46 protein-coding genes (1 of these 46 only partly in view) are annotated in these 57,671 nt (G+C 68.3%); 21 read left to right on the top strand and 25 right to left on the bottom strand.

The window, feature by feature from the left end:
* Positions 1 to 279: 279 nt before the first annotated feature.
* From KLK06_RS14590 to KLK06_RS14575, 4 genes are all read left to right on the top strand, one after another.
* The gene (locus KLK06_RS14590) at positions 280 to 1,056 is read left to right on the top strand and encodes a hypothetical protein (protein WP_214635951.1); all 777 of its coding nucleotides are present in this window, start codon (positions 280 to 282) and stop codon (positions 1,054 to 1,056) included.
* A gap of 60 nt (positions 1,057 to 1,116) precedes the next feature.
* Positions 1,117 to 2,280: a thiolase family protein gene (locus tag KLK06_RS14585; RefSeq protein WP_214636186.1), complete on the top strand. Its 1,164-nt coding sequence runs from the start codon at positions 1,117 to 1,119 to the stop codon at positions 2,278 to 2,280.
* Positions 2,277 to 4,370: a 3-hydroxyacyl-CoA dehydrogenase NAD-binding domain-containing protein gene (locus tag KLK06_RS14580; protein WP_214635950.1), complete on the top strand. Its 2,094-nt coding sequence runs from the start codon at positions 2,277 to 2,279 to the stop codon at positions 4,368 to 4,370. The genes KLK06_RS14585 and KLK06_RS14580 overlap by 4 nt, the downstream gene beginning before the upstream one ends.
* 91 nt (positions 4,371 to 4,461) lie before the next feature.
* On the top strand, positions 4,462 to 4,842 hold the full coding sequence (locus KLK06_RS14575; RefSeq protein ID WP_214635949.1) for an SSI family serine proteinase inhibitor: 381 nt from the start codon (positions 4,462 to 4,464) through the stop codon (positions 4,840 to 4,842).
* 29 nt (positions 4,843 to 4,871) lie between these two features.
* On the opposite strand, the gene KLK06_RS14570 is transcribed toward KLK06_RS14575, so the two are convergent.
* Together KLK06_RS14570 and dxs are read right to left on the bottom strand one after the other, a co-directional pair.
* Positions 4,872 to 6,338, bottom strand: coding sequence for an amino acid permease (locus KLK06_RS14570; protein WP_308168249.1), 1,467 nt, complete (start codon positions 6,336 to 6,338; stop codon positions 4,872 to 4,874).
* Positions 6,339 to 6,396: 58 nt separating this feature from the next.
* Complete coding sequence (gene dxs, locus KLK06_RS14565; protein WP_214636184.1) at positions 6,397 to 8,277, bottom strand: 1-deoxy-D-xylulose-5-phosphate synthase; 1,881 nt, start codon at positions 8,275 to 8,277, stop codon at positions 6,397 to 6,399.
* A 147-nt stretch (positions 8,278 to 8,424) separates the two neighbouring features.
* Here dxs and KLK06_RS14560 point away from each other — a divergent pair, with 147 nt between their 5' ends.
* Both KLK06_RS14560 and KLK06_RS14555 read left to right on the top strand, forming a co-directional pair.
* Positions 8,425 to 9,261, top strand: coding sequence for a neutral zinc metallopeptidase (locus KLK06_RS14560; protein ID WP_250905376.1), 837 nt, complete (start codon positions 8,425 to 8,427; stop codon positions 9,259 to 9,261).
* A gap of 110 nt (positions 9,262 to 9,371) precedes the next feature.
* Positions 9,372 to 10,142, top strand: coding sequence for a neutral zinc metallopeptidase (locus KLK06_RS14555; protein WP_214635947.1), 771 nt, complete (start codon positions 9,372 to 9,374; stop codon positions 10,140 to 10,142).
* On the opposite strand, the gene KLK06_RS14550 is transcribed toward KLK06_RS14555, so the two are convergent.
* The 6 genes from KLK06_RS14550 to KLK06_RS14525 form a co-directional block, all read right to left on the bottom strand.
* The gene (locus KLK06_RS14550; RefSeq protein WP_214635946.1) at positions 10,139 to 11,344 is read right to left on the bottom strand and encodes an ROK family transcriptional regulator; all 1,206 of its coding nucleotides are present in this window, start codon (positions 11,342 to 11,344) and stop codon (positions 10,139 to 10,141) included. The genes KLK06_RS14555 and KLK06_RS14550 overlap by 4 nt on opposite strands.
* A gap of 35 nt (positions 11,345 to 11,379) precedes the next feature.
* A complete protein-coding gene (locus KLK06_RS14545) occupies positions 11,380 to 12,642 on the bottom strand; it encodes a sugar ABC transporter permease (protein WP_214635945.1) in 1,263 nt (420 codons plus the stop codon).
* Entirely contained in the window at positions 12,639 to 13,391 is a 753-nt protein-coding gene (locus KLK06_RS14540; protein ID WP_214635944.1) for an ATP-binding cassette domain-containing protein, read from the bottom strand. The genes KLK06_RS14545 and KLK06_RS14540 overlap by 4 nt, the downstream gene beginning before the upstream one ends.
* Positions 13,392 to 13,452: 61 nt before the next feature.
* Positions 13,453 to 14,571, bottom strand: a complete 1,119-nt coding sequence (locus KLK06_RS14535; protein WP_214635943.1) for a sugar ABC transporter substrate-binding protein — start codon at positions 14,569 to 14,571, stop codon at positions 13,453 to 13,455.
* 289 nt (positions 14,572 to 14,860) lie between these two features.
* Positions 14,861 to 15,019 carry a helix-turn-helix transcriptional regulator gene (locus tag KLK06_RS14530; RefSeq protein ID WP_250905476.1) on the bottom strand — a complete coding sequence of 53 codons (159 nt, stop codon included), beginning with the start codon at positions 15,017 to 15,019 and terminating at the stop codon, positions 14,861 to 14,863.
* 20 nt (positions 15,020 to 15,039) lie between these two features.
* Entirely contained in the window at positions 15,040 to 15,729 is a 690-nt protein-coding gene (locus tag KLK06_RS14525) for a sulfite exporter TauE/SafE family protein (protein ID WP_250905375.1), read from the bottom strand.
* Positions 15,730 to 15,955: 226 nt separating this feature from the next.
* Between KLK06_RS14525 and KLK06_RS14520 the strand changes: the two genes are divergently transcribed.
* Together KLK06_RS14520 and KLK06_RS14515 are read left to right on the top strand one after the other, a co-directional pair.
* Entirely contained in the window at positions 15,956 to 16,201 is a 246-nt protein-coding gene (locus tag KLK06_RS14520) for a hypothetical protein (protein ID WP_214635941.1), read from the top strand.
* Entirely contained in the window at positions 16,167 to 16,496 is a 330-nt protein-coding gene (locus tag KLK06_RS14515) for a type II toxin-antitoxin system PemK/MazF family toxin (protein WP_214635940.1), read from the top strand. Before KLK06_RS14520 ends, KLK06_RS14515 begins: the two co-directional genes overlap by 35 nt.
* 115 nt (positions 16,497 to 16,611) lie before the next feature.
* On the opposite strand, the gene KLK06_RS14510 is transcribed toward KLK06_RS14515, so the two are convergent.
* Positions 16,612 to 17,247 carry a TetR/AcrR family transcriptional regulator C-terminal domain-containing protein gene (locus KLK06_RS14510; protein ID WP_214635939.1) on the bottom strand — a complete coding sequence of 212 codons (636 nt, stop codon included), beginning with the start codon at positions 17,245 to 17,247 and terminating at the stop codon, positions 16,612 to 16,614.
* Between the two features lie 70 nt (positions 17,248 to 17,317).
* Between KLK06_RS14510 and KLK06_RS14505 the strand changes: the two genes are divergently transcribed.
* Together KLK06_RS14505 and KLK06_RS14500 are read left to right on the top strand one after the other, a co-directional pair.
* Positions 17,318 to 18,277, top strand: coding sequence for an ATP-binding cassette domain-containing protein (locus KLK06_RS14505; protein ID WP_308168248.1), 960 nt, complete (start codon positions 17,318 to 17,320; stop codon positions 18,275 to 18,277).
* Between the two features lie 46 nt (positions 18,278 to 18,323).
* Complete coding sequence (locus tag KLK06_RS14500) at positions 18,324 to 19,160, top strand: ABC transporter permease (RefSeq protein ID WP_214635937.1); 837 nt, start codon at positions 18,324 to 18,326, stop codon at positions 19,158 to 19,160.
* A 187-nt stretch (positions 19,161 to 19,347) separates the two neighbouring features.
* Here the strand turns inward: KLK06_RS14500 and acnA are convergent, their stop codons facing one another.
* Positions 19,348 to 22,092, bottom strand: coding sequence for an aconitate hydratase AcnA (gene acnA, locus KLK06_RS14495; protein ID WP_308168247.1), 2,745 nt, complete (start codon positions 22,090 to 22,092; stop codon positions 19,348 to 19,350).
* Positions 22,093 to 22,237: 145 nt separating this feature from the next.
* Positions 22,238 to 22,963, bottom strand: coding sequence for a metal-dependent hydrolase (locus tag KLK06_RS14490; RefSeq protein ID WP_284735001.1), 726 nt, complete (start codon positions 22,961 to 22,963; stop codon positions 22,238 to 22,240).
* 333 nt (positions 22,964 to 23,296) lie between these two features.
* Between KLK06_RS14490 and KLK06_RS14485 the strand changes: the two genes are divergently transcribed.
* From KLK06_RS14485 to KLK06_RS14470, 4 genes are all read left to right on the top strand, one after another.
* Complete coding sequence (locus KLK06_RS14485) at positions 23,297 to 24,022, top strand: PadR family transcriptional regulator (RefSeq protein ID WP_214635935.1); 726 nt, start codon at positions 23,297 to 23,299, stop codon at positions 24,020 to 24,022.
* Between the two features lie 4 nt (positions 24,023 to 24,026).
* The gene (locus KLK06_RS14480; protein ID WP_250905373.1) at positions 24,027 to 24,563 is read left to right on the top strand and encodes a DUF1707 domain-containing protein; all 537 of its coding nucleotides are present in this window, start codon (positions 24,027 to 24,029) and stop codon (positions 24,561 to 24,563) included.
* 81 nt (positions 24,564 to 24,644) lie between these two features.
* Positions 24,645 to 25,529 (top strand): alpha/beta fold hydrolase, encoded by an 885-nt coding sequence (locus KLK06_RS14475; RefSeq protein WP_214635934.1) that lies wholly within the window; start codon positions 24,645 to 24,647, stop codon positions 25,527 to 25,529.
* Positions 25,526 to 26,812 carry an MFS transporter gene (locus tag KLK06_RS14470; RefSeq protein ID WP_214635933.1) on the top strand — a complete coding sequence of 429 codons (1,287 nt, stop codon included), beginning with the start codon at positions 25,526 to 25,528 and terminating at the stop codon, positions 26,810 to 26,812. The genes KLK06_RS14475 and KLK06_RS14470 overlap by 4 nt, the downstream gene beginning before the upstream one ends.
* A gap of 25 nt (positions 26,813 to 26,837) precedes the next feature.
* Here the strand turns inward: KLK06_RS14470 and KLK06_RS14465 are convergent, their stop codons facing one another.
* Positions 26,838 to 27,467 carry a response regulator transcription factor gene (locus tag KLK06_RS14465; protein WP_308168275.1) on the bottom strand — a complete coding sequence of 210 codons (630 nt, stop codon included), beginning with the start codon at positions 27,465 to 27,467 and terminating at the stop codon, positions 26,838 to 26,840.
* Positions 27,468 to 27,472: 5 nt separating this feature from the next.
* The gene (locus KLK06_RS14460; protein ID WP_214635931.1) at positions 27,473 to 28,522 is read right to left on the bottom strand and encodes a sensor histidine kinase; all 1,050 of its coding nucleotides are present in this window, start codon (positions 28,520 to 28,522) and stop codon (positions 27,473 to 27,475) included.
* A gap of 101 nt (positions 28,523 to 28,623) precedes the next feature.
* Between KLK06_RS14460 and KLK06_RS14455 the strand changes: the two genes are divergently transcribed.
* Both KLK06_RS14455 and KLK06_RS14450 read left to right on the top strand, forming a co-directional pair.
* Positions 28,624 to 29,988 carry an alpha/beta fold hydrolase gene (locus tag KLK06_RS14455; protein ID WP_214635930.1) on the top strand — a complete coding sequence of 455 codons (1,365 nt, stop codon included), beginning with the start codon at positions 28,624 to 28,626 and terminating at the stop codon, positions 29,986 to 29,988.
* A gap of 100 nt (positions 29,989 to 30,088) precedes the next feature.
* Positions 30,089 to 31,219 carry a hypothetical protein gene (locus tag KLK06_RS14450; protein ID WP_214635929.1) on the top strand — a complete coding sequence of 377 codons (1,131 nt, stop codon included), beginning with the start codon at positions 30,089 to 30,091 and terminating at the stop codon, positions 31,217 to 31,219.
* A gap of 403 nt (positions 31,220 to 31,622) precedes the next feature.
* Here KLK06_RS14450 and KLK06_RS14445 read toward each other — a convergent pair whose 3' ends face one another.
* A complete protein-coding gene (locus KLK06_RS14445; protein WP_214635928.1) occupies positions 31,623 to 32,057 on the bottom strand; it encodes an ATP-binding protein in 435 nt (144 codons plus the stop codon).
* A gap of 222 nt (positions 32,058 to 32,279) precedes the next feature.
* On the opposite strand from KLK06_RS14445, the gene KLK06_RS14440 reads away from it, so the two are divergent.
* Positions 32,280 to 33,617 carry a helix-turn-helix transcriptional regulator gene (locus KLK06_RS14440; RefSeq protein ID WP_214635927.1) on the top strand — a complete coding sequence of 446 codons (1,338 nt, stop codon included), beginning with the start codon at positions 32,280 to 32,282 and terminating at the stop codon, positions 33,615 to 33,617.
* A 1,482-nt stretch (positions 33,618 to 35,099) separates the two neighbouring features.
* Here KLK06_RS14440 and KLK06_RS14435 read toward each other — a convergent pair.
* Complete coding sequence (locus KLK06_RS14435) at positions 35,100 to 40,451, bottom strand: LamG-like jellyroll fold domain-containing protein (RefSeq protein WP_214635926.1); 5,352 nt, start codon at positions 40,449 to 40,451, stop codon at positions 35,100 to 35,102.
* Positions 40,452 to 40,989: 538 nt separating this feature from the next.
* Between KLK06_RS14435 and KLK06_RS14430 the strand changes: the two genes are divergently transcribed.
* Complete coding sequence (locus tag KLK06_RS14430) at positions 40,990 to 41,463, top strand: SRPBCC family protein (RefSeq protein WP_214635925.1); 474 nt, start codon at positions 40,990 to 40,992, stop codon at positions 41,461 to 41,463.
* A gap of 231 nt (positions 41,464 to 41,694) precedes the next feature.
* On the opposite strand, the gene KLK06_RS14425 is transcribed toward KLK06_RS14430, so the two are convergent.
* Positions 41,695 to 42,159, bottom strand: coding sequence for an iron chaperone (locus tag KLK06_RS14425; protein WP_214635924.1), 465 nt, complete (start codon positions 42,157 to 42,159; stop codon positions 41,695 to 41,697).
* Between the two features lie 152 nt (positions 42,160 to 42,311).
* Here KLK06_RS14425 and KLK06_RS14420 point away from each other — a divergent pair, with 152 nt between their 5' ends.
* Both KLK06_RS14420 and KLK06_RS14415 read left to right on the top strand, forming a co-directional pair.
* Positions 42,312 to 42,917 (top strand): TetR/AcrR family transcriptional regulator, encoded by a 606-nt coding sequence (locus tag KLK06_RS14420; protein WP_214635923.1) that lies wholly within the window; start codon positions 42,312 to 42,314, stop codon positions 42,915 to 42,917.
* A gap of 147 nt (positions 42,918 to 43,064) precedes the next feature.
* Complete coding sequence (locus tag KLK06_RS14415) at positions 43,065 to 43,514, top strand: zinc-binding dehydrogenase (RefSeq protein WP_214635922.1); 450 nt, start codon at positions 43,065 to 43,067, stop codon at positions 43,512 to 43,514.
* A 148-nt stretch (positions 43,515 to 43,662) separates the two neighbouring features.
* On the opposite strand, the gene KLK06_RS14410 is transcribed toward KLK06_RS14415, so the two are convergent.
* Positions 43,663 to 44,070 carry a MerR family transcriptional regulator gene (locus KLK06_RS14410; protein ID WP_214635921.1) on the bottom strand — a complete coding sequence of 136 codons (408 nt, stop codon included), beginning with the start codon at positions 44,068 to 44,070 and terminating at the stop codon, positions 43,663 to 43,665.
* Positions 44,071 to 44,129: 59 nt separating this feature from the next.
* Here KLK06_RS14410 and KLK06_RS14405 point away from each other — a divergent pair, with 59 nt between their 5' ends.
* A complete protein-coding gene (locus tag KLK06_RS14405) occupies positions 44,130 to 44,837 on the top strand; it encodes an SDR family oxidoreductase (protein WP_214635920.1) in 708 nt (235 codons plus the stop codon).
* Positions 44,838 to 44,875: 38 nt separating this feature from the next.
* Here KLK06_RS14405 and KLK06_RS14400 read toward each other — a convergent pair whose 3' ends face one another.
* The 8 genes from KLK06_RS14400 to KLK06_RS14365 all read right to left on the bottom strand — a co-directional run.
* Positions 44,876 to 45,742, bottom strand: a complete 867-nt coding sequence (locus tag KLK06_RS14400) for a trypsin-like serine protease (RefSeq protein ID WP_214635919.1) — start codon at positions 45,740 to 45,742, stop codon at positions 44,876 to 44,878.
* Positions 45,743 to 45,868: 126 nt separating this feature from the next.
* Positions 45,869 to 46,681 (bottom strand): SAM-dependent methyltransferase, encoded by an 813-nt coding sequence (locus KLK06_RS14395; protein WP_214635918.1) that lies wholly within the window; start codon positions 46,679 to 46,681, stop codon positions 45,869 to 45,871.
* A 19-nt stretch (positions 46,682 to 46,700) separates the two neighbouring features.
* Positions 46,701 to 47,144, bottom strand: coding sequence for a thioesterase family protein (locus KLK06_RS14390; RefSeq protein ID WP_214635917.1), 444 nt, complete (start codon positions 47,142 to 47,144; stop codon positions 46,701 to 46,703).
* Positions 47,141 to 53,053, bottom strand: a complete 5,913-nt coding sequence (locus KLK06_RS14385) for a type I polyketide synthase (protein WP_308168246.1) — start codon at positions 53,051 to 53,053, stop codon at positions 47,141 to 47,143. The genes KLK06_RS14390 and KLK06_RS14385 overlap by 4 nt, the downstream gene beginning before the upstream one ends.
* A gap of 20 nt (positions 53,054 to 53,073) precedes the next feature.
* Positions 53,074 to 54,318: an NAD(P)/FAD-dependent oxidoreductase gene (locus tag KLK06_RS14380; protein WP_214635916.1), complete on the bottom strand. Its 1,245-nt coding sequence runs from the start codon at positions 54,316 to 54,318 to the stop codon at positions 53,074 to 53,076.
* 135 nt (positions 54,319 to 54,453) lie between these two features.
* Complete coding sequence (gene mug, locus KLK06_RS14375; RefSeq protein ID WP_308168245.1) at positions 54,454 to 54,960, bottom strand: G/U mismatch-specific DNA glycosylase; 507 nt, start codon at positions 54,958 to 54,960, stop codon at positions 54,454 to 54,456.
* A gap of 10 nt (positions 54,961 to 54,970) precedes the next feature.
* The gene (locus KLK06_RS14370; protein ID WP_214635914.1) at positions 54,971 to 56,359 is read right to left on the bottom strand and encodes a sugar porter family MFS transporter; all 1,389 of its coding nucleotides are present in this window, start codon (positions 56,357 to 56,359) and stop codon (positions 54,971 to 54,973) included.
* A 69-nt stretch (positions 56,360 to 56,428) separates the two neighbouring features.
* A protein-coding gene (locus tag KLK06_RS14365; RefSeq protein ID WP_214635913.1) for a polynucleotide kinase-phosphatase crosses the window boundary here: on the bottom strand, positions 56,429 to 57,671 show its final stretch. The gene runs 1,247 nt beyond the window's last position; the window shows 1,243 of its 2,490 coding nt (coding positions 1,248-2,490); the start codon falls outside the window, past its right edge; it ends in the stop codon at positions 56,429 to 56,431.

Below are 57,671 nucleotides of genomic sequence, written 5' to 3'. Positions count from 1 at the left end.
ATTTCACAAGATGCTCACAAATAAGCTGGTGTCACAACTCCGATCTTCTGTTTCATAGAACCCCCCGAGGGGTATGACCGCTAGTTGCCTGTACATGGCCACGCACCTGGTCCGCCCCCATACGCACCGTAACGACACACGGCCAACCCAAAGCCAACAAATGCCGCACATGACGGCGCTGATCTCGGTCAGGACGGGGATTACGGTCTCATCTAGGGCTCCATCCAAAAGACCGGAATTCAGGGCGCAGTTACGCGCCGTGACGACATCATGACCAGCATGACCGAGGTTGCACCCCCTCCCGGCGCCCTGGCGATGACCGGATTGCGCGCTCGGGCCCGCGCCGCGCGCCGGACCGCGATCGTCCCGCTCTCCTGCTCGCTCGCGCTGATCGCCTTCTCCCAATCGCTCGCCGAACGGGCCCCGGCGGGCAAGGAGACCCTGCCGCTGGCCGTACTGGCGCTCACGCTCTTCCTCACCGCGCTGCCCGCGCTGGCGGTCACCCAGGCCGTCTGGGGCGCGCGGATGCGGGCCGTGCGCGGACGCGAGCAGGAGCTGTACGCGAGCCCGCCCGGCACGCCGCTGCGGACGCTCAGCAGGCTCAGCGTCGGCGCCGGATGGGCGGTGACGCTGCTGCTCGGCTGTACGGTGCCGCGCCCGTTCCGCGAGTCGGGCCTGTACGGCCTCGCCCACGCCCTGGGCCAGGTCACCGAGGGGCTGGCGCTGGTGGGTTCGGCGGCGGGCGTGTGCTTCGCGGTCTGGTGGGCAAGTGAGGCATGGGGGCAGTCGGCGCGTGCCGGCCGGCCGGGGGGATCACCTGGCGATCCGTGGGATCCCGACCGGCTCGCGCGTCGGCGAAAAGGCACGACGCTCCGCGCGAGCGCGACACTCGACGCAGGGGCGGTGCTCCGTGCGAGTCCCGGGCTCCAGGTTGGCGCGGTTGTGGCGGTCGGGGCCCTGGTCGGGGCGCGTGCTCATCTGTGGGAGCCGGCGACCGTGACGCTCTACGCGCTGCTGGCGGCCGTGCTCGTCTGCGGCGTGGTTACTGGCGAGTAGCATAGGCGCGGTAACTGCCGAGCAACGAGGAGCGAATCCGTGCCTTCCTCTCGTGACGTCGTGTTCGTCGACGGCGTACGCACACCTTTCGGCCGGTCCGGGCCCAAGGGCATGTACGCGGAGACCCGCGCAGACGACCTGGTCGTACGCGTCATCCGCGAGCTGATCCGGCGCAACCCGGGACTGCCGCCGGAGCGCGTGGACGAGGTCGCGATCGCCGCGACCACCCAGATCGGCGACCAGGGCCTGACCATCGGCCGCTCGGCGGCGGTGCTGGCCGGGCTGCCCAAGACCGTGCCGGGCTACGCGATCGACCGCATGTGCGCGGGCGCGATGACCGCGGTGACCACGGTCGCGGGCGGCATCGCGTTCGGCGCGTACGACGTGGCGATCGCGGGCGGCGTCGAGCACATGGGCCGCCACCCGATGGGCGAGGGCGTCGACCCCAACCCGAGGTTCCTGTCGGAGCGCCTGGTCGACCCGAGCGCCCTGGTCATGGGCATGACGGCCGAGAACCTGCACGACCGCTTCCCGACGATCACCAAGGACCGCGCCGACGCCTACGCGGTGCTGTCGCAGGAGAAGGTGGCCAAGGCGTACGCCGACGGCAGGATCCAGCCGGATCTGGTGCCCACGGCCATCAGGACGGCCGAGAAGGGCTGGGGGCTGGCGGTCGAGGACGAGGCGCCGCGCCCCGGCACCACCCTGGACGGGCTGAGCGCGCTCAAGACGCCGTTCCGCTCCCACGGCAACGTCACGGCGGGCAACTCCTCGGGCATCAACGACGGAGCCACAGGCTGCGTCGTGGCCGCCGCCGAGACGGCCGCCGAGCTCGGCCTGGCGCCGAAGATGCGGCTGGTCTCCTATGCCTTCGCCGGGGTGGACCCCGAGGTGATGGGCGTGGGCCCGATCCCGTCCACGGAGCGGGCGCTCCGCCTGGCAAATCTAGATATTTCCGATATCGGGCTCTTCGAGATCAACGAGGCCTTCGCCGTCCAGGTGCTGGCCTTCCTGGAGCACTTCGGCATCGCCGACGACGACCCACGGGTCAACCCCTACGGCGGCGCGATCGCCTTCGGCCACCCGCTGGCCTCCTCGGGCGTGCGGCTGATGACGCAGCTCGCGCGGCAGTTCGGCGAGCGCCCCGACGTGCGCTACGGCATCACCACCATGTGCGTCGGCATGGGCATGGGCGGCACCGTGATCTGGGAGAACCTGGCATGAGCAACCTCGACACCTGGCGCTCGCTGCTGACCGAGCGCAACGCCGCCGAAGTCGTCACCAAGGCCCTGGTCCGCGACGTCGAGCTGCCCGGCGGGGCCGGCACGATGGCGCTCATCACGCTCGACAACGGCTTCGACCACACCAAGCCCAACACGTTCGGCCCGCATGGGCTGTTCGCGCTGAACGGCGCGCTGTCCGAGATCGCCGCCCGCACCGACCTGGCCGCCGTGGGTGTGACGGGCAAGCCGTTCGTCTTCGCGGTGGGCGCCGACCTCAAGGGCGCGGCGAGCATGGCCGCGCGCGAGGAGGCGCAGGCCATCGGCGCGCTGGGGCATCACGTGTTCCGCCGCCTGGGCGAGCTGCCGATCCCGTCGTTCGCGTTCGTCAACGGCGCGGCGATGGGCGGCGGGCTGGAGGTGGCGCTCCACTGCACCTACCGGACGATCTCCTCGGGCGTCCCGGCGATCGCGCTGCCCGAGTGCTTCCTCGGGCTGGTGCCGGGCTGGGGCGGCACACAGTTGCTGCCGCGCCTGATCGGCCCGGCCCGCGCGATCAAGCTGATCGTCGAGAACCCGCTGTCGCAGAACCGCATGCTCAAGGGAGCCCAGGCGTTCGAGCTGGGCGTCGCCGACGCGATGTTCGAGCCGGCCGACTTCCTGGAGGAGTCGCTGCGCTGGGCCGCCCGGGTGCTCACCGGCGACACCGTCGTGGCGCGCGACTCGCACGAGAACGACGACTGGGACAAGGCGGTCGCCGACGCGCGGTTCCTGGTCGACATGAAGCTGCGCGGCGCCTCCCCCGCGCCCTACCGGGCGCTCGACCTGATCTCCCTGGCCCGTACGGCCTCGCGTGACGAGGGCTTCGCCGCCGAGGACGAGGCGCTGGCCGACCTGCTGATGGGCGACGAGCTGCGGGCCGGGCTCTACTCCTTCGATCTGGTGCAGCGGCGGGCCAAGCGCCCGGCGGGCGCCCCCGACGCCGCGCTGGCCCGCAAGGTGACCAAGGTCGGCGTGGTGGGCGCGGGGCTGATGGCCTCGCAGATGGCGCTGCTGTTCGCCCGCCGCCTGGAGGTGCCGGTCGTGCTGACCGACCTCGACGAGGCCCGGCTCGGCAAGGGCGTGGGCCACGTGCACGCGGAGGTCGACAAGCTGCTCGCCAAGGGTCGCGTCTCGGCCGACCAGGCCAACCGGCTCAAGGGGCTGGTGACCGGCTCGCTGACCAAGGACGCGTTCGCCGACGCCGACTTCGTCATCGAGGCGGTCTTCGAGGAGCTGTCGGTCAAGCGGCAGGTGTTCGCGGAGGTCGAGGCGGTGGTCTCGGCCGGCTGCGTGCTCGCGACCAACACCTCCTCGCTCTCGCTGGCCGAGATGGGCGCCGCGCTGGCGCATCCGGAGCGGCTGGTCGGGTTCCACTTCTTCAACCCGGTCGCGGTGATGCCGCTGCTGGAGATCGTCAAGGCGCCGTCGACCGACGACGCGACGCTGGCCACCGCCTTCGCCGTGGGCCGCTCGCTGAAGAAGTCGTCGGTGCTGGTGAAGGACGCTCCGGCGTTCGTGGTGAACCGGCTGCTCACCCGCTTCATGGGCGAGGTGATCGCCGCGGTCGACGAGGGCACGCCGCTGGAGACGGCCGAGCACTCGCTCGACGACCTCGGGCTGCCGATGACGCCGTTCGCGCTGCTGCAGCTCGTGGGCCCGGCCGTCGGCCTGCACGTGGCCGAGACGCTGCACGCGGCCTTCCCCGAACGCTTCGGCGTTTCGGCGAACATGGCCAAGCTGGTCGCCTCCGGCAAGCCGGGCGTGTACCTGCCCGACTTCTCGCTCGACCCCGAGGCGGTGGCGCTGTTCGCGGGTGGCGCCACGCCGTCCACCGCGGCCGAGGTACGGCTGCGCGTGCTGCGGGCGCTGGCCGAGGAGATCCAGATCATGCTGGACGAGGGCGTGGTCGCGGCGGCGCAGGACATCGACCTGTGCATGATCCTCGGCGCCGGCTGGCCGTTCCACCTGGGCGGGATCACCCCGTACCTGGACAGGTCGGGCCTGGCCCGGCCGCGCTTCCTTCCGCCCGGGGTGGCCTCACTGCCTGCTTGACCGAAGCTTGGGAGGCCCGCGCGGCGGGCCTCCCAAGCTTCGGCACTCCATCACGTAGCGTGTTCGCTGCGCTACGCGATGGAGAAGATCGATGATGAGAACAGCCGGCCCGATCGTGTTGTGCGCAGCCGTCCTCGCTACGGCAGCGCCCGCACTCGCCGAACCGGCCCACTGGTCGGCACTGAAAATCCTGATCGTGGTGAACAAGCGGGTAGCGCAGGCCGCCATCCTCACCTGTGACCCCGACGACGGCACCCACCCCACCCCGGCCGCGGCCTGCGCATTGCTGCGGAAGGTCAGCGGCGACCCGGCCAAGCTGAACGTGGTGCCCGACCCCCTGTGCACCACCGAATACCAGCCGCACACCGTCCTGGTGAGAGGCAGATGGCGCGGCGTGGCGGTCAAGTTCTCCCACCTCTACACCAACGCCTGTCAGATGAAGGCAGCGGGCGGAGCGGTCTTCACCCTCTGATTCCGGGTGGGGTGGGCGTCCCCGCGCGTCTACCCCTTCGGGCTGGGCACCTCGACCCGGCTGTGGCGGTAGCCGTACACGAAGTAGAGCGCCGCGCCGATGATCATCCAGATCACGAACCGCAGCCACGTCTCGACCGGCAGGTTGAGCATCAGGTAGATACAGGCCAGCACCGACAGGATCGGCAGCACCGGCACCAGCGGCGTACGGAAGGCCCGGGGCAGGTCGGGCCGCGTGCGGCGCAGGATGATCACACCGGCCGAGACCACCACGAACGCGAAGAGCGTGCCGATGTTCACCAGTTCGGCCAGCGCCCCGAGCGAGATGAACCCTGACAGCGCCGCGGCCACCAGCCCGATGATGATCGTCAGCCGGGCCGGCGTGCCGAACTTGGGGTGGACCTTCGCCAGCCCGCGCGGCAGCAGCCCGTCACGGCACATGGCGAACAGCACCCGGCTCTGGCCCAGCATGAGGATCATCACCACGGTGGTCAGGCCGGCGATCGCGCCGATGCTGATCAGCGCGGCCGCCCAGGGCTGCCCGACCGCGGTGAAGGCGTCGGCGAGCGGCGCCTTCTCGCTCAACTGGTCGTAGCGCTGCATGCCGACCACGACCACCGACACCGCGACGTACAGCGCGGTGCAGATGACCAGGGAGCCGATGATGCCGCGCGGCAGGTCGCGCTGCGGCTCGATGGTCTCCTCGGCGGCGGTGGCGACGATGTCGAAGCCGATGAAGGCGAAGAACACGATCGCGGCGGCCGAGAAGATGCCGATCACACCGAAGGCGACGGGCGTGATGCCGAACAGCACCTGGATCAGCGGCGCCTTCAGCCCCTCGACCCCCGGCGTGGGCACCGGCGCGGGGATGAACGGCGAGTAGTTCGCCGCCTTGACGAAGAACAGCCCGGCCACGATGACCAGCAGGATCACCGCCACCTTGATGGTCACGATGACCAGGTTGACGCGCGACGACAGCTTGATCCCGGCGGTCAGGACGCCGGTGAGGATCAGCACGATGATCATCGCCGGCAGGTTGACCACCGGTGCGTCCCCGGCCATCCACGCGGGCAGTTCGAGGCCGATGGAGGACATCAACGACGCGAAGTAGCCCGACCAGCCGACCGCCACCACGGCCGCCGCGAGCGCCATCTCCAGCATCAGGTCCCAGCCGATGACCCAGGCCGGGAACTCGCCCAGCGTGGCCAGCGAGAAGGTGTAGGCGGACCCGGCCACGGGGATCGTCGAGGCCAGCTCCGCGTAGCACAGCGCCGCCAGGCCGCAGACGATGCCCGCCACGACGAAGGAGAACGCCACGGCGGGGCCGGCCGTCTCCTTGGCCACGCGTCCGGTCAGCACGAAGATGCCGGTGCCGACGATGACGCCGATGCCGAAGACCGTGAGGTCGATGGCGGTCAGTCGCTTTCGCAGCCGGTGCTCGGGGGCTTCGGTGTCGCGGACCGACTGCTCGACGCTCTTGGTGCGAAAGATGTCCACAGTCAGCGTGTTCCCCCACCCCACGTGGTCATTCCTGTCGCGGGGGTGAGGAGGACACTCAGTGTGGCGCGGACTGGCTCTCGACCGGGCTGCTCCGCTTGGCGATCGCCTCGGTGATCTCGCGCGCCAGGTCCTGGCCGGTCAGCCCGATCTCGCCGAGGATCGCGGCCCGCTTGGCATGGCCGAGGAAGCGCTGCGGGATGCCGTAGCCGCGTACGGGCACGTCGACGTCGGCGTCACGCAGCAGGCGGGACACCGCGTCGCCGACGCCGCCCACGCGGCCGTTGTCCTCGACGACCGCGACCAGCTTGTGGGCGCTCGCGGCGAGCACGAGCGCCTCGTCGAGCGGCTTGACCCAGCGCGGGTCGACCACGGTCGCCGAGATGCCCTGCGCGTCGAGCAGGACGGCGGCGTCCATGCAGACCCGCGCCATCGGGCCGACGCCCACCAGCAGCACGTCGGGCTCGCCCGCGCGCAGCACGTCCATCTCGCCCAGCTTGCCGACGGCCTCGATCGGCTCGGCGACCGGGCCCTTGGGGAAGCGCAGCACGGTCGGCCCGTCGGAGATCTCCACGGCCTCGCCGAGCAGCTCGGTCAGGCGCTCGCCGTCGCGCGGCACGGCGATCTTCAGGCCGGGTACGACCTGCAGGATCGACAGGTCCCACATGCCGTTGTGGCTGGCACCGTCGTCGCCGGTGACACCCGCCCGGTCGAGCACCACGGTGACGGGCAGCCGGTGCAGCGCCACGTCCATGAGCAGTTGGTCGAAGGCCCGGTTGAGGAACGTCGCGTAGACGGCCACGACCGGGTGCATGCCGCCGAGCGCCAGCCCGGCCGCGCTGGTCAGGGCGTGCTGCTCGGCGATGCCGACGTCGTAGATGCGGTCGGGGTAGGCCTCGGCGAAGGCGGCCAGGCCGGTCGGGTGGAGCATCGCGGCGGTGATGGCGACCAGGTCCTCGCGGTCCTTGCCGAGCCTGACCAGCTCCTCGCTGAACACGTTGGTCCAGATGCGGCCCTTGGGCTTCTCGGCGCCGGTGGCCCGGTCGAAGGCGCCGGGCGAGTGGAACTGGTCCTCGTCGTGGTTCTCGGCCGGTGAGTAGCCGCGGCCCTTCTGGGTGAGCGCGTGCACGATGACCGGGCCGCGGAAGTCGCGGGCCTTGCGCAGCGCCGCCTCCATGGCCTGCTCGTCGTGGCCGTCGATCGGGCCGACGTATTTCAGGCCGAGGTCCTCGAACATGACCTGCGGGGCCAGGACGTCCTTGACGCCCTTCTTGATGCCGTGCAGCGCGTCGTAGAGCACGGGAACGTTCCCGAGCTTCTCTTTGACGTACTCGAGCATGTCCTCATAACGGCGGTTGACCCGCAGCGACGACAGGTGCGAGGCCAGCCCGCCGATCGTCGGCGAGTAGGAGCGGCCGTTGTCGTTGACCACGATGACGAGCGGCAGGTCCTTGCCCGCCGCGATGTTGTTGAGCGCCTCCCAGGCCATGCCGCCGGTCAGCGCGCCGTCGCCGATCACCGCGATGACCGTGCGGTCGTGCTCGCCGCGCAGTTTGAACGCCTTGGCCAGGCCGTCGGCGTAGGACAGCGCGGTGGAGGCGTGGGAGTTCTCGACGAGGTCGTGCTCGGACTCGGCCTGGCTCGGGTAGCCGGACAGGCCGCCCTCCTGCTTCAGCGCGCCGAAGCCGGCGGCCCGGCCGGTGAGCAGTTTGTGAACGTACGTCTGATGCCCGGTGTCCCAGACGAGCGGGTCGCGCGGCGAGTCGAAGACGCGGTGCAGCGCGATGGTGAGCTCCACCACACCGAGGTTGGGGCCGAGATGGCCGCCGAACCGGGCGCACGAGTCGACGAGCAGGTCACGGATCTCCCCCGCCAGCCGAGGCAGCTCCTCCACATCCAGGCGTTTGACGTCGTGAGGTCCCTTTACCGAGCCCAGCAACCCGCTCACGGATGCGATCCCCTCTGCTCCTGTGCGCTAACGCGACCGAGTCTAGTTCGTGCGGGCCTCACTGACTCCATCGAGTCAAATCCACCCACATTTGTCCGATCTTGACCTAGTCTTTCCCTCACTATGAACACTCTCCCCATGAAGAAACTGTCGTCCCTCGTGGTCGCCGGCGCGGTCATCGCGCTGGCCGGCGCGGGTACGGCGACAGCCGCCACAAAGCCCGTCAGCGCGGGTCAGCAGGTCGTCAAGCAGGCCGCCCAGCAGGCGGCACCGCCCCGTGGCAAGGCCGCCGCGACGGCGAACCCGCTGTACAAGACGGGACGGCTCGCCAGCTCCAACTGTTCGCCCGGCACCCTGCCCAAGGGCAGCACGACGGCCTACAAGCGCTTCCTCACCACCGTGACGAACTGCCTGAACCGCTCCTGGGCCTCCCAGTTCCGCAAGGCCGGGCTCTCCTTCAGCAAGCCGCGGCTGCGCATCATCACCAGGAAGGTCCGCACACCTTGCGGCCCGTGGAGCACCGGCGCCGACGGCGTCTACTGCTCGACCGACCGCACGATGTACATGTTGATCACCAAGGCCCAGCTGCGCCAGCCGTTCGCGCTCGGCATCACCCGGCTGATGGCGCACGAGTACGGCCACCACGTCCAGAACATGTCGGGCATCTGGAACTACTACTGGGCCGCCAGGAACGCCACCGGCAGGTCCGGCCAGCTCGCGCTGTCGCGCCGCTCGGAGCTGCAGGCGGAGTGCTTCTCCTCGGTCTTCATGCGCACGGTCACGAACACGCTGCCCGTCGACTCGCGCGAGTGGGACTACACCGTTGACTGGTTCCGCAAGAACGGCGCCAAGGGCTGGCCGCAGAACGACCACGGCAAGGGCCCGACGCAGGCGTACTGGATGAACCGCGGCTACGGCTCGGCCTCGCCCGGCTCCTGCAACACGTGGGCCGCGCCCACGCGTACCGTCACCTGAATTTCCGCCCTGATGCGGCCGTGCCTTACCGGTGCGGCCGCATTGCGCTTTCCGGACAAAGCACAAGACTCCCGAACATGGCCCCATCTAGTGGTCTAGTATCCGCGATCGTGCGTATACCCCTTATCGCCGCATCTGTCGGCATGGTCGTGGGTTTGGCCCTCTCTGGGACGGCCAACGCCGAGACCAAGGCTCCGCAGGCCGCGCCGCCCGCCGTACTGGCCAAGAACAAGATCTACGGGTCCGGCACCCCGTCGGCGCAGTCGTGCGCGATCCCCGGGATCCGCGAGGGCAGCGCCGCCTCGCTCAAGACCTTCCACCGGGCCATGGCCAGGTGCGCCAACACCTTCTGGGCCACCAGGTTCAAGGCCGCCGGACTGCGTTACAGCGCGCCGAAGATCGCCATCACGACCGGCAGCCAGTCGGTCTGCGGCAAGATCACCAGCAACGGCGCCCAGTACTGCCCCGCGCAGCGCACGATCGCCATCCGGATCATGAAGCGGGACCTGCAGGACCCGTTCCGGATGAACCTCGCGCACTCCATCGCCCACGAGATAGGCCACCACGTGCAGCAGCTCACCGGCATGCTGGACGAGCAGAACAGGCTCTACTGGCGAGCCGGAGGGAGCGCGCGCACGATACTCAGCCACCGCCTGGAGATGCAGGCCGAGTGCTTCGCCGGCGTCTTCTACAGCGCCACGCTCGACTCCATCGACCCGGGCATCACCTGGGACCAGTGGACCGACGCCGTGAGCAGGGCCGGGGAGAGCAAGGTCCACGGCAAGCCGCGTAATCTCGCCTACTGGCAGGAGCGCGGCTACAGCGGCGGATCGGCCAGCTCCTGCAACACCTGGACCGCGCCGAAGAGCCGGGTCTCCTAACCGTTCGCCCTGGCCAGCACTTCCAGAGGGTCCGCGAGCACGTGGGCGAAGGCCAGCTCGGCCGCGCCCACGAGCGTCGCGTCGTCGGCCAGCGACGACGTGCGCAGCCGCAGCTTCTCGCGCTGCGGCGCCATGGCGTGCAGCGTCAACCTGGTACGCACCTGAGCGGCCGACCCGAGGTAGATCTCCCGCAGCATTCCGCCGAAGATGACCATCTCCGGGTTGAAGATGTTGACCAGGTTGGCGACGCCCAGGCCGAGCCAGTCGCCGACCCTCTTGAGCGCCTCCTGCGCCACGATGTCGCCCCGGTCGGCGGCGTCGACCACCGCCCGCACCGCGTCCCTGCCGTGCTGCTCGCCGGCCAGCCGGCCCGCGGTCTCCAGCAGGGTCCGCTCCCCCACCTCGGCCTCCAGGCAGCCGTGCGAGCCGCAGCCGCAGGCCCGCCCGCCGGGGTTGACGACCATGTGGCCGACCTCGCCGCCGTAACCGTCGTGACCACCCAGCAGGTGGCCGCCCGCGATGATGCCGCCGCCGATGCCGACGTCTCCGTGCAGGTAGATCAGGTCTCTGACGGCGGCTCCGACGCCGCGGCTGTGCTCGGCCAGCGCGGCCAGGTTGGCGTCGTTGCCCACGCTGACGGGCAGGCCCAGGCCCAGCCTGCGGCCCAGCTCCTCGCCGAACGGCACGTCCTGGGTGCCGAGGTTCGGGCCGAACCTGATCACGCCGTCGCCCTTGCGCACCCCGCCGGAGACCGCCGCCGCCGCACCGACGCAGACCGTGTCGTCCCTGGTCTTGCGCCGCATCTGCCGGGCGAAGCCGGCCAGGATCCCGGTCAGCTCGTCCAGCTCGAACGGGCCGCGCAGGCGTACGGCCTCCCTGCGGTCGAGGATCACCCCGCCCAGCCCGACGCGCGCGACGGCCAGCCGGTCGGGGCCGACGTCGAAGGCGAACACGTAGACCCGCGCCGACTCGGGACGCACCACGAGCGAGGGACGGCCCGCGCGGCCCGTCTCTCGCGGCAGCTCCTCGCGTACCAGCCCGGCCGCGGTGAGGTCGGAGGTGAGCGCCATGATCGTGCTGCGGTTGAGGCCCATCTTCGACGTCAGCTCGGCGCGGGAGATCGGGCCGCCCAGATGAACGTGGCGCAGGAGGGCACCCAGGTTGTGACGCCTGATGTCCTCCTGCGAAGGGCCGGCACGCATCGTCTGAGCTTCCTTAAAGGGGTGGGAGTCGCTGATCACCTTAGACCAGCGGCAGCCGCCCGCTTGCGCGCCAGTGCGTCGACACCCGCGGCCAGGAGCAGGACGAACCCGGTAACCAGGTATTTTACGCTCGCACCGTACCCCATCAGCCCCATGCCGTTCTCGATCACCGCGACCACGGCGCCGCCGAGTATCGCGTCGAGAACCCGCCCCTTCCCGCCGAACAGGCTGGTGCCGCCGATGACGGCGGCGCCGACCGCGTACAGCAGCACGGAGCTGCCGCCGGTGTTCGGGTCGACCGAGCTGGCCCGGGACGCGGCGATGATGCCGCCGACGGCGGCCATCGAGGAGCAGATCACGAACGCGCTGATCCTGATCCTGTCGACGCCGATACCGGCCCGGCGCGAGGCCTCCGCGTTCCCGCCGACCGCGTAGATGTGCCTGCCGAACGCGGTGCGGCGGAGCACGAACGTCCACGCGACCAGCAGCACGAGGATCACGGGCACCACGATCGGCACGCCCATGAGGGAGCTGATGGCCGGGTTACGGGACCGCTCCAGGTTGAGCACATAGACGAGGACGCCGCCGATGACCGCCAGCGCGCCCACGCGGGCGCCGATCAGCGAGAGCGGGTCGGCCACCAGCCCGCGCTTCGCCCGTCTCCTGGCCCTGATGAGCTGGACGGCGGCGTAGAGGGCCACGCAGGCGGCGAAGAGCGCCCAGCCGAGCCAGACCGGCAGGTTCTTGTTGGCGATGGCGACGATGACGGAATCCCGGATCGAGATGTTCGTCCCCTCGTCGACCAGCACCAGGACCAGACCCTGGAAGGCGAGGAAGGCCGCCAGCGTCACCACGAACGACGGTATGCCCACCTTGGCCACCAGCGTGCCGAGCACGGTGCCGATGACCACGCCGGTGAGGATCGCGGCCACCACACAGACGTACCAGGGCAGGCCCATGTTGGTGAGCGTCACCGCGAGCACCGCCGCGCACACGCCGCTGGCGAAACCGGCCGACAGGTCGATCTCGCCGAGCAGCAGCACGAAGACCAGGCCCATCGCGATCACCGTGACGGCGGCGCCCTGGGTGAACAGGTTCGCGATGTTGATCGCCGTCATGAAGGCGGGACGTGCGATGGCGAAGACGGTGCAGAGCACGAGCAGTCCGAGCACGGCCGGGAGCGCGCCCATGTCGCCGCCGCGTACCCGCTCGATGTAGGCGAAGACGCTGTTCCCGATCGACGGCGACTGCTTCGCCGTGACGATCGCCTCGCCGGGGAGTTCCTTGACCTTGTTCATTGCGCGATCCCCAGGTCTCCGCTGCGGCCGGATGTGATCAGTTCGACGACCTGCGCGTGCGTCACGTCGGCGGTCCTGACCTGTGCGGCCATCCTGCCGAGATAGAGCGCCGCGATCTGGTCGGAGACGGCGAAGACGTCGTTCAGGTTGTGCGAGATGAGCACGACGGCCAGGCCGGTGTCGGCGAGCCGGCGCACCAGCTCCAGCACCTGCGCGGTCTGGGCGACGCCCAGGGCGGCCGTCGGCTCGTCGAGGATGACGACCTTGCTGTTCCAGAGCACGGCCTTGGCGATCGCCACCGTCTGGCGCTGGCCGCCCGACAGGCTGGACACCTGCTGCCTGATGGATTTCACCGTACGCACGGACAGGCCGTCGAGGGTCTGCGCGGCCAGTTCCTCCATCGACGCCTCGTCGAGGACGAGGCCGCTGCGGCGTTCCCTGCCGAGGAACATGTTCTGGACGATGTCGAGGTTGTCGCAGAGCGCGAGGTCCTGGTAGACGATCTCGATGCCGAGCTCGCCGGCGTCACGCGGGCCGTGCACCTGGACGGGGCGGCCGTCGAAGACGATGTCGCCCCCATCGATCGGGTAGATGCCGCCGATGCACTTGACCAGCGTCGACTTGCCCGCGCCGTTGTCGCCGACCAGGGCCGTCACCTCGCCGGCCTGAGCGGCGAACGTGACGTCGTGCAGGACCTGTACCGGGCCGAAGCTCTTGTCGATCCCGCGCACTTCGAGCAGGGGGGTCATGAGGCTCCCTTGGGGAGGGGTACGGCCGTCTTTCGTGACGGCCGCACCCGATTCCACTTTCTTACTGAATTCCGGCTTCGGTGCACTTGGCGGTGAAGTCGCCGGTGCACAGCTCCTGCTTGGTCACGTACCCGTCCGCCACGACGTCCTTGACGTTGTCGAGGTAGATCGCCTGCGGGTCGAGCAGCTCGGACGGAACGTCCTGGCCGCTCTGCGGGTCCTTGACGCTGCCGCTCGCCGTGGGCTTCTCACCCTTGGCCAGCGCGACCGCGAGCTTGGCCGCCGCGTCGGCCTCCTTCTTGACGGCCTTGTAGACGGTCATGCACTGGTCGCCGACCAGGATGTTCTGCAGGCCCTGGACAGTGGCGTCCTGGCCGGTCACCGGGACCTTGCCGTTGAGGTTGTTCTTCTTCAGGACCGTGATGGCCGCGTTGCCGAGGCCGTCGTTGGCGGCCAGCACACCGGCGATCTTCGGCGCGCTGGTCAGCATCTGCTCGAAGATGGTGCCGGCCTGGGTGTTGTCCCAGTCGGGCACGGACTGGTCAGGGCCCTTGACGAAGTCGCCCGAGTCGTACTTGGGCTTGAGCACGCCGTCGTATCCGGCCTTGAACAGGGTGGCGTTGTTGTCGGTCGGCGAGCCGTTGAGCTCGGCGATGATCGGCTTGCTGGCCTTCTTGTCGGTCAGGCACTTCACCAGGCCCTCGCCCTGCAGGGTGCCGACCTTGGTGTTGTCGAAGCTCACGTAGTAGGCGGCGCCGCCGCCCAGCGTCAGCCGGTCGTAGTCGATGGTGGCCACGCCCTGGGACTTGGCCTTGTCGATGACGGTCTTGCCGGTGCCGCTGTCCAGGTTGACGATCATCAGCACGGTGGCGCCGTTGGTGATCATCTGGTCGGCGATGGTCTGGAAGGCCGTCTTGTCGTTCTGGGCGTTCTGGATGTCGTAGGCCACACCAGCGGCCTTGAACGCCTCTTCCAGGTACTTGCGGTCCGCCGTCTCCCAGCGGGCCGAAGACTTGCTGTCGGGCAGGATGACGCCGATCTTGCCGGCCTTCTGCGAGCTCGACGCGGAACTCGACGCGGAAGACGTGGACGAGGTCGGACCGCTGTTGCCCCCGCAGGCGGTGAGACCGAGGGCTAGAACGGCGGCCGCGGCGGTCAGGCTGAGGATCCCCTTGCGCATAGTGCAGGGTCCTTTCTTCCGGAGGGCCCGGATGAATGTTGTTTGCGGCAACGTATTCCGGGATGGCCTGCTTTGGAAGACCTTGCGAGGGGGGAGTTTGTTGTTCCGGATAACAATCCAGAAACGTGACCGACACCGGAGGTTCACTTACCGTGAGGCTGAGAGCGATAGACGGCCCCTGGAACGCGATGGGTGGCCGACCTGAGACCGTCGTCGGCCTCGGGCCTCGACCAGGGTGCCGGTGACAGACATGTCCGCCGGCTGCCAGCCTATTCTCGCAGGTCAGAGCTCATGAAGTCCACGGCGCGTGGTCCAGCGCCTGCCTCAGGCCGGCCCGATTGCCGACGCTGAGCTTGCGGTACACGCTGGTCAGGTGTACCTCCACGGTCTTGGGGGTGACGAAGAGGCGCTGAGCGATGTCCCGGTTGGAGTGGCCGGCCGCGGACAGGCGCGGACAGGCGGGGCGGCTCAGGCGGTCAGGCTCTGGGCGATGAGGGCGACGGCCGAGACCGCCGCCACCACCAGGACCGCCACCCGCACCTTGCCGCCGTCGAGATAGCGCCGCAGCGGCCCCGACACCAGGAACCCGAGCACCATCGGCACGATCAGCACAGCCCCCGTGGTCGCCGCCCGCCTGGAGAACTCCCCCACGAAAGCCAGGAGCGCGATCGACTGGGCGGCGCTGAGGAAGAAGAACATCGCCAGCGTCGCCCTGATCTGCGGCCCCTTGGCGTTCTGGTAGACCAGCGCGATCGGCGGCCCACCGACGCCGGTCGCGGTCCCGGTGATGCCCGAGATGAACCCGGCCACCGCGACCGTCACGGCGTTGCGCGGCACACTGACCGCCCACGCCGTGAGCCCCACCGCGAGAAGCACCATGACTCCCACGAAGACGCCTCGCGTGTAGACAGATATGTAGACCACGATGGCTGCACCGATAACTCCGCCAGGCACCCGCCCCAGCACCCCGAAAGCCACCCCACGCCAGTCCACCTTCCGCCACTCCACGGCCAGGGTGAACAGCGGCAACGTCACGTTGACCACCTGGATGGCACCGGGCATCAGGGAGTGGTCAAGCATGGTGAGTACGGGCGCGGCCACCAACCCCAGCCCGAACCCCACACTCCCCTGGACAATCGCCCCAACGAAGACCGCCATACCGCCAACAATCAGGACTAATGCCGTCTGATCCATGGGAAAGATTCAATCATCATTACTCTCTGTTGCCGTTCAGGAGATATGCGTGACGACAAGGGTGTAGGTTTCTTCCCGACGCAGACGTAGCCTCCGGAGTATGACCGTGAAACAAAAAGCCACGACGATACGCGTCAGCGTCAAGACCCGAGACAGGATCGCCGCACTAGCACGAAAGGCAGGTGAACCCATGACCGCGATCATCGACCAGGCCATTCGGGAGTTGGAGAAAAAACACCGCTGGCAACATGTCGCGGAGCAGATGGAGCGCACAAGGAAGGAGGACCCGCGAGCCTGGGCCGACTATCTCGCGGAGTCCGAACTGGTTCAGGGCCCACCGTCACGCTACCCCCGCATCGCACCCGAGTGGGAGGGGCTCATAACGTTTCCCGAGGAGAGAGATGAGGGTGATCCAAGGCGAGATCTGGCTCGCTGATCTCGGCGAGCCGTCCGGCCGCGAGCAGGGCTACCGTCGGCCCGTGCTCGTCGTCAGCAACGACGGCTTCAACGCCGCGACCGCAGTCAAGATCATTGTCCCCCTGACCACGACCGAACGCGGATGGGACAACCACATCCCGATCGGCCAAGAGGGCACGGGGCTCGACAAACCCAGCTGGGCCATGGTGGAGCACATGCGGAGCGTGTCCCCCCAGAGGTTCTCCAAGAGAGTCGGGATCGCCCCCGACGAGGTCGTCCGCGAAGTGACCGACTGGATCGCGGACATCCTTTAAGGAGTGGCGCCATCCGGCGAAGCGCAAGTTCGCCGGGTGGCACCCTCATCGTGCCAGACCTGCCGATCGACAGTCCGCCAACCTGCGCAATCGATCCCACGATCCGCAGTCCGCCTCAATTGGCGGCGCGCTCGTTCGACAGCCTCAGCCGCATGCCGTCCAGCAGGAGTGCCAGCCCCGCCTCGAACGATTCCTCGCCCTGCGGGTCGCCGGCCTCCGTCAGGGCCGCCATCAGCCGCGGGTACCGTGCCTGAAACTCCGCCATATCGGGCATCGACTCGTCCACGCCCCTCCGCGTCCGGTCGGCCTGCTCCTCCAGGACGAACCCGGCCACGTACCCGCTCACCGCGAACAGCCCCCGCGCCGCGTCCACCGCCGTGAACCCCGCCAGCTCCAGCGCCTCCACCGCCCGCTCCACCAGGGCGAACATCTCAGGCGACGGCCTGGTCCCCGCCGCCAGCCTGGCCCCGTCGCGGCGGGAGTTGAGCATCGCGCGGTCCCTGCGCGCGTTGTCGGCCACCCACTCCCGCCACAACGCCGGCTCCGTCAGCACGGGCCGCCCCTCGTGCTCCGACGCCATGGCCGCGGCCATGGCGTCGAGCAGTTGCTGCTTGTTCTTGTAGTGCCAGTACAGCGCCGGGGCCTGCACGCCGAGCTCCGCCGCCAGCCGCCGCAGTGTGAGGCCGTCGAGCCCCACCTCGTCGAGCAGCCGGAGTGCCGTCTCGACGATCATGCCTTTTTCGAGTGCCACGGTTGACAGCTTAACAACGTTCAGTACATCCTTAACGCTGTTAGATTTAACGCTGTTAAGGAGGCTTCTCGTGATCCATGCGGAAGGGCTACGGAAGCGGTACGGGGCCAAGGACGCGCTCGCGGGCATCGACTTGTCCGTCCCGGAGGGCACGGTCTGCGGGCTGCTCGGGCCCAACGGAGCAGGCAAGACCACCGCCGTACGCATCCTCACCACCCTCCTCCGCCCCGACTCCGGCCACGCCGAGGTGGCCGGGCTGGACGTGGTACGCGACGCGGAGCGGCTGCGCTTCATGGTCGGGCTCGCCGGACAGCACGCGGCGGTCGACGAGCTGCTCACCGGGCGGCGCAACCTGGAGATGTTCGGCCGCCTGTACCACCTGCCCAAGGCGACGGCCCGGCGCAGGGCTGACGAGCTGCTGGAGCGGTTCGACCTGGCCGACGCCGCGAACCGGCCGGTCAAGACGTACTCGGGCGGCATGCGGCGGCGCCTCGACGTGGCCGCCAGCCTGATCGTCTCGCCGCCGGTCCTGTTCATGGACGAGCCCACGACCGGTCTCGACCCGCGCAGCCGCCTCGGGCTGTGGGAGCTGCTGCGCGACCTGGTCGGCGAGGGGACCACGCTGCTGCTCACCACCCAGTACCTGGACGAGGCCGATCGGCTCGCCGACCAGATCGTGGTGCTCGACCACGGGCGGGTCGCCGCCGCCGGCTCGCCCGCCGAGCTGAAGCAGCGGATCGGCGGCGACCGGGTGCAGGTCGTCTTCCGCGAATCCGCCGACGTCCCCAAGGGCCTCGACCTGGTACGACGTGCGATCGACAGCCACGGCTCAGCAACTGGTCAAGTACCGGCGGACGGTCGGCGGGTGGCGGGCGTGGATGGGCGGCAGGTGACGGTGGCGGTCGAGCATGGGGCGCAGTCGCTCATCCACATCGCCGGCGCGCTGGACGCGGCCATGATCCCGGTCGAGGACCTGTCTCTCCGCCGGCCCACCCTCGACGAGGTGTTCCTCCACCTGACCGCGACCTGACCCGCCCGCCGACCTGTCCCGACCGAATCTTCCGAGGTGACTCCCCATGGCCGTTCTCCACGTGCCCGCTCCACCGAAGACGCTCGGTGAGCGCCTCCGCTGGACGATCTCCGACTCCCTGACCATCGCTCGCCGCACCTACTCCCGGTTAAGGGCGCAACCACTGGAAATCATCGCTTTCCTGGTGTTCCCCGTGATCATGACCGTCCTGTTCGGCTACGTCTTCGGCAGCGCGATCACCCTCCCCGGCGGGGGCGACTATCGCAGCTATCTGATGCCCGGCATCTTCATGCAGGTCATGGCGATGACCGCGACCGCGGCGGCCACGGCGGTCGGCGAGGACATGGAACGCGGCATCATCGACAGGTTCCGCGCCCAGCCGATCGCCCGCAGCGCCGTGCTCATCGGGCGCAGCGTCGCCGACCTGTCCATGCACCTGCTGTCGCTGGCCTCGATGGTGGCGGCGGCCTTGCTGCTGGCGGGCTGGCGGGCACACGGGACGTTCGGGCAGACGGCGGCGGCGTTCGGCCTGCTGGCCCTGTTTGGCTTCGCCATGATCTGGGTCGGTACGTACATCGGGCTGTTCGTCAAGAGCGGCACCCAGGCGGACGCGGCGACGTTCGGGTGGCTGTTCCCGATGACGTTCCTGGCCAACACGTTCGTGCCGACGGAGGGGCTTCCCGCGTGGCTCAAGCCGATCGCCGACTGGAACCCGATGAGCGCCACGGTCGCCGCCACGCGCCAACTGTTCGGCAACCCGACGTCGCACTCCTCCGCCTGGCCGCTCCAGCACCCGATCACGGCCAGCGTCCTCTGGTCGGTGGCGATTCTGGTGATCTTCGTGCCCCTCGCCGTCCACCGCTACCGCTCCGCCTCCCGCTGACAGCGAAGAGCCGCCCCGCACGTGTGGTGCTGGGCGGCTCTTCAGGGTCGGGTGGTTCACCCCCGATATGGGCGCGTGAGGTCGCGCCCGCCCGGCCGCGGGAAGGGCGGCACGGGATCCCGGCGGCCTCCGCCCGGCTGGTGGCCGAGGCGGAGGCGCGGGAGGACTCAGAACCCTCGTGAGGGGCTCACGACTTGGCGAGGAGCGAGCGCAGGACGTACTGCATGATGCCCCCGTGCCGGTAGTAGTCGGCCTCGCCAGGCGTGTCGATGCGGACCACCGCGTCGAACTCCACCTCGCCCGCCTTGACGTGCACGGTCCCGGGGATGCCGCCCTTGTTGAGCTCCTCCACCCCGGTGATCTCGAACGTCTCCTCGCCGGTCAGCCCCAGCGAGTCGGCCGAGGCCCCCTCCGGGTACTGCAGCGGCAGCACGCCCATGCCGATCAGGTTGGAGCGGTGGATGCGCTCGTACGACTCCGCGATCACGGCGCGGACGCCGAGAAGCGCGGTGCCCTTGGCCGCCCAGTCGCGCGACGAACCGGAGCCGTACTCCTTGCCCGCCAGCACCACCAGCGGCGTCCCGGCCGAGGCGTAGTTGACCGAGGCGTCGTAGATGAACGACACCGGCCCGTCGGCCTGGGTGAAGTCGCGGGTGTAGCCGCCCTCGGTGCCGGGTGCGATCTGGTTGCGCAGCCGGATGTTGGCGAACGTACCCCTGATCATCACCTCGTGGTTGCCGCGCCGCGAGCCGTAGGAGTTGAAGTCCTTGACCGCGACCTCGTGAGCCTGCAGGTATTGGGCGGCGGGGGTGCCGGCCTTGATGGAGCCGGCCGGCGAGATGTGGTCGGTGGTGACCGAGTCGCCCACCTTCACCAGCACCCGGGCACCGGAAATGTCGGTAACGGGCGCGGGTGACGGCGGCATGCCCTCGAAGTAGGGGGCCTTGCGGACGTACGTGGAGGAAGGGTCCCACTCGAAGGTGTTGCCCGTGGGGATCGGCAGCGACGTCCAGTGGTCGTCGCCCTTGAACACGTCGGCGTAGTCGCGCTCGAACATGTCGCGCCCGATCGAGGAGTGGACCACGGACGCGATCTCCTCGGGCGACGGCCAGATGTCGCGCAGGTAGACCGGCGAACCGTCGGCGCCGAGGCCGAGCGGCTCGGTGTCGAGGTCGAGATCCATGGTTCCGGCCAGCGCGTACGCCACGACGAGCGGCGGCGAGGCCAGGTAGTTCATCTTGACGTCGGGGTTGATCCGGCCCTCGAAGTTGCGGTTGCCGGACAGCACGGCCGTGACGGCGAGGTCGTTGGCCTGGATCGCGTCGGAGATCTCCGGCTGGAGCGGCCCGGAGTTGCCGATGCAGGTGGTGCAGCCGTAGCCGACGAGGTTGAAGCCGATCTTGTCGAGGTACGGCTGGAGCCCCGAACGCTCGAAGTAGCCGGTGACGACCTGCGAACCGGGCGCCAGGGAGGTCTTGACCCACGGCTTGCGGGTCAGCCCCTTCTCGACGGCGTTGCGGGCCAGCAGGGCCGCGCCGATCATGACGTACGGGTTGGAGGTGTTGGTGCACGAGGTGATCGCGGCGATGGAGACGATGCCGTGGTCGATCTCGAACGAGGTGCCGTCATCCAGCGTCACCGCGACCGGCTTGTGCGGGCGGGAACCGTTGGCGCGGGAGTTGGAGGCGGGCGCGTCGGAGGCGGGGAAGCTCTCCTCCACGGCCTCGTCGACGCCGTCGCCGTCAATGTCGGTGACGTAGTTGCGCACGTCGCGGCGCCAGGTGTCCTTGGCGGCCGACAGGGCGATGCGGTCCTGCGGGCGCTTCGGGCCGGCGATGGACGGGACGATGGTGCCGAGGTCGAGCTCGATGTACTCGGAGAAGACCGGCTCGGGCGCCGACGCGTCGAGCCAGAGGCCCTGAGCCTTGGCGTACGCCTCGACGAGCGCGATCTGCTCCTCGGAGCGGCCGGTCAGGCGCAGGTAGTCGACCGTCTGGCCGTCGATCGGGAAGATCGCGCAGGTGGAGCCGAACTCCGGGCTCATGTTGCCGATCGTGGCCCGGTCGGCCAGCGGCACGGAGGAGACGCCGTCGCCGTAGAACTCGACGAACTTGCCGACCACACCGTGCTTGCGCAGGATCTCGGTGACCGTCAGCACCAGGTCGGTGGCCGTGGCGCCGGCGGGCAGCTTGCCGTTGAGCTTGAAGCCGACCACGCGCGGGATCAGCATGGAGATCGGCTGGCCGAGCATCGCGGCCTCCGCCTCGATGCCGCCGACGCCCCAGCCGAGGACGCCGATGCCGTTCTCCATCGTGGTGTGCGAGTCGGTGCCGACGCAGGTGTCGGGGTAGGCCTTGCCGTCACGGATCATGACCACGCGAGCCAGGTGCTCGATGTTGACCTGGTGGACGATGCCGGTGCCGGGCGGGACGACCTTGAACTCGTCGAACGCGGTCTGGCCCCAGCGCAGGAACTGGTAGCGCTCGTGGTTGCGCTCGTACTCGCGCTCGACGTTGCGCTGGAAGGCGTCGGGGTGGCCGAAGTAGTCGACGATGACCGAGTGGTCGATGACCATCTCGGCGGGGGCCAGCGGGTTGATACGGGCCGGGTCACCGCCCAGGTCTCGTACGGCCTCGCGCATGGTGGCCAGGTCGACGACGCAGGGCACGCCGGTGAAGTCCTGCATGATGACGCGCGCCGGAGTGAACTGGATCTCCACGCTCGGCGCCGCCTTGGGGTCCCAGCTGCCCAGCGCGCGGATGTGGTCGGCCGTGATGTTCGCGCCGTCCTCGGTGCGGAGGAGGTTCTCCAGCAGGATCTTCAGGCTGAACGGGAGGCGGGCGGCGCCCTCGACGGCGTCCAACCGGAAAATCTCGTATGACGCCTCGCCGACGCGTAGCGTGTCACGGCTGCCGAAGCTGTTCGCGGACACGGTGATTCGCCTCCTCCATAGACATTTGCTCAGTTGAATCCTGCCGCACCCCGGGAGCAGTAAGAACGTTAGGTGAACCTAACCCGCGGGACGTACGGCGGATGTCTTGACGTCAAGATATCTCGAAAAGTATCTCGACATCAAGTTAAAGTGGCGCCAGCCGCCAGAACAGCAGGCCAACGATGGCGACGGACAGCACGGGAGCCAGGATCTTCTGCTCGAACGTCTGGCCGGTCTTGATCCCGATCTTCCACGGCAGCACGAACCTGACCGACAGCGGCCACAGCACGGGACAGCCCCGCTCGGTCATGCAGTCGCCCACGACGTGTATGAGGCAGCCGATGGCCACGGCCAGGCCCAGCCAGGCGTAGCCGACCCCTTGTGACAGGAAGACGGCGTAGAGCCCGGCGGTCAGGCCGACGTTGATCATCGCAGAGCCGAGCTTGTTGCCCGGGATGCCGATGCCGATCGCGCGCAGCGCCAGCCCGATGAGCAGCACGACCATGATGTCGCGGCCGATCGGGTAGGTGTTGGCCAGAAAGTGCGCCCCGAACCCGAGCGCCACCGCGAACGCCAGCGAATGCGTCGCCCCCCGGTGCCCGCCGCTCGCCCAGTTGACGGCCTTGCTCAGCAGCCAGGTGACCGGCCCGAACGTCTGCGCGATCGTCGCGCTCGGATGGTCGAGGTCGGGCAGCATGGCCGCGCCGGCACAGACGATGGCTCCGGCGATGAACTCGGCCGGGGTGAGGGCGTTGGCCATGATCCCGGTCTCGATGAACCTGGACGATTCGGTCACCATCGGAAGCGCGGCGAGCCCGGGCGCGAGTCCAAGCCAGGCGATGGCCCCGGTCATCGCATGAGAATGCCCCATCATGATCAAAACTGTACGGCAAAGCCGTTCTTTACGCGCGGAGACCCGCCTCACACGCGCCTTGGGCTCATCGTCGCCTGGCGACTTTGCCAACCCCATACCGGGGCAACTTTCCCGGAAATGCAGACGAGGTCGTCTCCGCGGCGACAGCACCCCCCAGCCCTGCCGACGCGGAACGACCTCGTCTGCTCTGAACAACGACACCCTCCCGTCTCGTGTTCCCGGAATCCGCAACTTTTTCGTGATCTGTCTCACTCTGGGGCAACGCTTGCGAACGACATATTGGCGATATATCTTTGAAGCATCGAGAACATTCGTTAGAAGGAGTTTCACATGACTTCCGCACAAGCAGCAGGCAGATCGTGGCCCGAGCCGCGAGAGTTCAGGCGTGCCGCCCGCGAAGCGTTCAAGGCCGTGGCCGAGGCGTGGGAACAGGGCGGACACCATCACCACCACCGCGGCGGCCCGCACGAAGAGCGGCAGCGCGGCCGGGGGCGCGGCTTCCCGCCCGAGTTCGGGCGCGGCCCCTGGGGTCCGTGGGGTCCCGGCGGACCGGGAATGTTCGGGCACCGCGGCGGCTGGGGCGGCCGGGGTGGCCGGAAGGCCAAGCGGGGCGACGTACGCGCCGCGATCCTGGCGCTCCTGTCCGAGGAGCCGCGCAACGGCTACCAGATCATCCAGGAGATCAACGAGCGCAGCGAAGGCGGCTGGAAGCCCAGCCCCGGCGCCGTCTACCCGGCGCTCCAGCAGCTCACCGACGAGGGACTGGTCATCGCCGAGGAGAACGAGGGCCGCAAGACCTTCCGCCTCACCGACGCCGGCCTCGCCTACATCGAGGCGCACGCCGACGAGATCCGCGCGCCGTGGGACGAGATGCGTCCCGACATCGACGACAACACGGCGGACCTTTGGGACATCTCCCGCCAGTCGGCATTCGCGATGATGCAGATTTTGCAGACCGGGAGCGACGCACAAATCCGCGAAGCGCGTAAGACTCTGGTAGAGACCCGGCGCAAGCTCTACCAGATTCTGGCCGACGGCGACCCGGGCGAGGAGTAACGGCATGACCGGCGCCACACTGGAAGGCCGGTTCGGGGAGAGCGAGGAACCGGTCATGGACCCCAACGATCTCCGCATCGGCGACGCCGAGCGCGAACAGACGATGGCCGACCTGCGCGAGCACTTCGCGCAGGGACGCCTTGACCGCGAGGAGCTGGACCAGCGCCTCGACCGGACACTGGGCGCGCGCACCGCCCGCGAACTCGCGCAGGTCACCGCCGACCTCCCCGGGCAGCGGCGGCAGTACGACTACCGCGAGCCGCAGGGCGGCTTCCCGCCTGAGGCGTTCGACAAGGACGCCTGGCGGGCGGCGATGAAGGCGCACCGGCACCAGCTGCACGCGATGCGTCACGCGCAGCGCGACATGCACCGGGGGTGGGGACGGCCGCACCGCGGGCCGGGGCCGTTCCTGCCGATCGTGTTCGGGTTGCTGATCGTGGGGCTCCTCTTCGGTGGGTTCGGCATCGTGAAGGTGCTGTTCTTCGTGTGGATCGGGGCGATGGTCTTCGGCATGATCCACCGGCGCTCGCACCGCCGCTAACCCCCTTAGCCCGATTTATGGGCATATATAGGTCCGATCGCCGCCGTCGGTCGGGGGCCGACGGTCGGCAGAATTCGGATCATGTTTCAGCACCCGAACGGCCGTCACCACGAGATCCGCGGCCACCGCCTCTGGGTGGAGCAGGACGGTGCGGGTCACCCTGTCGTTCTGCTGGCCGGGCTCGGCCCGGCCGGCTCGCACGTGGTCTTCCACCCGCACTTCGACGCGCCGGCCGCGGAGCATCGGGTGATCTACGTCGACCTGCACGGCCGTGGCCGTTCCGACCGCCCGGCCGACCTGGGCGAGATCACCTTCGCGGGCGACGTGGCCGACGTGGCCGCCCTGCTCACCGAACTCGGCCCCGCGCACCTGTACGGCTTCTCCTACGGCGGCCTGATCGCCCAGGCCGTCGCCTTGGAGCACCCGCACCTCGTCTCGACCCTCACCCTGGCCAACACCCTGCACAGCCCGGAGATGTGGCAGCTCAACCACGCCAACATCAACCGCGAGCTGGCTGCCCAACTGCCTGAGGCATGGGAGCGCATCCAGGCGCTGCGGCGCTCCGGTCTGCGTTCGACCGATGAGCCCATGCGGGCGGAGTTCGCCGCGGCGGCGCCGCTGATCAGGTTCTACGATCCCGCCAACGCCGCCCTCCTGGTCACTGAGCCGGGCGCGCGGAACGAGGCGCTTTATCCGCTTTTCTGTGGTGATGACGTCGATTTCGTGATCGGTGGTCAGGTGCCGGCCATTCCGGACTTCCGGCCGCGGTTGAAGGAGATCGCCGTCCCGCTGATGGTGCTGGCCGGGCGGTATGACCGGGCCCTGTATCCGGCGTTGCAGCTCGACTTCCAGCGATTCGCCCCGCAGGCACGCTTCGAGATGCTGGAGCGCAGCGGCTCCTTCGGCCACGTCGAGGAGCCCGAGACCGTACTGGGTCTGCTGCGCGACTTCTGGCGGTCGGTATGAGCGTCGTGACCTCCGGCGCCACGACATCGCCGCCGGAGCGGGCGGCCGGGCGGGACTTCGGGCTGCTGTGGGCGGGGCAGTCGCTGTCGCTGTTCGGGGATCAGTTCATGACGCTGGCGTTGCCGCTGCTGGCGGTGACCGTCCTGGGCGCTTCCCCGGCGCAGGCCGCGTTGCTGCCGTTCGCCCTGTTCGTACCGTTCCTGCCGCTGGGTCTGCCCGCCGGGGCCATCGTCGACCGGCTCCCCCGCCGTACCGTCATGCTGGTCTGTGACGGTGTGCAGGTGCTGGCGTTCGGCGCGATCTGGGTGCTGGCCGCCGCCGGCGGGCTGACGTTCCCGCTGTTGTTCGCGCTGATCCTGGTGAGCGGGTGCGCGGTGGTGTTCTTCCAGGTCGCGTACACCTCCTACCTGCCCAGCCTGTACGACGAGGCGGACGCGCTGCATCGCGGCAACACGCGGCTGGCCTTGTCGGAGTCGACCGCCAAGGCGCTGGGCCCGATGGCGGCCGGGCCGGTCATCGCGGCGCTCGGGCTGGTCGGCGCGGTCGCGGCCAACATGGCCAGCTTCGCCGCGTCACTCGCCTCTCTGGCGTTGATCCGCCACCGCGAGCCGGGCACCGCGGGCCTGAGCACCGATGTCCCAGGAATCGCCCGCGAACCCGGCTGGATGCGGCGCGACATCGCCGAGGGTCTGCGGTTCGCGCTCCGGCATCCGATGCTCCGTCCCGTCCTGGCGTGCGGCACGACGTACGTCCTGTTCCTGTCCATGGTCGAGACGAGCCTGGTGCTCTACTGCCGCAACGTCCTCGGCCTGTCACCCGGGTGGATCGGCGTGGTGATCGGCGCCGCCGCGGCGGGCTACCCGATCGGCAACCTGCTGTCGGCCCGGCTGATCCGCCGCCTCGGCTCGCCGCGCACGCTCGTACTGGCCGCCTCGGTGTCCGTCCTGGGCATCGTCGCCATGCCCGCGCTCGGCTCCCTCGGCGGCCCGACCGGCGCGATCGGGCTGGTCGCGGGCAGCATCATCCACTGCGTCGGCGAGGGCGCCTTCAGCCCCACCTCCCTCACGATGCGCCAGGTCCTCACCCCGGCGGCCCTGCTGGGGCGGGTCGGGTCGGTGCAGCGGTTCCTCCTGTGGGGAGCCATCGCGCTCGGCAGCCTGCTGGCCGCCGGGGCGACCGCTCTGGGCGGGCTGGCCGTGGCGGTGTGGATCGGCGCGCTGGGCACCGTAGCGTGCCTGCCCGCCCTGCTCCAGCGCGGCATCCGCGCGGCGATGACATCGTGACAGCATCGCCGACGACACGCCCCGTCTATGACGGCGGCGTGGCGTCGCGGACCAGCAGAGCCGCCTGCACCCGATTCGCGCACTTCAGTTTGGTGAACATGCGGCTCACGTAAGTCTTGACGGTCGCCTCACTCATGTGGACCCGCCTGCCGACCTCGGCGTTGGACAGCCCCTCGGCCACCAGGGCGAGAATGTCCGACTCGCGGGCCGACAGGACGGCCAGCCGCCGGACGGCTTCGCGCCGGCGCTCGTCCTCGCCGGGCGAGACCATGCCGATCACCTGCCGGGTCACCGCCGGTGACAGGTACGCCTCCCCCGCGTGGACAGCGCGCACCGCGCCGATCAACTCATCCGGGGTGCAGTTCTTCAGGAGAAAACCGGAAACACCCCGTTGAAGCGCCATTCGTACGTTGTCGTCATCGCCGAAGGCCGTGAGTATCACCACACGCGGCCCGTCCAGTTGCGCGGCGGCGGCCAGGCCGTCCAGCACCGGCATGGTGATGTCGAGGAGGGCCACGTCGATACGGTGACGGCGGGCGAGTTCGACGGCCTCGCGCCCGTTCCGCGCGCTGGCCACGACCTCGATGTCGCCGGCCGATTCCAGGACGGTCCTGATGCCCGTGGTGATGAGCGGCTCGTCGTCGGCGATCAACACCCTGATCAAGCGACGACCTCCAGAGCGAGGGGCAGCATCGCGACCAGCCGGAACGTGTGCGGCTCGTCGTGGACCCGCAGCAGCCCGCCCGCCGAGCGGACGCGTTCCGCCAGCCCGGTGAGCCCGGTGCCGCCTGTGGAGGCCGTGTCCGCTGGACCGCGCGCCGCGCTGTCGACGCCGAGCAGCAGGGCGTCGGGCTGCCAGTCGAGCGAGACGGTGACCGGCGAGCCGGGAGCGTGCTTGGTGGCGTTCGTCAGGCCCTCCTGAACGACCCGGTAGGCGGCGTGCCCGGCGTCCGCGCCCCCGAGCGGGGCGGGCCGGCCGGAACGTTCGAGCCGCACGGCGACACCGGCCCGCCGGAACTCCGTGACCAGCGCGTCGATCCCCTCCAGCCCGGGCGAGTCGTCGCGGCGCAGGCGGCCCACCGCCACGTGCAACTCGTCCATGGCCGCCCGCGCGGCGCCCGCGAGGTCACGTACCACCTGCCGTTGGTCCGGTGGCAGCGAGGCGACCTCCAACGCCGCCGCCTGCACTGACACCAGGCTGAGCGCCTGGCCCAGGGAGTCGTGCATGTCCCGCGCGATGCGCAGTCGCTCGCGCAGGCGCTCGCGTTCAGCGACGAGCTCCCGCTCGCGGCGCAGGTGCTCGTCCTGCCGGGTCAGGTAGCGGCCGGCCAGCACGGGCAGGACCACCAGCACCACGGCCCGGGCCAGGACGAGCCACGGTTCGGGCGGCATCGTGGCACGGTGCGCGATCATGATCAGCAGTGCGACGTAGGCGAGGGTCGCACCGATCGTCAGGACCATGTCCCGGCGTGACAGCATGCGGCGCCCGGCCTGGTAGCTCGTACAGACCAGCAAGGCCAGTGACGCGCCGGACACCACCGCCATCGAGACCGCCAGCATGAACGTCACGAACGGCATCCGGACGCTCAGCACCATGACGAGCGCGGTCAGCACGGCGTACGCGACAAGCCCCCAGCCGGCCGTCCCGTCCAGCCATAGCAGCGTCACGTCGGCGATCACCACAGGGGCCACGACAGCAAACCTGGACATACGCGTCACTCTACTGACGCATCAACTCGCCAACCTTCGCGTACACGATCGACAACTTTCGCCGACAGACCGTACGAGAGGCGCGATCCTAGCGTGGGGGCATGATCCAAACTCTCCTTGCGCTGGCCGTCGTGGCTCCGTCCCTTCCGGCCCAGGCGCCGCAGACCCTCCAGTGGCAGCCGTGTCCGGGAGCGGGTACGTCCGAGATGGTGTGCGCGGACCTTCCCGTCGCCTTGTCGAAGCAGAGCGACAGGAAGATCACCCTGAAAGTGGCCCGCCTGCCCGCCACCGGCACCAAACGTGGGTCAGTACTGATCAACTTCGGCGGTCCGCAGGGCGACCAGATCGCGATGATGCGCTCCCGGCCGGAGATCTTCGCCAAGCTCCGCGAGTCGATGGACATCGTCACGTGGGACCCGCGCGGCTATCCCGGGCTCAGCACCCCGGTGCTCCAGTGTGACTGGAGCGTGCTGCGTACCCCACCGTTCCCTGATGACCAGGCCGGGTTCGAGCGTCTGGTGGCGGAGAACCGCGCCAGGGCCACCAAGTGCCGCGACACCGACCCCGAGCTGTTCGACCACATGGACTCCGCCAGTGATGCCCGCGACGCCGAAGCCATACGAGTGGCGCTCGGCGAGAACCGGATGAACTTCATCGGCACCTCCTACGGAGGCACGATCGCGCAGGCGTACGCCAGGCTGTTCCCGACCAAGGTACGCACGCTGTACGTGGACGGCACCGGCGACCACAGCGCCCGCGACTGGGATCGGGAGCTCGACGCCATCGCCCGCGACCAGGAACGCTTCATGAAGCGCTTCCTCGACTGGGCCGAACCCGGCATGGAACGCCGCTGGCAGGCGCTGGTCGCCAAGGCGGACAAGGAGCCGATCCCCGCTCCCCAGGTGAACGCCCGCTATGACGGGACGCAGTTGCAGGCGCTCATGTTCCAGAAGGTGAAGAGGGGCGCCGACCAGTGGGACGAGGTCGCGGCGGCCATCAAGGCAGCCGAGGGCGGTGACGCCTCCGGGTTCGCCGTTTCGAGCCGCTATCCGTACCCCGGCCTGCAGGGCGGTGGTGTCAAGGAATGCCTCGACTTCCCGAGGCCCGCCACCCAGGCGCAGGTGGCGAGCATGGTCAAGCGGCTGCGCAAGATCGCTCCCAACACCGGCGCCGCGTTCCCGCTGGCATGGCACGCGCCGATCACCTGCGCCGGCTGGCCGGCCCCGGTCGCCAACCCGCCGAAGCCGCTGCCCAAGAAGCTGCCGCCGATGCTGGGAGCGGGCACCTGGCTGGACTTCGCGGCCACGAAACGGGTGGTGGACCAGGTTCCCGGCAGCCGGGTCATCAACTTCGACGGCCCCGGGCACAACCTCTTCGCGGCGATGGCCAACCCGTGCGTCATCGACCATGTCAGCCGGTACGTCCTCACCCGCGAGCTTCCGCAGCGTGGGGTGAAGTGCTCCTGACTTCAACTGCATGTAAGCAGAGAGTCAAACAACAGTCTGTAAAGTTGCGCCGTGTCCCTTTATCGTGTCGATCATCACTGATCCTCCGGAAAGGTAACGCATGCGGGTCGCCCACATACTGTTCGCGGCGCTGACGGCGTCGGTCCTGCTCGCCCTCCCAGCCCACGCGGCCGACCGGCCCTCGCGACTACCGGCGGAGGTGTACGGCGGAGCCTGGCCGGCCGGTCACGTCCAGGGGATCGCCATCGACCAGAAGAAGGGGTACATGTACTTCTCCTTCACCAACCTCCTGGTCAAGACCGACCTCGCCGGCAAGCCGGTCGGCTCCGTCACCGGCTTCACCGGCCACCTGGGCGACCTGGACTTCAACAGCCGCGACGGCCGCGTCTACGGCTCGCTGGAGTACAAGGCCGCCAAGTCGTTCTACATCGCCATCTTCGACGTGGACCGCATCACCAGCCTCGACATGAACGCCGAGACCTCCGACGTCGTGACGGCCGTCTACCTCAAGGACGTGGTGGACGACTACAGCGCCGACATGAACGGCGACGGCGTCTTCGACGGCGACACCGCTGCTACTCCGGATCATCGCTATGGCTGCAGCGGCATCGACGGCGTCGCCTTCGGCCCCGCGTTCGGCAAGCGGGGCGGCGCCGACAAGCTGACGGTCGCGTACGGCATCTACGCCAACGCCGACCGCCAGGACAACGACTACCAGGTCATCATGCAGTACGACATCAGGCAGTGGCGCAAGTACGAGCGCCCGCTGACCCAGGCCGACCCGCACACCTCGGGGCCTGACAAGTCCGACGGCAAGTACTTTGTGCGGACCGGTAACACCACGTATGGCGTGCAGAACCTGGAGTATGACGGCTTCACTGGGAATTGGTTCATGGCTGCCTATAAGGGCATCAAGCCGACGTTCCCGAACTACTCGTTCTTCATGGTCGACGGCTCCAAGCGTCCCGTTCAGGGGCCGATTGAGGGCCAGCCGCAGGCGGAGCAGGGGGCGACGCTGTCTCTCGTGCGTCGGGGTCTGCACGATGACGCGACGGATGTGTGGGGTTGGGAGTTCGGCGGCCAGTACGGTCTGGCGTCTCTTGACGACGGGCGCTACTACGTGTCCCAGCAGGGGACGGTCGTGGAGGACGGGGTGACCAAGCAGACGGCCCACGCCCAGCTCCACCGGTGGACGGGTCAGGCTCCGGCGCCGTTCGAGCGGGTCCAGTAGTCGCGGGCCGGCCCTGTCGCCCTCGGACGTACAACCGGTCGTCCTTCGGCCACAGGGCCGCCTCGTCTCCTCAGTGGAGAAGGCCGAGTAGTAAGGCGTTCCACTGCGCGTTCGCCTGCCGGGCATTCCATCGGTCGCTTTCGTCGACGATCCGCTTGTCCGGCGCGTTTCGGGTGCGTCTGATGAATCGCTGGCCGCCCGCTTGGCACAGTTCGTAGAAGGGGTTGGTGCACTCGCAGGTCCACGCGACGACGCGCGCGTCTCGGCCATGGTCACGCGGCGCGTTCCACGTCAGTCGCTCGGCATGCGACTGTGCGGGGGACGTGTGCGGGCTGATGCAGTGCGGAGGAAACCACGCTTGATCAATCGTCCAGGACACTCCGGTGCACCTCATTTCGCGCCCTCACGTCCTTGCCGCACCGGCGGACGTGCCGTTCTTGGTGGACATCTCCGCCCACACCACCCGTCGCCGGTAGCCCTCATCGCGCACGCCCCAACCGACCGCGACCGCCGCCACCAGCCACAGGCCCCGCCCGCCACACTCGCCGACGTCGGCGTTACGCACCTCGGGAACGGTCACCGCCGCCCCTTCGTCGATCACCTCGATGTAGGCCGTCGCGGCATCCAGGGAGGTGACCTCCACCGTGACGAACCCGCCAGGCTCGCCGGATGCGGTGTGCGCCACGGCGTTTGTGATCAGCTCACTGACCACCAGCTGGACATCGTCCACGTCCTCATGCCCGGCGACCATCAGCACCTCCCCCACACACCGGCGAGCCACCGCCACCGAACGCGTAACCCCTGGCAATACGATCTCGGCCAGGAACAGCCCGTTCATTGGGCAACCTCCAAGATTCGATCGGGCGCGTTCACGTCCCACAGGAAACTCCCGACCAGCCTGCTGTGGAAGACCGCTCAGCGTGGACACAGGGCCCTGTCAAGTCCCCTCCGGTCCCCTGCTACTCCCTGAAGGTCGCCGCCATGGTGACGATCTGCTGACCACCACCTAACCGAGCGTTATCATGGCGCCAGGACCCGGCCAGGTCTTCCAGGAGGCGCTGTGGACGTCGCACATCACCGCCTGACGCAGGCTCGGCAGCTACGCGGCTGGTCGCAAAAGGACCTCGCCGAGCAGGTGCTCGATGCAGGCGGTCGCGAGCACGTGAACGTGGCGACCAGCAAGAAGACGGTCTCGCGCTGGGAGCACGGCCAAGTCCCCGACATCGTCACGCAGGAACTCCTCGTCAAGGTGTTCAATCTCCCCGAAGGCGAACACCTGCTGGCTCCGTGGCCGCTGTGGCTACCCGCTCCCGACATTCCCGAGCTGTACTATCCCTGGACCCCCAGGGGTACGGTGGAAGTCCTAGCTGATTCGCTGAGGAGCGGACGTATGGACCGTCGCGGCTTCGTCATCTTGTCCGGCGTCACCTTGACCACGCTTCTCCACGACTGGCTGATCACCGAACCCGAGATTGTCCACGCCGTTACCGGGTCCGGCCGCCGCGTCAGCGCCGCGATGATCAGCCGCATTGATGAACGCATCGCTGACCTGCAACGCGCCGATGACACTCTGGGCGGCGGCGACCTGATCGGTGAAGCCGAGGCCCACCTGTCGCTGGTCACCCGCTTGCTGAGCGAGAGCTCCTACACCCAGGCCCAAGGCATCCGCCTCAACGCCCAAGCAGCCGACTTGGCACGAATGGCCGGCTGGATGCGCTTCGACGCCGGCCAGCACGCCGCCGCGCAACGCTACTTCCACGCCGCCCTGCGCTCCGCCCACACCAGCGGTGACCGTCTACTGGGCGCGAACATCCTCGCCTTCGCCGCCATCCAGCAGTACTCCGTGGGCAACCCCCACGAGGCCGACAGCATGGTCCGCACAGCTCAAGCCGCGGTACGTGGACGCAGCACCCCGACCGTCGATGCGATGCTGCACGCCCGCCAAGCCAGAGCGCTGGCCAAGACAGGCGATGCCCGCCGCTGTCACCACGCTCTGAACCAAGCCGTTGACTGCCTGAGCGAAGGCACCAGCGACGACGACCCACCTTGGGCATACTGGGTCGATCGCGCTGAAGTGGACATGCTGACGGGCTCGTGCATGCTCGACCTGGGCGACCCTGTCAGAGCACAGGAGAAATTCACCGAAGCTGCCGCCGGATACGGCCCAGGCTACGTACGCGACCACTCTCTCTACCTCACCCGGATGGCCACAGCCCAACTGCAGCAGAAAGACCTCGACCGGGCCTGCGACTCCGCCGGTCAGGCCCTGAGCTTGACGGAGCACATCAGCTCCACGCGCAGTACCGACCACATCCGCGGCTTCGTTGAACTGCTGGCCCCTTACAGGACTGAGCCGGCAGCTCGCAGCTTCCTGAACCGCGCCCGCACCTTGGTTTAACCACTCTCTGAGAGTGAACGGTTTCTAAAAGAAATCAGTTGTCCGACTGCGCAGCCGGACCTGTAGGAGGGAAGCGCGCTCAGGGGAGCACGGTGATTAGTATTGCCCACCCGGCCCCACGCGGTGCCCGAATCGTGAGTTCGCGAACTTTTGGTGGCTTCCGCGGATAATTACCAATTGCATACATGGCATCGCCGGCTTTGCATGGCCGCACCAGGTGCGGGCCAGCGCCGTTTACTGTCTCGACCACCAACTCCCCTTCTAGCCCCACGCAATCTACAGCGACTGTATAGTGAGTGCCGAGTTTTACCTTCGTGGGCCAGTAAGCCTGTTCCCCCTTCTCGTCGGCGTGATAGAGCGCAACCTTTCCCTTGGCTATTTTCCTAGATCCGTTAGAGGCCGCATCGTGTAGGGGGAGCGACCGGCCGAAGCAAGCGGAGGGGAGGGTTTCGCAGTGTCGGGCAGATCTTGGTCCGCCCCACCCTGTGCCGAGCAACCCGACAAGAGCATTATAGCCAAGACAACGATAGCTAACCCGCGCATCCCTTTCCTATCTCAGTAATAGGGGTTCTTCGATCTTGAGGGGAGATGGTCACACCATCAAGATCGAAGAACCCCTATTACTCATGATCTCACATAGCGTTGTCGCTCCTCGCAGCGCTGGTGAACGCTCAGGCCAGCACGCCATCCGTGGCTTACATCTCCACCACAGCCAAGCACGGCACCGACGCCCTGGCCTCAGGCATCCGCGACGCCCTACTCGGCCGTGCCAAAATGGCACCCGACCCAACACCAACCTGACCTACTCGACTATCAGCGATCACACGCTACCCGAATACGTCGGGCGTGAATCTTACCTCCTACTCTGCTTGGCACGCGGAAATAGCTCAGTAGCTATTGCTCAGCAAGATCCGTCAAAGCGGGGGGCCAGTGGAAGTCTTTGGATGACTGTACTACCCGCATAGACGCTTATTGTTGCAGCTTCTTCCCCCCAGAGGCCAACAAGCGAAACCCGCACAGGCGAGATCTCTTGCTCTATGTTTGAGGAACTAGTCTCACATATAACAGATGTTACTGAGCTTCCCAGACCGAGTTCTAGGAGGCGCAGCGTGGCCCCATCGCCATTTCTAGGGTGATGCTGAGATATCCATACCTCGGTGGAACCAAGGGCCACTATCTCTGATTCTTCGAGATGCAATGAGAAAACGTCAGGGTACTCACTGGACCCGGAATCGAGGCCTAGATCCATCCAGATACCGTCAGAGTCTTGCGCGGCAATAGAAATCTCTGACGCCAATATTCCATTCTTTCGGCGCCGAAGACACAATACTGCCCCGATTCCTTCTGTAGAGCGCCAACGAGCAATAGGAACGACCTCCCCCGGAAGAGGAGGTCGCCCTACGACATAGTCAGCGTCGTCAAGGATAAGAGAAGCCATCTCTGATCTCGACAATGCGACTTAATCCAATCAGGAGTTGAAGGCTAGCGAGCCCAGCATGTAGTCCACGCTGAGGCGAAATAACCGTTGTAACCAGCGACTATGAGAGCTCCCTCTACTCTCATCTGGGAGCCAGGTTCTACTTTTAGATTGTAATGCACTTCCCATTGAGGCTTCTCGGGAGTGCTCCACGACGTCTTGTTCTGATGGTAGCGATACTTCGTATCATTGTACATTTTCGCCCATGTGCGCGAGAATACTCCTCGCGATCCCGAACGATTCAGCCATGCTTCGAGGCCAGAAGCTGGAACTTGCGCTTCGATATAGTATCCGATATAGGGCTTCCCGTTCGTCTCACCGCCTCCGCGCCTTCTAATTATTAACTTGATCTTGTTAGGAACTCCCCAGGTATGTATTTTACCGCAATCGGGTATCGTGGATCCGCTGCAGCTCTGAGTTGTAACAGCAGCGGAGTTTCCTGATGCGTTTCCGCATATGGGTGGCCGAGAGTTACCGCCATCGTCTCCGAAGTCCGTGGGGTCTTTGAATGACTCTATTGGGACTTCGATGCTCGTAATATTTCCGCATCGGTCGAACGCGTGCACCGTGATAGTGGAGTCAATAGGCTCGACTTGCCCTCGATTTCCAATGGTTACTGGAGCTAGCGAGCTCTTCTGCGGCGTCGTCGATATTTGGGTGTCCCATGTGCGCTCGACATCGGCAGCGACGAGTACACTACCGTTCGGCAGTTGACGGACCACAACATCGCTCAGCTTAACAGCTGAGTTCGTGCGCGATTCGCCCTGCTCGTTTAGTTCCGACCTGAACTGCAAAAGCGAGGCATTGAGTAGGGAGAGCTGAGCCGTACTGGGCGCCCTAGGCGTTACGCCGGGAGCGTCCCAGATGGTCGCCGCACGACCCTCTATAACTGCGTCCTGTGCCTGGTAATACCTTTTAACCCTTTCACTATACTCTAGGGCTCCCGACTCAGATACTTTAGTGGCTCTCGCCGCCGAGGGGGGTAGGTCGAGAAAAGGTATGCATGGAACGGTTTGGCTCGGCGGGGGTACGGCTTGTGGCGCAACCGATGCGCTCTCCCAATCACTGGCGCCTAATGCGGTCTTAGCCCGAACCTTTACCGTGTGGGAATGGCCATTGGTTAGTCCGGACATTATCGCGTAAGGATCTTCGACGGTCGCGGTCTTAACGACCGTTCCACTGTCATCAATCACCTCGACATCGTATCCGGTAAGCAACGCCATACTGCCGTTGGATTTTGGAGCACCCCAACTGGCGATTGCACTAGCGTCACCAGCTTGCGCGGTCAAATTGAGCACGTTGCTTGGCGGGCCAGGTGGGAGATATCTCAATGCCAAAGACGGCTGTTCTGCCGCTGAAGCATCACCGATTATTATAACCTCGTCCCTGTTGGACGTGATCAGCAACCACTGGTAAACACTGTCAGCAACATCCGCCTGCGGAGCCTCCAACGGGAGCGCATATGGCGTAGTGCCGGTATCGGCGTCACCTGCTAGGTCTGAGCCCTTTGTCTCACCGGTTACTGGGCTCTTCAGTGGCGTCGCTGTTACAACTGCGTCCGCAGGGCACGTGCCCGCCGGGCACGTTGGTGTACCGAGCTTGAGGAACCCCTCTGACACCATCGCACCATTGGGTAATTCGTCGAGTTTGAACCCTATGACAGCCGCTGTCTTATCGGCCCCCGTGCCACCAATCTGCATCGTCGTTGCGTCCGTAACCGTGCACGGGCTGCCGTTACAAGCAGTGGGGTCGGTCTTGGCGGTCTTGACGACGAAGCTGTCCTTGCCGAGCGTGAGGTGCCGGACTTCTTCCACCGGGTCGACGGGGGGCGTGCCGGGAGTGGTGAAGCTGACGGGGGCGGTCTTGGAAGTGCAGACCTCGCTGGCCGGGCTGTCCGCAACGGCAGACGCAGCGGACCGGGCGGCTGCTGAGGAAGTGACTCCGCCGATCGGAGCGTTCATGTCGGTGGTGATTTCGGCGGTGGTTTGGGCGCGGTTGTAGATGCGGACGTCGTCGATGGTGCCCTTGAAGTAGTCGCCGTAGGGGGTGTTACCACCGATGTGGAGTTTTCCGGCGTCGTTCATGATCGGGCCGGTGATGGGCGCTTGGCCGATTTGGGTGCCGTTGCGGTAGAGGCGGGCGGTGGTGCCGTCGTAGGTGACGGCGAGGTGGGCCCAGGTGTTGGTGGTCAGTGCTGTGGTCCCGGTGACCGATTCGGGCTCGTCGTCGATGGTGAGCGATCCGACGGGCTTACCTTCGGCGGCGGCGTACAGGCTGTAGGACATGTCGTCGAGGGTGTCGAAGTCCTTGGCGATCACGGCTCGCCAGCCGTCCACCGCGCTGGGTTTGACCCACGCCGACAGGGTCAGCGCGTTGGTCAGCCGCAGGGAGGGGGAGTCATTGATGGTGATCGAGCTGGAAGTGCCGTTGAAGGACAGGGCTTGACCGTATTTGCCGGCCACCCAACTGGTGCCGCCAGCGGTGCCATTGTTGGTGCCGGTCGCATCGGCAATGGCGGTGCCAGCGCCTTCGTTCATGCCGTAGGCGGCCACCAAGCCGGTGGGCGATGGCGTAGGTGTCGGGGTTGGCGTGGGAGTCGGAGTGGGCGTAGGTGTGGGGGTTGGAGTGGGAGTCGGGGTGACCGTTGGCGTGATGGTCGGGGTCGGCGTTGGGGTGGGATCGGTGCCGCCGCCGTCTTGCCGGCCGCTGACACAGGCACTCATCTGCCACTTGTAGGTACTGCCCGCTCGCACGGTGTTGGCCGGGACCTGGAAGGAGGCACGTTCGCCTCCGTTGACCGTGCGGCTGCCGAGAGGCGCAGAGCCGACAGGTAGGCCGTTGCTGTCATACAGGTAGTACTTGGCGGTGACTGCTCCGCCGGAGGGCCGGTTGACCATGCCGGACAAGATCGGCTGAGCCGGGTCGGCCATGCCGGTCTCGGCGTCGGACGGCAGCATGGGTGCGTCGCTGGTGATGCGGTAGGCCGGGCTTTCGTTGCAGGACGGCGGGGTGATGCCGCTGCGGCAGGCCTTGACCACGAACTTGAAGCTAGCCGGGTTGTCGAGGGTGAACACCTTGTCCAGTGCCTGCCCGGACGGGATGTTGTTGTGGGTGGTGGTGCCGGGCACGCCGACCAGGGCGCGGATCTCGTCGGCGGTCAGTACACGCTGGTAGGTGTGCACGTCGTCGATGGCGCCGTTGAACGTCGTGTCCTCGTCGAAGACGACGCCGCGGCCGATCTCGAAGGCACCGCGGGCGTTCCAGTCGACGGTGTACTCGCGTTCGGCGGCCAGTTCGCCGTCCACGTACAGGCGCATCTTGTGGGCGGACGCGTCGTATTGTGCCGTGAGATGCGTCCACTGGCCGACCTTGGCCAGGTTCTTCGACTGGATCGGGATCGGCTCGCCGGACTGGTTGTCCTTGTCTATCAAGGAGAGTATCCACCGCTGATCGAGCTCTGCCGCACTGGAGGTGCCGTAAGCCAGGGTGAAGGCGGGCTGGTTGGTGCCCATCTGGGACAGGACGGCCTGGTCGGTGGCGCCGCTGTCCAACCGGGCCCAGGTCGTCACCGTGTAGCTCTGGTTGGTGTTGAGGACGGGCTTGCCCGCGCTGATCAAGCCGCCGGGAGACAGCTTGACCGCCTGTCCGAGCTGCCCCGGGATACGGGAGTAGGTTCCGCTCAGCGTGGCGTTCACACCGTTGCTGGAGGAGTCGGTGGCGGTGGCGCCAGAGGTCTCATCGAGCTTCCAGAAGGCCGCCTCCCCGGTGGGGAGCGTGGCCGCCGGAGGCGCCATGGTGGAGTCGTTGACCGTCACGGTGTAGTTCAGGTTCGCCGTCTCCGGGACGCTGGACCTGTAGGTCACCTTGACGTTGGTGCTGCGGGCGATGGCGTCGTTGCCGTTGATGGAGTCGATCGACTCGGCCGTGACCGTGGGGATCTCCGGCGGCAGCACCCAGTCCACGCTCAGCTTGGGGACCTTGGCCCCGCCCCACAGCAGAGCCCAGAACGAGAACGACTCGACGAGGTCCTTGGTGACCGGAAGTTCGTTGCCCAGCCGCAGTTGCAGGCCGTGGTTGGCGGTGCCTGACGCCCACATGCGGGTCATCGCGGTCAGGTCCCAGCTCCACACCGCCCCGTCCGTCCTCACCTGGGCGCAGGGGTCGAGCGAGGAACGCTCATCGGTGCTGGTGGCCGGCTGCTCGTCCCACCAGGTGTCGTCGGCCACCCAAGGCTGGGTGATCCGGTTCGCCGTGACCGCCTGCAGGCTGCTACAGGTGGGGGCGTTGCCGTTCAAGTACAGCTGCATGGTGGCCTTGACCACCTGGCGGCCGGTGATCGGCGCGGTGTCGAAGGCCAGCAGCGCACGGGTCGCGTACTCGTTGCTGTAGGTGCAACTGAACGGGAGCGTGCAGGACTTGACATTGGAACGGGAGACCATGCCAGGCCCCGTCTGGCCGTCGGGCGACTTGACGCTCACCTCCTGCGTCACACCGAGCGTGGTGGTGGGGTCGACCGTCACCGGGTACTGGGTCGCCGCATCGGCCAGCCACTTCGGGTCCGGCCTGAGCACCAGCACGGTGCCGCCGTTCTCGGTCTTCACCTCGGTGGCGACCTTGGATTCCCGGCCCGGCTGCTTCGCATCGGCCTTGGCCGCCGCCGCGTCCCACATGCGTGGGGCGGGCGCGGTGGCCATCTTCTTACCCTTGGCGCCCGACAGGGTGAGCATGCCGGATTTCGTCTTGCCGAACTTGAGCCCTGGCGCCTGCACCGGAATCCGGAACTCCACCGGGCCCGTGGGGCGCTCGCGCAGCACCACATCGTGCCGGAACCCGGTCGGCAGCGCCGTCACCACGAGGTCTGCCGTCGGACCCGCCGCGCCCACGTAGGTGGCGACGTTGCCCTTGAGTTGCGGCTTGGGCAGCGCGGTCGGCCAGGACAGGCCGAAGATGCCCTCGCGGCCGAGCCGTATGCTTGCGAACGGCCCCGAACCGCCCGCCGACACTCGGACTCCGCCCTTGGCCAGGCGCGGCTTCAGAACCCCGTTCTTCTCTTCCAGCGTGGTGTCGATCCACGCCCACGACCCGTCGCCCTGCCGGAGCTGTGCCGGGCCGCTGTAGGACTGGGTGGATAAATGCCCATCCGGATATGCCCACGTACGCGCGGTCTCGGTAAAGGCGGCCTCCACCGCCACAGGCTGGTTCTGCTTCTTCGCCTCTTGGATCGCAGCACGCAGTGGCGCGTCCGGATCGTCAGGACGTGGGAAGACGGTCTTCGTCGAGCCGGGAGCGCTCCCAGCCGGCTCGGGGTCGGCCATGGCCGACGTAACCGTTCCCGCTACCAGCAGCGATGCTGCCACCGTGAGCACCGTCGCCAGAGCGATCTGCCGGGACGGTTTCCCGCCCAACCTCGTTGTACGTCGTAATTCGTTCACTAACACCCTCAATCAGGCGTGAGTTGACATGACACAAGATCAATATCCTCACCTGATCAAGCCGACAAGGGTGAGATGGATCACTCAAAATTCGAACACATTATCTGTAACATCTGGAGCCCCAGCACGATGGGGCGCGTCCGATAAGAGCAAGATCCAGCCCTGACGAGCGACAACGCCATCGGCCCCGACTCCCCCGCACGCCGACAGTGATGGTTTCGGCCTCGCACATAGAGCGTCGCTCGCAGGGCCTGATCTTTATATTTGCCTTACAGCGCTAATGCCCAACCGCCACCGACGGACCCAGCTACCGGCTCAAGAACCGACTCGCCGCCGTCGGAACCGACGTCGCCGCCAGCTGACGACATCTCAGACTTACAGCACGAGATACCTGGCCCGAACTGATCAACAGAGCGCCGCACCCACCCGGTGGCGCCTTTTATGCGACAGCTAAGATCCGCGCATGTCCCGTTTCGAGGTGGCCACCTTGGTCCTCGCGCCGCCTGCGGTCGTCTTCGATGCCTCCTTGTCGGTCGAGTTGCACGCCTCCTCCATGCGCGACTCACGCGAGCAAGCAGTCGCAGGGGTCACTTCCGGACAGCTCTCCCTGGGAGATCAAGTCACCTGGCGAGCACGGCACTTCGGCTTCACCTGGCACCTGACCTCGACGATCAGCGCCTACAACAGCCCTTCGCACTTCGTCGACTTACAAGTAAACGGGCCATTCCGGCACTGGCGCCACGCGCACACTTTTGAAGCGACACACGACGACAGCGGCATAGAGGCGACCCTGATGAAAGACATCGTCGACTTTGCCGCGCCCGCTGGCCCATTGGGCACTGCCGTAGACGCCCTTGTCCTGCGCCGATACATGACCAAGCTCATTCTGCTGCGCAACGCGCACATCAGGGAGACGACCGAAACCGCCAGGCAGTGACAACCCCATTGTTGTCAGCGCCGGATTAGCGGTGGCCGCGCGAGTGCGGGCTGTCCGGTCAGTGCGAGCGGCAACAGAATCCACGGTGATCCGGTCGGGCGGGATCACCGTCACGGGTCAGCTCTGCACGGTTACCTGTGCGCACCTCTGCATAGGAAGGAGTACGCAGGCAGTCATGGTGGCCATGCCACCAGCCGCAAGCGACTGTGGGTTTCTTCGCCGGGGCGCGCCTCAGCTCACCGACTGCTTCACGAGCGCGCCGATCCGCGCCTCCACCTCGGCCGTCACCTCGGTCAGGGCGAAACCGGCTGCCCACATCGTGCCCTCGTCCAGCTTCGCCTGGTCGCTGAACCCGAGCGTCGCGTAGCGCGCCTTGAACTTCTCCGCGCTCTGGAAGAAGCAGACGATCTTGCCGTCCAGGGCGTAGGCGGGCATTCCGTACCAGAGCTTCGACGCTAGGACCGGGGCGCTGGCCGCGATGACGGCATGGACGCGCTCGGCCATGATCCGGTCCGAGTCCTGCATCTCGGCGATCTTGGCGAGCACCTCCCGCTCCGCCTCCGCCGCCTTCTCCGCCGCCTTTCCGGCGCGCGAGTCACGGCGCGCGGCCGTCTTCAGCTCCTGGGCGTGGTCCTTCATCGCGGCCCGCTCCTCGGCCGTGAATCCCTGGTGCGTGCTGCTTTCGGTAAGGCTCATGGCAGATCTCCTCCTGTGGATCTCATGTGGCGCGATGGGTGGCGACGTGCCACTGCACCACCTATCGGCACGGATCGTGCCGATCGAGAGCTAATACTGCCCGCAACCCCCGGCACTGTCAACGGCACGCCACGTGCCGATATAGTGGGATCATGACCGACACGCCTGCCACGCCACGGCGCCGAGGCGCCGCGCGTACTGAAGAGCTGCTGCGAGTAACCCTCGACCTGGCTGCGGAGGTCGGTTACGCGGGCCTGAGCATCGAGGCGGTCGCCAGACGGGCCGGGGTCGGAAAGCACACGATCTACCGGCGCTGGCCGTCCATGGCGGCACTGCTGCTCGACGCGCTCAGCCGCGTGTGGGCCAGCGACCTGGACTACCGCGACACCGGGGACGTCCGCGCGGATCTGCGCGAACAGTTCCTGCGCTCAGGCCTCGCCCTTTCCAGCCCGCCGATCGGGCCCGTCTACCGCGCGGTCATCGCCGAGGCGCAGGCCGATTCCACGCTGCGGGCGACCCTGCACGAACGATTTCTGGTCACCGTCGAGCAGAGCACCCTCGACCGGATCACCCGTGCCCAGAGCACCGGCGAACTGGTCGCGGAAGCCGACCTGGAATTCGCCGCCGAGGTGTTGTGCGGCACTCTGTACTACCGCAGCCTGCTGTCAACCCGTCCCATCGACGAGAGCGCGGTCGATGGGCTGCTGGACATGTTCATGGCCGCGTACGGAACATCAACTAGAACTCGAAGCACATAGAGCGGCGTCCGCAGGGCCTGATCTTGACATTTGCCTCACCGCGCTGACTAGAAATAGCGACCTGCCCGCTTGACGGTCCGGGTCACCGGTGCTGTCTCGACCTTGCGGACCAGCGGCAGAGCCCGTTCCCGTGAACGACTCGACGCGATGCTCCCGCTGGCGGGATCGCTGCCGACCGACTTGGTGGCGTTGGAGCATCTGGAGGAGGACTGGGAGAGCACGCAAGGTCTGACCCGTGCCTTGCGGGACGTGGTCCCGGGTGGGCTCGACGCGGTGCTCGACTTCATCCCGCACGGTTCCGCGGGCTGGCAGGCCATGGCGGCCCTGGCCACCAGCGGCACGCTGGTACGCATGAGCGCCAACTCCAGTCCACCGCCGTTCCCCGTCATGGCGATGATGGTCAACTGCTGGCGCTTCATCGGGACCCGCGGCAGCACCCGTGCGGACGTCCACCAGGTCCTTGACCTGCTGGCCACCGGTGCCCTGAACGCCGGGGAACTGATCACGCACCGGTTCCCGCTCACCGAGATCGATCAGGCCATCGCGGCGATCCAGGACCGCCGCGAGCCGATCTGGATGGCGGTGGTGACTCCGTGACACGACAACCGGCCATCGTCGCCGTGCTCGGGACGTTCAACTGACCGGGGCCGCATCGGCATCGGCCGGCGCCCGGTGGAAGCGACCATCGAGGGGTGCTGCGGTTCCCCGCACGACGACGTAGGTCAGGGTTGGTGGAGCAACCGGCTCAAGGCGTCGCGGAGTAACTCGCCTGCGCGGCAACGTCCTGGTCCGCGATCCACGTGCAGCCGCTGGCCGGACTTCCGCACAACACGATGACCGTGTCGAGGCGGTCACGGGTACGGGCCAACGCGGCGATCTGGGCATCGATGCGATCACGCTCGGCGGTCAGCCGGGCCCGCGACTCCGGAGTGTTGACCTTGGCCTCGACGCAGGGCAGCAGTTCGGCGATGGTCCGGCTGGACAGGCCGGCCGCGTAGAGCGTCTGGATCAGCTGAACCCGGTCGGCCGCCGACGCGGGATAGTGGCGCTGCCCGGAGCCGCTCCGGTGCGCGTCCAGCAGCCCCTGCTCCTCGTAGTAGCGCAGGGCCCGTACGCTGACGCCTGACTGCGCCGCCAACTCACCGATACGCACCGTGACCTCCATCACAAGACTTGCCCCTGACGTCAACGTCAGGTTTTAGCCTATCCAGCATGCAGATAAACGGAGCACACGTGCTGGTCACCGGCGCCAACCGCGGCCTGGGGCGGCAGTTCGCCATTTCCCTTCTCGACCGCGGCGCCGACAAGGTGTACGCGACCGCCCGTCGCCCGGACCTCATCGACGTGCCAGGGGTCGTACCACTGCGCCTCGACATCACCGATCCGGCATCGATCGCCACCGCGGCGGCAGCGGCACCTGATGTCAAGATCGTCATCAATAACGCGGGAATCTCGACCGGGGCGAACCTGGTCACCGGGGATCTGGACACGATCCGCCGCGAGATGGACACCCACTTCTACGGCACGCTCAACGTGATCCGCGCCTTCGCGCCCCAGCTGGCCGACGGCGCGATCCTCAACGTTCTGTCCGCGCTCTCGTGGCTCGCCTACGACGGTGCGGGCGCCTACCACGCGGCCAAGGCCGCCGAGTGGGCACTCACCAACAGCGTACGCCTGGAGCTGGCCAACCAGCGCACCCTCGTGACGGGCCTGCACCTGGGCGCCGCGGACACCGACATGATGGCCTGGTACAACGGCGACAAGACCGCCCCCGAGGCGATCGTCGCAGCGGCCCTGGACGGCATCGAGGCGCACCGGCCCGAGGTACTCGCCGACGACTGGAGCCGCCAGGTGAAGACATGGCTGTCTGAGGACCCGACTGTCATCTACCAGGAAGCGACTGCCGCCCTCACCAGCTGACCGTCATACAGAGCTGAGGTAGCCCACCGCACCGATGATCAGGTAAGAGGCTTCGCAGGAGCCTGTTCTCCGATGGTGCGGCTGATCCAGGAGCGATAGTGGGTCACGTCGGTCCAAATGCCGACCCCCGGCCCGCCCTTCGGGTTGGTGGAGCAGCCGGCTCCCCCGCCCATGCGGCTGTCCACGTCGTCGCCGTCGCGCGAGGTGGCTCCGATCAGCTCCCACCGGCCGGCGATGCTGCGGATCTGCGGGCCTCCGGAGTCGCCGTGGCAGGCGCTGGCCGCGCGCCCGGCGCGATCAGCGGTGCACAACTCGGTGCCGTGGTTGAGACCCTCGCAACGGTCATCGGGTGCGCGGACGGTGTCGAGCTCTTGCAACTGCCGGGGACCGTTCCCGCATCTGGTCTCGTCCTCGCAGGTCATGCCCCAGCCGATGACGCGGCTCAGGTCGCCGACCTGGCCGGGGGCGTCGGCGATGCGGATGGGCTGGAGGTCTACTCGCCGGTCCAGCTGGACCAGCAGGAGGTCGCCCTCGCGCTGCCCGCGCGGGTCGAGTCCGGCCCAGTCGGGATGGGTGATGACACGCTTGACGCTGGTGAGAACTCCGCCCTTGTCGCGGCTGAGGGAGCCGATCCGTACCCGGGTCTTGCCGGGTTTCATGAGTCCCTTGCAGTGCGCGGCGGTGACGACCCAGTCCGCGGCGATGAGGGCGCCGCCGCAGTGGTGGTCGGGCTCTTTCTGCAGCCGGAAGGACACCATGAACGAGTAGGGTGCCGTCGCATCCCTGCCGCCGATGATGGCAGTGCGGTTCACGCTCGCAGCGGCCGTGGTGGTGGTGATCAGTGCGAGCGCGAAGGCCATGAGGGTGGCCAGCACCACTGATCGCCTGCCTGTTGCCTGGAACACATGTCTCCTAAGGGAGCGGCTGAGGAGACACCTTGAACGCTGCGAACTCAACGCGATAGCAACCGCACCCACGACGATCTAGGGGTGGAAAGCGGCTGGTCAGAGGCACCAGCCGCACCCTCGAGGCTACCCGTTGTCGGCGATGAAGAGAAAGTTCCGGGGGAAGCCCATGACGTCCCGGGGCAACGGGGGGTTCCACGGCCACCGGTCGTAGGAGGCGCCCTCCTCGCCGGGGGTCTTCAGCTCGGTGACCCGCCAGCCGCATCCGGACAGGAACTCCTCGGGCTCGTCGGTGCCGAACAACCACGGGCAGCCGTCCTCGGTCAGCCTGCGCAATGCCTCCCGCGAGAACTCGCTGATCATCGACTGGTGGCTGAGCAGATCCCCGGCGAGCACGCTTCCCGGAGCGGAGACCTCCGCGACCCGCCGCAGCAGCAGGCGGGCGTCGGGCTCCGGGATGTAGAACAGCAGCCCCTCGACCACCCACAGGGTCGGCGCCGACGGATCCCAGCCGGCCTCCCGCAGCGCCTCCGGCCAGGCGCCGGTGAGGTCGGCGCCGACGGGCCGCCGGACGCAGCCGTGCCGGGCGCCGAGTTCGGCGAGCCTCTTGTCCTTGTCGTCCAGCAGGTCGGGCTGGTCGATCTCGTAGAGGACGGTCTCCGGGGGCCATGACAGCCGTACGGAGCGCGTGTCCATGCCTGCCGCCAGCAGGACGACCTGCCTGAGGTCGGAGCGTACGGAGATCACGTCGTCCAGGTAGCGGGTCCGGATGGCGATGAACTCGCCCACGCCCGGATTGTCGTAGCGGGCGAAGAGGGTCGCGCCCTCCTCACCGGCGAGTTCCTCGGCCAGGTCGTCGGTGAAGATCGCGTCATCGCGCCGCGACTCCTTCGCCCTGGCGGCCGCGGTCCAGCGGGCGGTGGCGGAAACAGCGTGCATGGTCATTCCCTTCGGAGGATCAACGGCGAGGGCTGCGCACCTGTTCGAGCAGGCGCCGCATCTGTTCCGGGATCCGCGCCGGGACCAGGTGGCCGTTCTCGTCGGGACGTACGCAGGCGATCCGCTGCTCTCCGGTGGCGACCAGCTCCTCTCCGCCGTCCGGGAGTTGACGCCAGTACTCGTACGTCATCACCGACTGGGTCTGGCCCAGCTCTCCCTGACGCATTCTGATGATCACCTCGTCGAAGACCGCCAGTTCCCGCAGGTAGTCGCAGTGGCAGCTCACGGTCAGCAGGCGTACCCCGTCGGCGAAACCGGCCACCACGCCGGGGACGAAGTCGCGCAGGAACATCTCCCGGGCGCGGCCCTGCCAGCGGATGTAGTTGACGTAGTTGACGTTGCCGAGCAGGTCGGTGTCCTCGATGCCCACGACGTGCCGGTATTCGTACGCGTCGCCGGTCACCGGAGCTCACCGGCCTTGCCGGCGTTCGGGTCGGTCGCGGCCAGGATCGCGAGGACGACGGGGGCGGCCACACCCCGCAATCTGGTGGACATCGTCAGGATCCGGTGGTCACCGGCGACGAGCCCCACCCAGCCGCCTTCCCTCGCCGAGTCGAACGTGACGGCGGCGTCGACGGGCCGGCCCGCCTTCACCATGCACTCGGCGGCGGCCCAGACCCGCGTGGCCGCAGTGTCGAAGTCCTCCTCCGCCTCGTCCGCGATGGCCTCGGCCAGCGCGAGCCGGTCGGCGCCGAGCAGCGTCGACCAGGTCTGCCTGCTCCTGGGCGTGACCGTCTCCAGATCGCACCCCGCGGTGGTCGTCGCCATGGTGACGCCGGCCGCGTGCGCGATCGACACGGTGTCACCGCTCATCACCTCCGGCTTGCCGTCCGGGCGCCAGACGACCTCGGCGTCGGCGCCGAACAGCCGCTGAACCGCCAGTCGGCTGGCCTGCCGCCGCTCCAGCCCGTCGCCGTCGGCGTCGAACAGGACGCGGCCCGCCAGGTTCTGCTCGATGAGCACATGCTCCAGGTAGGAGCCCAGCAGCATGGGAACCCACTCGCGAGGAACCTCGTACTTGCTGACCAACTGCGTACGGAAGCCCTGCCAGGTCTCGATGACGCCGCCGTCGCGGTCGGTGACTTCGATGTCCCAGCACTTGTCGTCGAAGCGGTGCCGGATATAGACGTCGGTCGCCTGCTCGCCGGTCGACGGGCCCGGCACGATGCGTTCCACTCCCGAGGGGATGGCCAGCACGGTCGGCCCGCAGGTCTGCATCGGCTGCATGTAGGCGTCCCGGGCGGCCGGGTCGCCGAGCAGCAGCCGGGAGGGGAGATACCGCCCGAACCAGGAGGAGCCCGTGCCGGCCAGGAGCCGGCCCGTGACGTGCTGGGCGCCGGTTCGGTGGATGCTCTCGACGAGCTTGAACCTCGGGCCGTGGAAGAGCATGGGCCCGTAGAGGTCCGTCGCGGGGTCGAACGCCAGCGGCGGCAGCGCCACCTCGTCGGGCCGGGTGAGCCCGAGTGTCTCCGGCTTGGCGCCGGAGGAGTAATCGCAGACCGCCCGGAAGTGGTCGATCTGGAATTTGGTCGCACTCGTACGGACCGCGGTGGCGACCCGGCCCGGCCCGGTACGCAGCGCCACCACCCGTACCGTCACCGGGGCGTCCTCGGGAACGACGATGGCCCGGAGGAACTCCACATCCTCGAGAACCGGCACGGCCTCGGTGCCGAGCAGCCCGGCCGCGGCCTGAGCCATGATCTCCATGCCCACCGTACCCGGGAGGACGGCCCCTTCCCCGCCGCCGAAGACGTGCTCGGCGAGGTAGGGGTCGCTGGCCCAGCTGACCTCGGAGTCGGCGACGAGCTCGATGCCCGGGTAGGAGACACGCGGCTGCTCCAGGAAGCGGAGCAGCGGCAGATCGTCGCTCCCCTCGCGGCCGGCGCTGAAGGTCACCGTCGGCATGTCCCCGAACCGGCCGGTGACCACGGTGACGACGGGCGCGCCGGGGTCGGCGATCAGCTCGCGGAGCATGGCCACCCCCTGGTCGGGGGTGATGGTGGTGACGCCCACGCGGGCGAGGTTCTCCACCGAGCCGAGCCGCTCGCCCATGCCGACGCCCGACCACAGCGACCATTCCACGGCCCTGCATCGGCAGTGCGGCAGCTCGTGCGCGAGCCGTTCGACGAGGTCGCTCTGCCACTCGTTGGCGATGGCGTAGTGGGCCTCGCCTCGTAGCCCGGCCCGGCCGGTGATGCTGCCGAACGTGACGAGCAGCCGCAGGGCGCCGGTGTCGACGGCGGCCAGTACCGCTTCGAGCCCCGCGACCTTGGGGTCGATCGTGGCGGCGTAGTCGTCGTCGGTGAGCTCGCCGAGCAGCTTGGGCACGTTGCCACCGGCTCCGTGGAGGACGCCGGTGACCTTGCCGAGGTCCCCTTCGATCGCGGCGACCGCCTCGGCCATCCTCGCCCGGTCGGTGACGTCGGCGCGCAGGTAACGGGCGGTCACACCGGCGCTCGCCATCCGTTCCAGGTTCGCGGCCAGCTCGCCGTCCGTCGCCGGGTCGGACCGACCCAGCAGGGCCAGCCGCGTGCCCGTCTCCTTGGCCAGGCTCAGCGCGCACTCGGCCGTGATGCCCTTGCCGCCGCCCGTGACGAGCAGCACATCGTCCGGGCCGAGCGGAAGACCCGAGCCGGGTGAAACGTCCGAGCCGAGCGAAACGCCCGAACCGAGCGGAAGCGTGGCGCCGTTGAGCTCCACCGGCACCAGCACGGGCTCTGTCCGGATCCCATCGGCGTCGTAGCGGACCTCCTTGAAGCGGTCGGTCGCGGTGACCTCCGCGGTGATCCGCGCGGGCGCCTCGGCCGCGGACAGCGGCAGGGTCACCACGGTGGTGGCCACCCAGGGCGCCTCCAGGTGCAGGCTCTTGGCGAAGCCCGCCCCGCCGGGATCCTCCTGGACGATCACGCAGCGGGTCACCTCCTTGCCCGCGAGCACCGCGTCGGCGGCCGCGCGCAACACCGCCAGCCGCTCGGCCCGCGACTGCGTCGGCGTCGGCGAGGGCGAGGGCGAGGGCAACTGCGACTGCGACTGCGACTGCGACTGCGAGGGCAGGACGACCAGGACGCCGGTGCCGGTTTCCGCCTCCTCCAGCGCGGTTCGTACGGCTTCGGCGGAGGGATGGTCGCCGACGACCTGCCAGGTGCCCGAGCTCCGCGGCACCGTACGGCTCGGCGAGGCGCTCGCCCGCCGCTCGATGGCGAAGCCGTGCACCCAGGGCGCGATACCGGGCGGCACGATGCGGGCCGCCGCCGTCTCGGCGTCCTCGGCCGGCGCCTCACCCGTTGCGACGAGCTGCTCCAGCGTCTCGGCGACCTGGCCCAGGGTCGCGGTGGCGTACCCGGTGGGGGCGGCGGGCTCGGACAGCCCGAGACGGCGCATGGACTCGCCGACGATCTCGCCCACCACGATCGAGCTGAGGTGCAGATCGTCCAGGAACTTGCTGTCCGCCTGCACCGCGTCCAGCGGGAACTCGGCGTGCTCGGCGACCAGCCGACGCAGCAGGAGCAGCGGGTCGCCGGCGAGCTCGTCCGAGGACGGGGACCCCTCGGACGCGGTCGCGGGGGCGGCGGTGCCGACCAGCAGGGCGGAGTCGATCTCCGGGACGACCTCGCACAGGTTGGTGATGAAGGTCGGGGTGGCGGCCGGGTCGAAGAGGCGGGTGAAGCGATCCTCGAACAGCTCGCCGACCGTGACACCGGCGCCGACGGCGAACGCGGCGCCCAGCGTCTGCAGGATGCCGGTCAGCGAGTCGTCGTCCGTACGCGTGGCGACGGCGGGGACCCCGACGATGTCGCCCGCCAACTGGGTCAGCACCTGGCCCGGCCCCACCTCGATGAGCAGGTCGGCGTCCTTCGCCGCCGCCGTGAGCGCCTCGATGAAGCGGACCGGCGCGGTGATCTGCTCGCGCAGCAGGTCGAGGGGCTCGCCGACGACCGGTGCGCCGGTCACGGTCGAGATGACGTGCCGGCGGACGGGCTCCGGCCGCTCTTCGGCCAGCGTGCTCGCGAAGACGTCGGCGGCCGGAGCGACCAGCCGCGAGTGGAAGGCGTGCGAGACGGGGAGCCTGACCGCCGACAGGCCCTGGCGGGTCGCCCGTTCGACGACCCGGGTCACCGCCTCGGCGGGTCCCGAGACCACGGTTTGACGCGGTGAGTTCAGGCCGGCGACGACCACCGGATCGTCGTCGCCGAGCAGCGCGGCCACGGTGTCGTGGTCGGCGGTGATGCTCGCCATCGCGCCGCCGCTCTCCGACAGCTCGCTCATCGCCCGTCCCCGGGCCGCGGCGATCCGCAGCGCCGCGGCCTCGTCGAAGGATCCGGCCCAGTGCAGCGCGACGAGTTCGCCGAGGCTGTGCCCGACCGCGGCCCCGGCTTCGACGCCCAGCTCGGAGAGCACCCGCAGTCCGGCCACCGAGGCGGTGACGATGCGCGGCTGGGCGAGGGCGGTCTCGACCTGGTCGCCGCCCGTGGGCAGGGCCGCCATCTCGTACAGCTCGTCGACCGAGTCGAACCGGCGGCGCAGCGCGCCCCCGTCGGAGCGGGTGCCGGAGCCCTGCCCGGGGAACATCAGCACGATGCGCGGCAGCTCGCCGAGCGCGCCGAGGAAGACCCCGGCCGCACTGTCGAGGTGGCGTTCCGTGCCCTGTCCGGCCAGGTCGGCGACCTGCCGCAGGCGCTCGGCGAGCGAGGCGGGCGTGCCGGCGACCACCGCGGCGCGTCTCGGCCTGCGGCCGATCTTCCGGGCCAGGTACGCGGCCAGGTCCGGCAGCTCGGACCGGGACATGCCCACCGCGACCCCGGCGAGGCGTTCGGCCTCCTGCCGGAGGTCGTCCAGTGAGTCGGCGTCCAGGCAGAACAGTTCCACGTCCTGGGGGGAGTTCATGAGCGTCCGGGTCCGCCCGTCCAGGCGGGGCCGACGGCGGCGCGGAGACTCGATCACCACATGCGTGTTGATGCCGCCGAAGCCCATGGCGCTGACGCCCGCGCGTAGCGGCGCGTCCTGCGGCCACGGTTCGGCCTTGCGGAGGGTGCGCAGGGCGGGGGCGTCGCCGGAAATGAGCTTGTGGGGGCGTTCGCAGCCGGTGGTCGGCGGCAGTACCCCGCTGTTGACCGCCATGACCGCCTTGATCAGGCCGGCCATCCCGGCGGCCGCCTTGGTGTGGCCGATGTTGGCCTTGATCGAGCCGATGACCGCGGGTGGCGCGGCCGGCGCGGCCGCCCTTCGCGCCTCGGAGATCGTCTCCAGCTCCGCGGCGTCGCCGACGGCGGTGCCGGTGCCGTGCCCTTCGAAGTACGGCACCTCCTCGATGCCGAATCCGGCGCGCTCGTAGGCGCGGTCGAGGCAGAGGCGCTGGCCGTCGGACTCCGGCCGGGTGATCCCGCCCGCGCCGTCGGAGGAGACTCCCCAGCCGGCGATGAGGGCGTGGATGCGGTGGCCGCGGGAGATGGCGTCCTGCTCGCGCATCAGCACGACCATCCCGGAGCCCTCACCCGGCCAGAACCCGGCGGAGCGCTGGTCGTAGACGCGCATCTCGTCGGAGGCGAGGGCGCCGGCCCTGGAGAAGCCGATGAGCTCGTTCGGGTCGATGCTGATGTCCACCCCGCCGGCGACCGCGACGTCGAGGTCGCCGGAGACCAGCGCGTTGCAGGAGGTGGTGAGTGCCAGCAGCGAGGAGGCGCAGGCGCCGTCGACGGCGTAGCCGCCGCCGTTGAGGTCGAAGTGGTTGCAGATGCGCCCGGCGATCGTGTTGGACAGGCCGCCGGCCAGGTAGTCGCCGTCGGGCACGGGGAACGGCGCCTTGTACTCGTGTTCCATCCGGCCGAGCAGCTCGGTGAGCTGCTGGGTGTCCAGCTTGCCCTCCAGGGCGTTGGCGACAATGCGGCGTACGTACGGCCAGCGCAGCCTGATCCCGGCCGCGCGCTGGCCCTCGCCGGTGAGGGAGTTGCCGATGACCACGCCGGTGGTCTCGTGCGGCGCGCCCTTGCCGTCGGGGAAGCCGGCGTCGGCGAGCGCCTCGGCGGCCACCTCCAGCGCGAGCCAGTGCACCATGTCGGTGTTGCGGAAGGTCGTGCCCGCCACCTTGAAGCGCAGCCGGTCGAACTTCCAGTCGCGTAACAGCGCCGCCTCGGTCGAGTAGAAGTGGTCGGGCGCCGAACGGTCCGCCGACCAGTAGTCGGACAGCCGGATGCGCTCCGGCGGCAGCCGGCGGAAGGACCTGCGGCCGGCCAGCGCGTTGTCCCACAGCTCACCGGCTGTGGAGGCGTCGGGAAAACGGCATGCCATACCGACCACGGCGATACGAGAAGTCACGAGTGTCCTTCAAATCTGATTTACACGGCCGACCTGTTGCGGAGACGGTGGAATGCGTTGACCCGCGCCGCGCGCAGCAGCGAGCCCGGTGACGCGAACTGCTTGACGTCGATGAGCCGGGAGGCGAAGGCGTAATAATGCCTGGCCGCTTCGGCGTCACGGGCCGCCGCGGAAAGCAGCAGCCGCTCGAAGCCATTGAACGGCCGTACGGCCGAATAGTCCTCCATCAGCTTGTGATGGCTGTCCAGTGCCGCACGGTGTGCTTTTCCGTATTCCGCCAGGCCCGGCAGCACGTCGTGCTGGTTCGCCACGGCGCCGCCGACCGCGTCCACCAGCCACTGCGCGGACTGGAACGCCCAGCCGCAGCCGACTCCCCACAGCGGATCGGTGGCCAGCGCCGCGTCGCCGACCAGGGCGAGTCCCGGACCGTACGGCTTGCGGTAGACGTTGGGGAGGTCGAGCGTCCCGACGATCTTGGAGACGCGTTCGGCCTCGTCGATGCGGGGAGCGTCGGGCAGGGCGCGGACGAACCGTTCGAAGCTGCCTTCGAGATCGCCGCGGAAGGCCGAGGTGTGCTGTTCCTTGTTCGGCGAGCAGGCGATCACGGTGACGCCGTCGTCGTTGGGGAAGGCGAAGGCGGTGTCGGGGTCGAGGAACCAGACCCGGCTCGGCGCGTCGTCCGGCAGGCCACGGTACTGGGCGAAGAAGCCCAGCCGGTTGTTGGCGCTCAGTCTGACGGGAAGCCCGCTGAGGGCGCCCACGGTCGAGTTGCGGCCGTCCGCGCCCACGACCAGCCGGGCCGTCAGCCGGGTCTCCACACCGTTCGCGGTGACGCGGACTCCGGTGCAGCGGCCGTCCTCCTCCAGGAGGCCGTTGACGTTCTGGCCGAGGCGGAGGTCGACTCCCGGGGTCTCGGCGGCCAGCCGCCTGAGCAAGGGGTCCAGGGTCTGGCGCCGGACATTGATGCCGTGCGGGAGCGGGTCTTCGCCGGGCGCGGACCGCGGCGCGATCCAGCCCCATTTCGTCCACAGGTGGGTGACGTGCCCGTGCGCCCCGGCCTCCTCGAGGTGAGGCAGCAGGCCCAGCGTCTTCATGACCGGCAGGCAACTCGGTTGCAGCGTATGGGTGCACAACACCTTGTACGCGGCCATGCCGGAATGCTTTTCCAAGAGGGCGACGCGAGCGCCGAGATTCGCGAAGAGTATTGCGCTGGCGCATCCGGCAATGCTCGCGCCCACTATGACGACGTCATAGTCATCTGTCATTCGGCTTTTCCCTACGAGGCGCCACTCCGCAAAACTTGAAGTGGTTGAACCGTAAACGGGGATTGAGTAGATCCTTTAGAGGTTACCCGATAGTAGGGATCGAGATCTGAGCGCGTCAAGGGTCGCGGCGGGGCTTCATTCCGACCGCTCAGTATGCTCGCGCAGGAGCCTCAGCTCACCGGCGATGCCGGCCAGGGTCCAGTGGGCGTTCAGGCCGCTCGGGTTCGGCAGCACCCACACCGGCACCCCGCCCACCGCCTCCCCCTGGAGCCCGACGGCCGCCTTGGACCGGGCGAAGGCCGTACGGTAGGCCGTCACCCCCAGCACGGCCAGCACTCGCGGCCGCACCGAAGCCACCAACCCGGCCAGCCGAGCCCCGCCCTCGACCAGCTCCGCACGCGACAGCTCCGACGCCTTGGCACTGGGCCGGGCCACCACGTTGGTGATGCCCAGCCCGTACGACGGCAGCAGGTGCTGCTCGGCGGGCGCGAGCAACCGAGGCGTGAACCCGGACAGATGCAGCGCGGGCCAGAACCGGTTCCCCGGCCGGGCGAAGTGATGGCCGGTGGCCTCCGACATCAACCCGGGGTTGATGCCGCAGAACAACACATCGAGCGAGGGGCCGAGCACGTCGTCAATCACGCACCGGACGCTAACCCATCTCCTCAAGCTTGCGGCCTTTGGTCTCCTTGACGAACTTGGTGACGAACAGGAACGACAGCAGGGCGAAGAAGGCGTACCCGGCGTACGTCAGCGGCAGGTTCCACTTCGACAGGGCCGGGAACGACACCGTGATCGCCCAGTTCGCGATCCACTGCGCCGAGGCGGCCACCCCGAGGGCGGCGGCCCGGATGCGGTTGGGGAACATCTCCCCCAGCAGAACCCAGACCACGACACCCCATGACAGGGCGAAGAACAGCACGAACACGTTGGCCGCGACCAGCGCGATGGGCCCCTGCGGGGGCGGCAGGCTGAGCCCGCGGGCGTAGGAGAACGCCCACGCGGCCGTGGCCAGCGAGATGGCCATGCCCGCCGAACCGATGAGCAGCAGCGGCTTGCGCCCGATCTTGTCGACCAGCGAGATCGCGATGAACGTGCCGATGATGTTGATGACCGAGCTGGAGAAGCTGATCAGCAGCGAGTTGCTCTGGGTGATGCCCACCGACTGCCACAGCACCGACGAGTAGTAGAAGATCACGTTGATGCCGACGAACTGCTGAAAGACCGACAGAGCGATGCCGATCCAGACGATCGGCAGCAGCCCGAAGGCGGGCCCGCGCAGCTCCTTGATCGAGGACCTCTCCTCGGTCCTGAGGACCAGCTTGATCTCGGCCACCCGGGCGTCCAGGTCCACGTGCTCACCCTCGACCTCGGCCAGCACCGTGCGGGCCTGCCTGATCCGGCCGACCGCGATCAGGTACCGGGGCGACTCGGGGATGGTCGAGGCGAACAACAGGTAGAGCAGGGCCGGCACGACGCACGCGCCCAGCATCCACTGCCAGGCCTGCAGTCCCCAGAGCTGGTTGTTGACGTCGCCGCCCGCCAGCCGGACGAAGGCATAGTTGACCAGTTGCGAGAACGCGATGCCCAGCACGATCGCGAGCTGCTGGAACGAGCCGAGCCGCCCCCGGTAGGCGGGCGGCGACACCTCGGCGATGTAGGCCGGCCCGAGCACCGAGGCCATCCCGATCGCGATGCCCGCCAGAACCCGCCAGAGGGCCAGGTCCCAGAGGGCGAACGGCAGCATCTGCCCGATCGAGCTGGCGGAGAACAGAATGGCCGCCACCTGCATCGTCCTGGTACGGCCCCACCAGTCGGCCAGCCGGCCCGCGATCCAGGCGCCGACGGCGGAGCCGAGCAGCGCGATGGCCACCACGATCCCGATCTCCACCGGGCCGACCCGGAAGTACTTCTGGATCCCGACGACAGCGCCGTTGATCACGGCGCTGTCGTAGCCGAACAGGAACCCGCCGATGGCCGCCGCCGCCGTGATGAAAACGACGTGACCAAGGTTCTCCTGGTGGCCGTGCGCAGTAGCCATTGCGGACTCCCTCCCCGGAATGGGGACTTACCCGCCGTCACTTCACGTACAGCCACGATTACTCAAAAACTACAGTCGCGGGTCCACCGGCTCGGATTCAAGGGCGAGCACCGCGAAGACCGGCTCGTGCACCCGCCAGCCCGCGTCGCCGTCGGCCAGGCGCGACAGGGCCTCCAGGCCGAGCGCGTACTCGCGCAGCGCCATGGACCGCTTCTTGCCGAGGAAGCGCCTGCGCAACACGTCGAGCGACTCGGTGTAGTCGGGGCCGTAGATGATCCGCAGGTATTCGCGCCCGCGTACCTTGACCCCAGGCTGGACCCGGCCTGCCACGTACTGGGCGGGTTTGACCACCATGCCCTCTCCGCCGGCCGCCGTCAGCGCGGACCACCAGTCCACCGCCCCGGCCCGCGACTCCGGGGAGTCGAGCGAGACGAAGACGTGCCTGGTGGGGGCGATCAGCGGCGAGTCGAGCAGGGCGAGCGCCGACAGGTGCCAGGCGTGCGGCTCCAGCGCCGTGGCCCGGCCTTCGCAGGCCAGGATCTGGAACGGCGCCACGCGTACCCCGTCCAGGCCGTCAACCGGCCAGCAGTAACGCGCATAGGCGTCGCGGAACAGGGCAGCGTTGTCGGTGCGGCGTCGAGTGCGGGCGAGCACCCCGCCCACATCCAGCCCGCGCCCGGCGGCCGCCTCCAGCACCGACACCGCCTCAGGCAGCGCCGCCCGCGCCGCCGCGCCGACGGAGGCGTACTGGCTCCTGATCAGCTCGCCCGCCTTGGCCGACCAGGGCAGCAGCTCGCAGTCGAGCACCACCCAGTCGGAGCCGAGCTCGGCCCAGAGCGGCTCGCACGCCTCCCGCAGCCGGTCCACCAGCGGCGCCATGTCGTCGAAGAACGGGCGCCCGGTACGCGTGTAAACCGCGCCCGCGGAGCCGTCGGTGACGCCGAAGCGCGCCGCGGCCACCTCGGGGGTCCTGGCGAGCACGGCGACGGCCCGCGACCCCATGTGCTTCTCCTCGCACACGACCTCGCTCACCCCGGCGGCGGCGAACTCCTCGAACGCCTCGTACGGGTGCTCCAGGTAGCCGTCGAGCTTGGACGTCTCCGGCGGAGCCATGGTCGGCGGGAGGTAGACCAGCCAGCGCGGGTCCACCGCGAACCGGCTCATGATCTCCAGAGCCGCGGCCGCGTTCTCCTCCATCACCTTCACACGGGTGCCGAACCGGGTCTCGACGTGCCTGGTGCCCTGGACGTCGCCGATGTCGAGCATGCCCGGGTCGCGAGCGGGCCCGCCGCCGAGCGGCTTGACCGAGGCG

Source organism: Nonomuraea sp. NEAU-A123 (genome assembly GCF_018603905.1).
Taxonomy (GTDB): domain Bacteria; phylum Actinomycetota; class Actinomycetes; order Streptosporangiales; family Streptosporangiaceae; genus Nonomuraea.
Note: the sequence above shows the minus strand (reverse complement) of the source record. Positions and strands in the feature narration are given on the sequence as shown.

What these genes read in the sequence shown, in the direction of transcription:
- KLK06_RS14425 (WP_214635924.1), bottom strand. Translation starts at nt 42,159, where the DNA reads ATGAGCCTTACCGAAAGCAGCACGCACCAGGGATTCACGGCCGAGGAG.
- KLK06_RS14560 (WP_250905376.1), top strand. Translation starts at nt 8,425, where the DNA reads ATGAAGAAACTGTCGTCCCTCGTGGTCGCCGGCGCGGTCATCGCGCTG.
- KLK06_RS14420 (WP_214635923.1), top strand. Translation starts at nt 42,312, where the DNA reads ATGACCGACACGCCTGCCACGCCACGGCGCCGAGGCGCCGCGCGTACT.
- KLK06_RS14475 (WP_214635934.1), top strand. Translation starts at nt 24,645, where the DNA reads ATGTTTCAGCACCCGAACGGCCGTCACCACGAGATCCGCGGCCACCGC.
- KLK06_RS14580 (WP_214635950.1), top strand. Translation starts at nt 2,277, where the DNA reads ATGAGCAACCTCGACACCTGGCGCTCGCTGCTGACCGAGCGCAACGCC.
- KLK06_RS14430 (WP_214635925.1), top strand. Translation starts at nt 40,990, where the DNA reads ATGTCCCGTTTCGAGGTGGCCACCTTGGTCCTCGCGCCGCCTGCGGTC.
- KLK06_RS14370 (WP_214635914.1), bottom strand. Translation starts at nt 56,359, where the DNA reads ATGGCTACTGCGCACGGCCACCAGGAGAACCTTGGTCACGTCGTTTTC.
- KLK06_RS14460 (WP_214635931.1), bottom strand. Translation starts at nt 28,522, where the DNA reads ATGTCCAGGTTTGCTGTCGTGGCCCCTGTGGTGATCGCCGACGTGACG.
- KLK06_RS14525 (WP_250905375.1), bottom strand. Translation starts at nt 15,729, where the DNA reads ATGGCGGTCTTCGTTGGGGCGATTGTCCAGGGGAGTGTGGGGTTCGGG.
- KLK06_RS14470 (WP_214635933.1), top strand. Translation starts at nt 25,526, where the DNA reads ATGAGCGTCGTGACCTCCGGCGCCACGACATCGCCGCCGGAGCGGGCG.
- KLK06_RS14520 (WP_214635941.1), top strand. Translation starts at nt 15,956, where the DNA reads ATGACCGCGATCATCGACCAGGCCATTCGGGAGTTGGAGAAAAAACAC.
- KLK06_RS14445 (WP_214635928.1), bottom strand. Translation starts at nt 32,057, where the DNA reads ATGAACGGGCTGTTCCTGGCCGAGATCGTATTGCCAGGGGTTACGCGT.
- KLK06_RS14485 (WP_214635935.1), top strand. Translation starts at nt 23,297, where the DNA reads ATGACTTCCGCACAAGCAGCAGGCAGATCGTGGCCCGAGCCGCGAGAG.
- KLK06_RS14500 (WP_214635937.1), top strand. Translation starts at nt 18,324, where the DNA reads ATGGCCGTTCTCCACGTGCCCGCTCCACCGAAGACGCTCGGTGAGCGC.
- KLK06_RS14515 (WP_214635940.1), top strand. Translation starts at nt 16,167, where the DNA reads ATGAGGGTGATCCAAGGCGAGATCTGGCTCGCTGATCTCGGCGAGCCG.
- KLK06_RS14480 (WP_250905373.1), top strand. Translation starts at nt 24,027, where the DNA reads ATGACCGGCGCCACACTGGAAGGCCGGTTCGGGGAGAGCGAGGAACCG.
- KLK06_RS14490 (WP_284735001.1), bottom strand. Translation starts at nt 22,963, where the DNA reads ATGGGGCATTCTCATGCGATGACCGGGGCCATCGCCTGGCTTGGACTC.
- KLK06_RS14540 (WP_214635944.1), bottom strand. Translation starts at nt 13,391, where the DNA reads ATGACCCCCCTGCTCGAAGTGCGCGGGATCGACAAGAGCTTCGGCCCG.
- KLK06_RS14455 (WP_214635930.1), top strand. Translation starts at nt 28,624, where the DNA reads ATGATCCAAACTCTCCTTGCGCTGGCCGTCGTGGCTCCGTCCCTTCCG.
- KLK06_RS14380 (WP_214635916.1), bottom strand. Translation starts at nt 54,318, where the DNA reads ATGACAGATGACTATGACGTCGTCATAGTGGGCGCGAGCATTGCCGGA.
- KLK06_RS14545 (WP_214635945.1), bottom strand. Translation starts at nt 12,642, where the DNA reads ATGAACAAGGTCAAGGAACTCCCCGGCGAGGCGATCGTCACGGCGAAG.
- KLK06_RS14590 (WP_214635951.1), top strand. Translation starts at nt 280, where the DNA reads ATGACCGAGGTTGCACCCCCTCCCGGCGCCCTGGCGATGACCGGATTG.
- KLK06_RS14450 (WP_214635929.1), top strand. Translation starts at nt 30,089, where the DNA reads ATGCGGGTCGCCCACATACTGTTCGCGGCGCTGACGGCGTCGGTCCTG.
- KLK06_RS14535 (WP_214635943.1), bottom strand. Translation starts at nt 14,571, where the DNA reads ATGCGCAAGGGGATCCTCAGCCTGACCGCCGCGGCCGCCGTTCTAGCC.
- KLK06_RS14415 (WP_214635922.1), top strand. Translation starts at nt 43,065, where the DNA reads ATGCTCCCGCTGGCGGGATCGCTGCCGACCGACTTGGTGGCGTTGGAG.
- KLK06_RS14575 (WP_214635949.1), top strand. Translation starts at nt 4,462, where the DNA reads ATGATGAGAACAGCCGGCCCGATCGTGTTGTGCGCAGCCGTCCTCGCT.
- KLK06_RS14405 (WP_214635920.1), top strand. Translation starts at nt 44,130, where the DNA reads ATGCAGATAAACGGAGCACACGTGCTGGTCACCGGCGCCAACCGCGGC.
- KLK06_RS14550 (WP_214635946.1), bottom strand. Translation starts at nt 11,344, where the DNA reads ATGCGTGCCGGCCCTTCGCAGGAGGACATCAGGCGTCACAACCTGGGT.
- KLK06_RS14395 (WP_214635918.1), bottom strand. Translation starts at nt 46,681, where the DNA reads ATGCACGCTGTTTCCGCCACCGCCCGCTGGACCGCGGCCGCCAGGGCG.